The 45,686-nt window shown below is 61.1% G+C and carries 47 protein-coding genes and 6 tRNA genes; 26 read left to right on the top strand and 27 right to left on the bottom strand.

Annotation, left to right across the window (positions count from 1 at the left end):
- From VMH22_02295 to VMH22_02330, 8 genes are all read right to left on the bottom strand, one after another.
- The coding region (locus VMH22_02295; GenBank protein HTW90521.1) for a hypothetical protein at positions 1-348 on the bottom strand (348 nt) is incomplete at its 3' end.
- 87 nt (positions 349-435) lie between these two features.
- Positions 436-1,032: a hypothetical protein gene (locus VMH22_02300; protein ID HTW90522.1), complete on the bottom strand. Its 597-nt coding sequence runs from the start codon at positions 1,030-1,032 to the stop codon at positions 436-438.
- 87 nt (positions 1,033-1,119) lie between these two features.
- On the bottom strand, positions 1,120-1,815 hold the full coding sequence (locus VMH22_02305; GenBank protein ID HTW90523.1) for a hypothetical protein: 696 nt from the start codon (positions 1,813-1,815) through the stop codon (positions 1,120-1,122).
- 78 nt (positions 1,816-1,893) lie between these two features.
- The gene (locus VMH22_02310; GenBank protein ID HTW90524.1) at positions 1,894-3,159 is read right to left on the bottom strand and encodes a YncE family protein; all 1,266 of its coding nucleotides are present in this window, start codon (positions 3,157-3,159) and stop codon (positions 1,894-1,896) included.
- 147 nt (positions 3,160-3,306) lie between these two features.
- The gene (locus VMH22_02315; protein HTW90525.1) at positions 3,307-4,350 is read right to left on the bottom strand and encodes a hypothetical protein; all 1,044 of its coding nucleotides are present in this window, start codon (positions 4,348-4,350) and stop codon (positions 3,307-3,309) included.
- Positions 4,351-4,467: 117 nt separating this feature from the next.
- Positions 4,468-5,610, bottom strand: coding sequence for a restriction endonuclease (locus VMH22_02320; GenBank protein HTW90526.1), 1,143 nt, complete (start codon positions 5,608-5,610; stop codon positions 4,468-4,470).
- Entirely contained in the window at positions 5,611-6,576 is a 966-nt protein-coding gene (locus tag VMH22_02325; GenBank protein HTW90527.1) for a hypothetical protein, read from the bottom strand.
- Between the two features lie 3 nt (positions 6,577-6,579).
- Positions 6,580-8,307 (bottom strand): DNA methyltransferase, encoded by a 1,728-nt coding sequence (locus VMH22_02330; protein ID HTW90528.1) that lies wholly within the window; start codon positions 8,305-8,307, stop codon positions 6,580-6,582.
- Positions 8,308-8,362: 55 nt separating this feature from the next.
- Between VMH22_02330 and VMH22_02335 the strand changes: the two genes are divergently transcribed.
- The 10 genes from VMH22_02335 (at position 8,363) to VMH22_02380 (ending at position 12,820) form a co-directional block, all read left to right on the top strand.
- Positions 8,363-8,683: a hypothetical protein gene (locus tag VMH22_02335; GenBank protein ID HTW90529.1), complete on the top strand. Its 321-nt coding sequence runs from the start codon at positions 8,363-8,365 to the stop codon at positions 8,681-8,683.
- 84 nt (positions 8,684-8,767) lie between these two features.
- Positions 8,768-9,175: a hypothetical protein gene (locus VMH22_02340; protein ID HTW90530.1), complete on the top strand. Its 408-nt coding sequence runs from the start codon at positions 8,768-8,770 to the stop codon at positions 9,173-9,175.
- 4 nt (positions 9,176-9,179) lie between these two features.
- Positions 9,180-9,518 (top strand): hypothetical protein, encoded by a 339-nt coding sequence (locus VMH22_02345; GenBank protein HTW90531.1) that lies wholly within the window; start codon positions 9,180-9,182, stop codon positions 9,516-9,518.
- A gap of 12 nt (positions 9,519-9,530) precedes the next feature.
- The gene (locus VMH22_02350; GenBank protein HTW90532.1) at positions 9,531-9,938 is read left to right on the top strand and encodes a hypothetical protein; all 408 of its coding nucleotides are present in this window, start codon (positions 9,531-9,533) and stop codon (positions 9,936-9,938) included.
- Between the two features lie 121 nt (positions 9,939-10,059).
- A complete protein-coding gene (locus VMH22_02355; GenBank protein ID HTW90533.1) occupies positions 10,060-10,737 on the top strand; it encodes a sigma-70 family RNA polymerase sigma factor in 678 nt (225 codons plus the stop codon).
- Positions 10,738-10,739: 2 nt separating this feature from the next.
- A complete protein-coding gene (locus tag VMH22_02360) occupies positions 10,740-11,111 on the top strand; it encodes a hypothetical protein (GenBank protein HTW90534.1) in 372 nt (123 codons plus the stop codon).
- A 100-nt stretch (positions 11,112-11,211) separates the two neighbouring features.
- On the top strand, positions 11,212-11,433 hold the full coding sequence (locus tag VMH22_02365; GenBank protein ID HTW90535.1) for a hypothetical protein: 222 nt from the start codon (positions 11,212-11,214) through the stop codon (positions 11,431-11,433).
- Between the two features lie 82 nt (positions 11,434-11,515).
- Entirely contained in the window at positions 11,516-11,959 is a 444-nt protein-coding gene (locus VMH22_02370; GenBank protein ID HTW90536.1) for a hypothetical protein, read from the top strand.
- A gap of 33 nt (positions 11,960-11,992) precedes the next feature.
- Positions 11,993-12,364 carry a hypothetical protein gene (locus tag VMH22_02375; GenBank protein HTW90537.1) on the top strand — a complete coding sequence of 124 codons (372 nt, stop codon included), beginning with the start codon at positions 11,993-11,995 and terminating at the stop codon, positions 12,362-12,364.
- Between the two features lie 45 nt (positions 12,365-12,409).
- Positions 12,410-12,820, top strand: coding sequence for a hypothetical protein (locus VMH22_02380; GenBank protein HTW90538.1), 411 nt, complete (start codon positions 12,410-12,412; stop codon positions 12,818-12,820).
- 155 nt (positions 12,821-12,975) lie between these two features.
- Here VMH22_02380 and VMH22_02385 read toward each other — a convergent pair whose 3' ends face one another.
- The 7 genes from VMH22_02385 to VMH22_02415 form a co-directional block, all read right to left on the bottom strand.
- A complete protein-coding gene (locus tag VMH22_02385; GenBank protein ID HTW90539.1) occupies positions 12,976-14,007 on the bottom strand; it encodes a glycosyltransferase family 4 protein in 1,032 nt (343 codons plus the stop codon).
- Positions 14,008-14,131: 124 nt separating this feature from the next.
- The gene (locus VMH22_02390; protein HTW90540.1) at positions 14,132-15,751 is read right to left on the bottom strand and encodes a polysaccharide deacetylase family protein; all 1,620 of its coding nucleotides are present in this window, start codon (positions 15,749-15,751) and stop codon (positions 14,132-14,134) included.
- Positions 15,748-17,145: a flippase gene (locus VMH22_02395; GenBank protein ID HTW90541.1), complete on the bottom strand. Its 1,398-nt coding sequence runs from the start codon at positions 17,143-17,145 to the stop codon at positions 15,748-15,750. Before VMH22_02395 ends, VMH22_02390 begins: the two co-directional genes overlap by 4 nt.
- Positions 17,142-18,281, bottom strand: coding sequence for a glycosyltransferase (locus VMH22_02400; protein ID HTW90542.1), 1,140 nt, complete (start codon positions 18,279-18,281; stop codon positions 17,142-17,144). Before VMH22_02400 ends, VMH22_02395 begins: the two co-directional genes overlap by 4 nt.
- On the bottom strand, positions 18,278-19,243 hold the full coding sequence (locus VMH22_02405; protein HTW90543.1) for a histone deacetylase: 966 nt from the start codon (positions 19,241-19,243) through the stop codon (positions 18,278-18,280). Before VMH22_02405 ends, VMH22_02400 begins: the two co-directional genes overlap by 4 nt.
- 191 nt (positions 19,244-19,434) lie before the next feature.
- Entirely contained in the window at positions 19,435-20,526 is a 1,092-nt protein-coding gene (locus VMH22_02410; protein HTW90544.1) for a hypothetical protein, read from the bottom strand.
- Complete coding sequence (locus VMH22_02415; protein ID HTW90545.1) at positions 20,523-21,473, bottom strand: acyl-CoA dehydratase activase-related protein; 951 nt, start codon at positions 21,471-21,473, stop codon at positions 20,523-20,525. The genes VMH22_02410 and VMH22_02415 overlap by 4 nt, the downstream gene beginning before the upstream one ends.
- Before the next feature lie 98 nt (positions 21,474-21,571).
- On the opposite strand from VMH22_02415, the gene VMH22_02420 reads away from it, so the two are divergent.
- The 3 genes from VMH22_02420 (at position 21,572) to VMH22_02430 (ending at position 23,842) form a co-directional block, all read left to right on the top strand.
- Positions 21,572-22,018 (top strand): hypothetical protein, encoded by a 447-nt coding sequence (locus VMH22_02420; GenBank protein HTW90546.1) that lies wholly within the window; start codon positions 21,572-21,574, stop codon positions 22,016-22,018.
- A 71-nt stretch (positions 22,019-22,089) separates the two neighbouring features.
- Positions 22,090-22,163, top strand: a tRNA-Pro gene (locus tag VMH22_02425).
- A 242-nt stretch (positions 22,164-22,405) separates the two neighbouring features.
- Positions 22,406-23,842, top strand: a complete 1,437-nt coding sequence (locus VMH22_02430) for a PKD domain-containing protein (GenBank protein HTW90547.1) — start codon at positions 22,406-22,408, stop codon at positions 23,840-23,842.
- Positions 23,843-23,928: 86 nt separating this feature from the next.
- Here the strand turns inward: VMH22_02430 and VMH22_02435 are convergent, their stop codons facing one another.
- From VMH22_02435 to VMH22_02460, 6 genes are all read right to left on the bottom strand, one after another.
- Positions 23,929-25,251, bottom strand: coding sequence for a trypsin-like peptidase domain-containing protein (locus tag VMH22_02435; GenBank protein ID HTW90548.1), 1,323 nt, complete (start codon positions 25,249-25,251; stop codon positions 23,929-23,931).
- 48 nt (positions 25,252-25,299) lie between these two features.
- On the bottom strand, positions 25,300-25,845 hold the full coding sequence (locus tag VMH22_02440; GenBank protein HTW90549.1) for a 2-oxoacid:acceptor oxidoreductase family protein: 546 nt from the start codon (positions 25,843-25,845) through the stop codon (positions 25,300-25,302).
- Positions 25,835-26,638, bottom strand: coding sequence for a thiamine pyrophosphate-dependent enzyme (locus VMH22_02445; protein HTW90550.1), 804 nt, complete (start codon positions 26,636-26,638; stop codon positions 25,835-25,837). Before VMH22_02445 ends, VMH22_02440 begins: the two co-directional genes overlap by 11 nt.
- Entirely contained in the window at positions 26,635-27,753 is a 1,119-nt protein-coding gene (locus tag VMH22_02450) for a 3-methyl-2-oxobutanoate dehydrogenase subunit VorB (protein HTW90551.1), read from the bottom strand. The genes VMH22_02445 and VMH22_02450 overlap by 4 nt, the downstream gene beginning before the upstream one ends.
- On the bottom strand, positions 27,746-27,991 hold the full coding sequence (locus tag VMH22_02455) for a 4Fe-4S dicluster domain-containing protein (protein HTW90552.1): 246 nt from the start codon (positions 27,989-27,991) through the stop codon (positions 27,746-27,748). The genes VMH22_02450 and VMH22_02455 overlap by 8 nt, the downstream gene beginning before the upstream one ends.
- Before the next feature lie 107 nt (positions 27,992-28,098).
- Positions 28,099-28,977, bottom strand: a complete 879-nt coding sequence (locus VMH22_02460; protein ID HTW90553.1) for a hypothetical protein — start codon at positions 28,975-28,977, stop codon at positions 28,099-28,101.
- 164 nt (positions 28,978-29,141) lie between these two features.
- Between VMH22_02460 and VMH22_02465 the strand changes: the two genes are divergently transcribed.
- The 7 genes from VMH22_02465 (at position 29,142) to tsaB (ending at position 35,196) form a co-directional block, all read left to right on the top strand.
- Positions 29,142-29,444 (top strand): hypothetical protein, encoded by a 303-nt coding sequence (locus VMH22_02465; protein HTW90554.1) that lies wholly within the window; start codon positions 29,142-29,144, stop codon positions 29,442-29,444.
- 268 nt (positions 29,445-29,712) lie between these two features.
- Positions 29,713-30,003 carry a DUF4342 domain-containing protein gene (locus VMH22_02470; protein HTW90555.1) on the top strand — a complete coding sequence of 97 codons (291 nt, stop codon included), beginning with the start codon at positions 29,713-29,715 and terminating at the stop codon, positions 30,001-30,003.
- Between the two features lie 72 nt (positions 30,004-30,075).
- Positions 30,076-30,978, top strand: a complete 903-nt coding sequence (locus tag VMH22_02475) for a hypothetical protein (GenBank protein HTW90556.1) — start codon at positions 30,076-30,078, stop codon at positions 30,976-30,978.
- Between the two features lie 327 nt (positions 30,979-31,305).
- Positions 31,306-32,979, top strand: a complete 1,674-nt coding sequence (locus VMH22_02480; GenBank protein ID HTW90557.1) for a VCBS repeat-containing protein — start codon at positions 31,306-31,308, stop codon at positions 32,977-32,979.
- Between the two features lie 15 nt (positions 32,980-32,994).
- Positions 32,995-33,750 carry a biotin--[acetyl-CoA-carboxylase] ligase gene (locus VMH22_02485; GenBank protein HTW90558.1) on the top strand — a complete coding sequence of 252 codons (756 nt, stop codon included), beginning with the start codon at positions 32,995-32,997 and terminating at the stop codon, positions 33,748-33,750.
- A complete protein-coding gene (locus VMH22_02490; protein ID HTW90559.1) occupies positions 33,747-34,478 on the top strand; it encodes a type III pantothenate kinase in 732 nt (243 codons plus the stop codon). The genes VMH22_02485 and VMH22_02490 overlap by 4 nt, the downstream gene beginning before the upstream one ends.
- Before the next feature lie 7 nt (positions 34,479-34,485).
- A complete protein-coding gene (gene tsaB, locus VMH22_02495; GenBank protein HTW90560.1) occupies positions 34,486-35,196 on the top strand; it encodes a tRNA (adenosine(37)-N6)-threonylcarbamoyltransferase complex dimerization subunit type 1 TsaB in 711 nt (236 codons plus the stop codon).
- A gap of 38 nt (positions 35,197-35,234) precedes the next feature.
- Here tsaB and VMH22_02500 read toward each other — a convergent pair.
- From VMH22_02500 to VMH22_02515, 4 genes are all read right to left on the bottom strand, one after another.
- A tRNA-Sec gene (locus tag VMH22_02500) sits at positions 35,235-35,329 on the bottom strand.
- 67 nt (positions 35,330-35,396) lie between these two features.
- Positions 35,397-36,089, bottom strand: a complete 693-nt coding sequence (locus VMH22_02505) for an HD domain-containing protein (protein ID HTW90561.1) — start codon at positions 36,087-36,089, stop codon at positions 35,397-35,399.
- Between the two features lie 72 nt (positions 36,090-36,161).
- A complete protein-coding gene (locus VMH22_02510) occupies positions 36,162-36,641 on the bottom strand; it encodes a hypothetical protein (protein ID HTW90562.1) in 480 nt (159 codons plus the stop codon).
- A 48-nt stretch (positions 36,642-36,689) separates the two neighbouring features.
- Complete coding sequence (locus VMH22_02515) at positions 36,690-37,652, bottom strand: NAD-dependent epimerase/dehydratase family protein (GenBank protein HTW90563.1); 963 nt, start codon at positions 37,650-37,652, stop codon at positions 36,690-36,692.
- A 174-nt stretch (positions 37,653-37,826) separates the two neighbouring features.
- Between VMH22_02515 and VMH22_02520 the strand changes: the two genes are divergently transcribed.
- From VMH22_02520 to VMH22_02545, 6 genes are all read left to right on the top strand, one after another.
- A tRNA-His gene (locus tag VMH22_02520) sits at positions 37,827-37,900 on the top strand.
- A gap of 86 nt (positions 37,901-37,986) precedes the next feature.
- Positions 37,987-38,060 (top strand) — tRNA-Arg (locus VMH22_02525).
- A 61-nt stretch (positions 38,061-38,121) separates the two neighbouring features.
- A tRNA-Lys gene (locus VMH22_02530) sits at positions 38,122-38,195 on the top strand.
- A 38-nt stretch (positions 38,196-38,233) separates the two neighbouring features.
- Positions 38,234-38,539: a hypothetical protein gene (locus VMH22_02535; GenBank protein HTW90564.1), complete on the top strand. Its 306-nt coding sequence runs from the start codon at positions 38,234-38,236 to the stop codon at positions 38,537-38,539.
- Positions 38,540-38,543: 4 nt separating this feature from the next.
- Positions 38,544-41,423, top strand: coding sequence for a S8 family serine peptidase (locus tag VMH22_02540; protein ID HTW90565.1), 2,880 nt, complete (start codon positions 38,544-38,546; stop codon positions 41,421-41,423).
- 45 nt (positions 41,424-41,468) lie between these two features.
- Positions 41,469-41,541, top strand: a tRNA-Asn gene (locus VMH22_02545).
- A gap of 52 nt (positions 41,542-41,593) precedes the next feature.
- Here VMH22_02545 and VMH22_02550 read toward each other — a convergent pair.
- Positions 41,594-43,339 (bottom strand): kelch repeat-containing protein, encoded by a 1,746-nt coding sequence (locus tag VMH22_02550; protein HTW90566.1) that lies wholly within the window; start codon positions 43,337-43,339, stop codon positions 41,594-41,596.
- Between the two features lie 213 nt (positions 43,340-43,552).
- Positions 43,553-45,313: a hypothetical protein gene (locus VMH22_02555; protein ID HTW90567.1), complete on the bottom strand. Its 1,761-nt coding sequence runs from the start codon at positions 45,311-45,313 to the stop codon at positions 43,553-43,555.
- Positions 45,314-45,686: the final 373 nt, after the last annotated feature.

Raw genomic sequence — 45,686 nt, forward strand, 5'->3', positions numbered from 1 at the left:
GCCTTTGTCAAAGAGGAGCCAATCAAACCCACCGGGCATCGAGTACCGCTTACCGCCGACAATCGCGATCAAGTACGGGTACTCTGCCCCATAGCATTTGATGCGCTCGATCCCTTGGTAGAACCGAACTCCCGGCAAGACACGTCCAAGCGGAGTCGCAATCACTTCGCTGAGACCGTATTTGCTTGAAAGCGTATCACCCTGCGGCAGCGCCCGTAGTGTGACTTTGACTGTCTCTTCCTTCGGCGGCTTGCGGAGACATGCCGGTGCCGGAGAGAAGGCGAGCAGCACCAGAAACCCGACGACGACAAGCCCGGCGCGGAGGTCGCGACTGGCGCGAGGGTTCATTTTACTGAACCGCGTGACTTGGGATTCATGGATAGGGGAGATGGAAAGTTACGCACGCGGATGTAGACCAGGTCTGGTCGGAGGGCATCAATACCCAAATTCGGGCTCCTCGTGGTGCGGACCGAAGATGTACGAACCGCCTACTTCGAGGCCAAGGAGCAGTGTCGGCGAAGCAAGATGCCACGGATCGAGCAACTCGGCCCTGACTGTGACTGCGTACCATGTGTAGGTGGCACCGACAGCACAAAGGACGTAAGGGTGAGGTGGAAGCTCGTCCGGAATCCAGTTGTTGTGAAAGTAGGTTGCCGAGACATACGCCGTGCCTCGATTCCAAAGCTCGTTCGGAGTGAAGTCCCAATATACCCTTGCCGAAAGGGGCCAGGTGGATACCTCGTAGTACGCCCACGTCTGCGCCCAGGTGACGCCGGCGGTGACACCGATGTTATCTGTGACTTCTGCCCCTAGCTCGAGCCGTGCTCTCTGTTGCTCCGCATGCCAGTCGAACCCCACCTGCCCGCCCTCGAAGTACGCACCCGCGGACCACTCTATGAGCCCAACGTCGGCGGCTGCTCTCACGTTCGCCAGTGCGGTTGAAGCAACACACGAGAGCGCCAGGATGGCCACGGCAGCGACGCGGCCGCTGGAACGCCCGGGCCATCTGGACGTCATGCTGGACCTTGCCACGGCAGGATTACTTCCGCAGCGGGAAGCCGCATCAGTGAAGGGAGAGCCTCCTGCACGCGGGCGGGGATGAGGCGGTTGGGACAGCGGTCACCGCTTCGGAAGAGATTCGACGATGTTCACATCATACTCCTTGATGAGTCCCTTCGCACCCTTCCTGTACACAAGGTCGAACTGGCCGGTCCTGATATGGGAAGAAAAGTACCATTCCTCTTGTAGTCCGTTGATGACCACGTTGAGCTCAGCGTCGTATCGTACGGTGTTTATCACCTGCATTGTCCGCACTGCATCCAGGAAGGTGACGGAGTCTTCAACCGTCAGAACGACGAAGGCCTTCGCAAGCGCCATGGTATTCCTGTCGTCAACCCTCCGACCGGTGTCGAAGAGCAGCTGGTTGAAGTGGTAGGGCATCATGTAGCGCTTGCCGCCGGCAATCGCCATCAGATAGGGAGATGAAGGCAGTCTCCCGAAGTTAAGTCCTTCGTAGAATCGGGCAGCCGGGAAGGCACGTTCCAGCGAGGCCGATGTCACCTCGCTAAACGGGAACAAGTCCTTGAGAAACCCCGTGTCGTTCTTCTGGGCAGCAAAGTAGCTGGGCACCATCTCGGGAAACTTGTGAAGGACGTCCATGACCTCGCTCGCCGACAGCGGCCGTAGCGTTACCTTGACCTCTTCCTCCTTCGGCGGCTTCCGGCCCCAGGCCGCGGCAAGCGAAAAGGCGAGCAGCACCAGAAGCCCAGCAATGGCCAGTCTGGCGCGGATGTCTCTCGGACCCGACTCATTCATGGCTGGATTCCAGAACCCGCGAACGGGAGTTTGAATGGGGGAGACGTGTCAAATCGACGTGCGGAGTCGGACCAGTAGCTACCCATGACTCGGTCCGAGCACGGTCACGGCGTTCCCGTTGGGAACATAGATACGACTGCCGTCAGGCAGTACGGAAGGTGCGCCAGCCGTACCGAGAGGTAGCTGTCTAAGCGTGAAGTTGTCGTTCCGGCGGATGATGCTGACGGTCCCTCCGCTCATATCGTAGAGGCACCTGTTCCCGGGCAGCATCAGCAGGTACCGCGAGTCCAAGGCGATTGAGTCGATCTTGGCGAAGTCCGAGCATCGGTACAATTCCACTCGCCTGGCGTCATTGCACGCGACGTACGCAGTCTCACCGGTCGGGCTGAACAGGATGGACGTCGGACGGTCTCCGGTCATGAAGGTCTTCTCTACGGTGCGGTCGAGCGTGCTGATGACTGCTATCTTGTTTCTGCGCAGGCAGGCCACGTAGACGTGGCGCCCGTCGGGCGAGCAGGTCACCGCGCAGGGGCTGTCGCTCACCGCGATGCGCGCCACGGCTGAGCCATCACTCAATCGGGCAATTGAGACTTCGTTCTCGGTCTTGTGCGAAATACAGAACAGCGTGTCACCCGGAAGCAGGGCCATTCCGTCGGCAGCCGACGATAGCCGAAGCGTATCCATAGCCGAGTTGTCCGACGTTCGGATTACGGAAATCGACTTGCTGCCGTGGTTGCCAACGTACACTTTGTCGCCCGCGGCAGACGCGATGCAGAAGGACGGGTCGGACTGCACGCGTATGCTATTGGTGATGGAGTTAGTGCCGGGGTCCAGCACATAGACCGAGCTATCGTCACCGCTCGTCACGTAGACCGCACTCCCGTTCGGAAGAACGCAGGACCAAGTCGGGGTGTGGCCGAGTTGCAGCGCCGCATAGATGCTGTCAGGATGCATCAGCGTCTCGGGGACAACGTGCACAGTGCAGGGATTGGACCAATTGCCCCACCGTGCCGTGCCAAAATCGGGATCGTTCAGTTCCCGGCACTTAACTATGTAGGTTCCCTGCGCAGTGTAGACGTGTGCGTACTTCGTGTCTATGCCGGTCCACTCTTCCTTTGGGTTGTCGCCCCAGTCAAAGACGACATTAGTGGCGTTTATGTCCGTCGCCCTGAAGACGGTTCGGGTGTTTGTCCAACCCGAGTCGGGACCAACAAGAGTGGGCGTTGGCGGCTTGGGGGTGATGCAGCCCGGCAGCGCCATCAGCGCAGCCAACAGAACGAGCGTCGCAGGGATGCGGCCGCCGGAACGTCCGGGCCATCTGGACGTCATGCTGGACCTTGTCACGGCTGGATTCTAGAACTCGGCAACGTGGATGTCAAATGGCCGAGGGTCCGGTCAATCCCCAATCTACAATCCTCAATCCGCAGTCCACAATCCTCAATCTACAATCCAAAATCTAAAATCCTAAATCACCGTTCTGTTCGTGCCGGGCTAGTGCCCGAGCAGGGTTCCGTTCCGCAGCAGCAGTTCGTTGAGGTTCAGGGCGAAGGAAAAGCGGTAGTTCTTGTGCATGTTGAGGTAGAAGAGGGTGTTGTCCTGACAGAAGTCCACCCTGAAATAACGCAGGTCCAGACCGAGCCCCCACGTCAGCCCCTCGCGCTTGTCGCTGGTGTCCGCGCTGTTCGAGTAGAACCAGCCCCCGCGCGCGGCCAGGAACGGCAGCGGCCTGACTTCGATGCCGACCGAGTGCGTGGGATAGGTATCGAGGAACACTTTGCGAAGGTCGTAGAAGACCGACGCGCCCCAGTTGTCCATCAACCAGTCATGGGGGAAGTAGCGCTCGGGCACCGAGAAAGGGAAGTCCTTGAGCCCGAAGTCCTGCGCCGTCACGGTCCAGCCGACTCCGGCGTCCACCAGCGCGGGCAGAGCGTCGGTTGCGCTCAGGTCGCTGTACTTGATCCTCGTACCGACGTTGCTCACTGCGACGCCGATGCTCGGTGAGCCCAAGCAGGTCTGCGGCCGGGCGAGCACGCCTACGTCGCCCGCGAATGCGCTGGTGGTAAAGACAATCGACGTGTCGTAGATTCCGGGCTCGACGGCCCAGACGTGGTGCGACCCGTCGTATTCAAGGTCCAGCCCGAATCCAAGCCAGTCGGAAACCATCGTTGATGCTGTTACGCCGGCATCCCATTCATAATCGGACGAATAGCGGTCGCCGTAGTGAACGCCGCTCGTGAATACACCGACATTGACGGTATTGAGGAGCGGGATGATCCCGACCGCGCTCCAATAGTCGGTCGGCTCACCCCACGGCATTCCGTTAACCTCGGCGCCGGCTTCAGCGGACTTAAGGAACGCCGGCCCGGCCGGATTGTAGAACACGCCGTCCGCAGTCCCGGGCAAAGCCGCGCCAATGCCGGCCATCGCGCTCTGCCTCGCACCACGGTAAACGGTCAAAAAGGAAGCGCCGTAGTCATAATCAGCCGACGCAGTTGCGACGATCAACAAAAGACCGGTCAGAATGATGGACTTCATGATTCCTCCTGCCCCGCGGCCGGGGCTGTCAAACCGGCGGGCCGAATCTGCCTAGATGTCCCGAAGCTTCACGAAACAGGGTGCCTGTCCCTGGCTTCCCGCAAGACTAGCCACCGTCTATGGCTTGGCTGGAACGGCGGGCAGTTTGACGTCAGCCCGAGTCATCGTACCGTCCTCCGCGAACTGCGGGCTGATCCTTATTCGTTCCGTCCGGACAAGTCTATCCTCTTCTTGAACCTCGAATGAAACCCACGGCTGGGTGTACACCCTGAATATGGAGCCATTCTGTAGTGCGTCGTCCGGCTTCTCCGCGACTCTCTTTGCCAGCGTGTCGCGAATGTCCTCGGATACCACAGTGATGTTAGCGTCCTTCTCCTTATACACGATATGCTTCTGTCTGGCGACGAAGTTATCTACGACCAAGGCGATGTCGTACTTCGCGCCTCTGTCGAAGTCGAACACGCTCTGCTGCAGAAGGGTCACCAGCCTGCATTCTATTTTGGTGAGGTTGAGCGCCCCCCATTGGTAGCGAAGTTGTTTGAACGCGGCCTTATCGAGATCGACCTCCACATCGCTCAGCACAGCCAGGCGCGCGCCGTCGCGGCCATCCTCGAGGAGTGGTATGCTGTCGCCAATCCGAGGCGTGACCTCGCGCTGAAGTGCTAGCAGCACCGCCGTCAGGTTGAGACCTTTCCGTCCATCCTTGGTTGAGTAGAGGTCATAGACCGGGTCGGGTCGTACGTCCTTGCCTATTGTGATGCCCAGTTCTAACGTGCGAGGGAACACATCGACTAGCGGAATCGCCATTGCGCCAGGCATCCGCAGATTCGTCATCTTCGATGCGAAGACGTGCAAGTAGAAGTGGATGGCCCGACCCGGCAGTCCCCATTCCTCGGAGGTCAGTTCACGCACCACGAATATGTCGATGCCCTTGGACTTGGCGTAGTCCTTTGCGCCTTCCTCATAGCCCGAGGTGGTGAACATGACGCCTTTGGATGCGTTCACGTCCTCGACCGTTGCGAACAGGATGTCGATTCTGCTTCTGTCCACCCTGTCTTTCCATCGCTTGCACTCGACGACAGTCATGTACGAGTGCAGTTTCGTGCGGACCGTGATCAAGACATCGATCTGACGTGACGCCCCGGATTTACCTTGAAGCATCACGTCGTGTTGAACAACGAGATTGGGGTCCTCGGCATATAGATCCCTCACGAAGAACTCGAAGTCCTTCCAGTCTATCAGCTTGTCAAGGTAGGGCATCTATCGCCCCGATTCGAGCAGCCGTCCGACATAGGATACAAGGGTCGTCGTTAGTTGCATGACGCAGTCTGCGTCTATACGGCTGAATGTTGTGTGCGAGGCATGGTGGGGCTTGCTCGTAAGCGCCCACAGGGTACCTGCCATTTCGCTGACAGCAGCGCGCTTCGCCTTGTCCAGGACGCCGGACAGATGCTGCTCGACGTAAGCAGCCGTTCTGTCCTTGAACGACGGTTTCTGCGGAAGTCCCTTGAGCTTCGTGGACTTTGGGATTATCTCGATTGCCTTGCGGCATTCCGCCACGCAGAGGTCATAGAGGCCGTTCGTGTAGTGGGCCATTGCGGTGGCCAGATGTGTAGTCGACCTTGAGAGACTATCACCGGTCAAACTCGGTCGAGCAATCTCAACCAGCCAACTGCTTCCATACCCGACATGCGGAAGCACGCGCTCCACCCATACGGATCTCGGTATGCTGAACCGGAATTCCAGCCTGCCAGTTGTGAGAGACACGATCGGGGGTTCCTCCCGGAGGTCCGGCTCAGGACTTGTCGGCACGGGCAGGTGCTTGGCTACCAATGTGGTAAGCCGGGCCGATATGTGCATGTCGCCGTCGCGCGCCGCCTCAAGGGCGTGGAGTCTTTCTGCGTCTAGCTGGACTTTGATGTACTCATAGCTTTCATGACTGCGTAGCGTCGAGACAAGAAGAGGCGGCGACTGGACGTGGGCAAACGCCCTTTCTTGGTTCTGTTGCCCTGCCGCCACGTCACCCCACACGGATATCAGCGTGTAGTGTCGGGTCAGCCTCGGTCCGGCAGCATCGTCAGTCCTCGATTGGACGCTCTGCATTGTCCATATGGCCGGTATTTCCAGTAAGGGCAGCGTGCGGCCGCCGGAACCGCGAACTGCCGCTGCCTCAATGTTCACCTTGCCGATATGATAGTTGTCCACCTGTATGGAGAAGTCTGGCATGAGCTAGGTCTCCCTTTTCTGGGTCGATCGTCGCGCTGCGCCTCGGCGGGCCCGAGACGGCGACCGGTCGCTGACGGCAATGGGCTCGGTGTCCGACGTGGCATTGGTGAGTTCGAGTTGAGCGTGGCCGTTGTGGACGTGCTTGGGCGCTTCCTTGAACGTAGCCTGAAGGGGTGGGACATCAAGGCCTTTGCCGGCGAGCAGTTCGGCAATCGTGCGGAGTTGTATGCGCGGGTAGTCGCCGTTCCAGCCCGGCGAGTGATAGAAACCAGCGTCAGCGGCTTCAGTACGCATGGGCTGTGACGGCTCTTCCATCGTAATCAAAACGCCGATTGCAGCCTGCTCCCGGTCGAGCACACCGCGGAGGTCGCGTACATGCGCCACGCCCGTATGCCCGGCCTTGACAGAGAGAATCACTTGCTTGGTTTTACCTTCGTCCTGCTCGTCATGGAAGTAGATGCGGCCGTCAATGCCTTTGTCCGCGCCTTTCTTGCTTTCGGCCGGGCGGGCGTCCACCAATCCGAGCGCCCACCACTGGAACTGGTATGGGTCCTGTTTTGCCAGCGCCTCAGCTCCGGCCACGTCGGTAGGCTCACCGACTACCTGAAACTGCGCGTCCTTCCCGAACGTGTCGAAGAGACGTTTCTTCATCAGTGTGATGGCCAGATGCGTGACGTCGATGCCTATCCAGCGGCGGCCGAGCCGCTGGGCTGCAATGATGGCAGTGCCGCAGCCACCGAAAGGGTCGAGCACCACACCGTCTTTGGGGCTGCTCGTCTTGATGATTCGCTCGAGCAGCGCCTCCGGCTTCTGGGTCGGGTAGCCCAGCCGTTCGCCGGTTCTGATGCCGCGCAGCATTTCGATGTCGCCCCACCAGTCCTGCACAGGAACGCCTTTGCTCTCGTCGAGATAGCGTTTCTCGTACGGCATCCCAGACTTGGAGTAGACCAGCTTGCCCGCTGCGTCGAGCTGGGCCATCCTTTCCTTACTGTAGCGCCAGTAGCGGGTCACGCCCTTCCACTCATAGTGCGGGTTGCCCTTCGCGGCTCCGCCCGGCCCGGTGACGTCAGCCTTGTTGAACAGCCGCCCCGTCACCGGTTCGACGTTGCGATACCAGTTCTTGACCGTGCTTTCAGGCAGCGGGAGGTGAATCGCGTTGAACGTCGCCGTTTCGGTCTTGGTGTAAAACAGGATGACATCGTGGATTCGGCCAAGGTGAGTAGCGCCCTGCTTGGCGTCGCTGTGGGCGTCTGATCGCTTCCACACTATCTCATTCACGAAGCGCTGCGGACCGAACACGGCGTCCATGAGAATCTTCAGATAGTGGCTGGCGGTAGGGTCGCAGTGCAGGTAGATGCTACCAGTCGGCTTCAGGACGCGTCGGAGTTCGACAAGACGTGGGGCCATCATCGCAAGGTAGGCGAGCATGTCGTTGGGGCCAAGGTAGGTGCGGAAGGCCTGCATCGCCTGGCTCACCTTGCCGCCTGCCTCCACGATTTCCTTGTACGCGTGCGCCGCGGCTTCATCCCACTGCCAAGTGTCTTCAAAAGCGTGAATCTGCGCCGCAGACTGCGAGCCGTTGCGTTCCTTGAAGAGGACGTTGTAGTCTTGATTGCTCTTGAACGGCGGATCGAGATAGATGAGGTCAACCGACTCATCCTTGACGTAACGACGCAGGATGTCAAGGTTATCCCCGTAGTACAGCAGGTTAGGCTGATTCCCGTCTGGCATCGTTGGTGAGGATAATCGGTATTACCTCGCAGTCAAGCCGAGAGCCGCAGAGCCGTTGTGGCTGAAACTCAGCACCGGGATAGGAGCCGTCATAAGCGTCGGGATAAGAGCCCTCATAAGCGCCGGGATAAGAACCCTCATAAGCGCCGGGATAAGAACCCTCACAAGAGCCGGGATAAACGCCGTCACAAGAGTCGGGCTAGACGCCGGCATAAGAGCCGGGATAGACGCCGGCATAAGGGTCGGGATAAACGCCGGCATAAGAGCCGGGATAAGAACCCTCATAAGAGCCGGGATAAGCGCCCTCATAAGCGTCTGGATAAAGTCCGGGGTAGACCTCCCCCCAACGACGGGGGGGCGGGAAATCAGCACTTAGCTCAACTTTCTCTTGTACAAAAACGCGGAAACCGGGTTATTACTATATGAGGACGGTCAATCGAATGCGGAATAGGAGCGAATCATGAGCCAGTTTGTGCTTGACGAACGGACGCGGGCAGTGCTGGACCGCGTAAGGAACAGCACGGCCACGCTGTCGGTGTACGACATGCCGTCGGACCTGGCCGAGGCCGCGGTGTGGGAGATAGGTAAGATAGTGCTGGAGGACCGGCATCTTCCGCTCGTGCAATACAATACGTACCGATGGTATCTGCGCGAGCTGTCGAAGCTGCTCAGGACCAAAGCCGATTGGGAACTCGCCCTGGAGCTTGAGGTCTGCCTGCGCAAGTGGGTCGGGTACAAGTTGGACCTTGGCCTGCTGCAGGTGCTGTTGTGTGAGTGCTGCGACCGTATTGCGGCGATGACTCCCGAGCAAGTGGAGGATAAGGCTGAGACAAAGGTCGAGGCCGGACATGGGGGGACGTGTGAGTAGCCGGATGCCGAAGCAGCCGGGGCACCGGCACTCGAGCAAGTTGCTGCGGGAGGTTGTGGCGGCGGTGGTGCCGGCGGATGCCTGCGAGCGGTACATGCCGTTTGCACGCGAGTTGTACGTCTCGTTTCACGGTAGCCGAAAACAGGGGACAGTCCCACGGCGCGCCTGCGTCCGACTCGGCGCGGTACAGTCCCCGTTTTCGCCCGACTTTTCCCGACGTACCAAACTGGTCGTGCAGAAGTGGTTTGTCCGGGGACTTTCCGGACATCTGATGTGGCTGATTGGGGAGCGCATGCTGGGTCGGATGTATCCTGAGGCGCGCCCCTATTATCGCCCAAACTGAAGGAGGAAGACAATGAGTAACGATCCTATCCGACAGGCCGAGAACTATGAGGTCAGTCTGCGCCTTGGTGTGAACGGTCAGCTTTCCGAGGACCAAATACGGACGCGGGTTCTGAGCTTTAGCAGGGCCGCCGCGGAACAGGCCGGGCTGGTCTCGGCCGTGCGGCAGATACTCTGCAGCGCAGGCATCGTGCCGATGATGTTTGCGTACTACTACAGTTTCTCTCGCGAGCTGGCCAAGTTGACGCGGCGAGAAACGTCGACCGAGTTGCAGCAAATCGAGATGATGTCCCTCGTGACGAAATGGTCGATGCGCGGTCTTGACCGGCCGGTGTTGCTGGCGATAGCAGCGGACATATACAACATCCCGGCCGCCGCGCCGGACGCCACACGTCAGGATGAGTCCGGCCGGCATGAATGATATTGACTGTTGACTGTTCGTTGGGCATACTGACGCACAAGGTTGGTACGGTTCGCGATGGTCCGGCCGGGCGATAAGGCCCGTTCTGCCGGCATAATACGAGGTTGGAATGGAGACGATCATGTCAGTATCCGCAAAGGCCCGGGACCGGGCCGCCGAAAACGAAAGCGACCTCGCCCTCGTGCTGAGGGCGCAGGCCGAAGACCCATCCGCAAAAGCCGAACTCTGGCTCCGCTACCGGGACGAGTTTGTTCACTGGGTACGGCGCTGGAATCATCTCAACCAGTGGGAGGACATATTCGTCGATAGCGCCGCCTCCCAGCTCATTGAGGTCCTGGACAAGTACCGGCCCGGCGGGTCGGCCTTCAGCTCCTGGGCGTACACCGTCGCGCGCACCAGTGTGCTGAAGCAGGTCCGCGACCTCTCCGTCAATCACCCGGATGTTTCTCTCGATACCGTCATGGGCGAGTCACTGGCCGTTTTCTTCGGGCCGGAGACCGCTTTCGTGGTACGCCGCATCCGGGAAGAGGCATATCGCCTGTTAGGTCTGAAAGGGGCGGCGGTACGCGGGCGCTTCTATGAGGACAAGACCGACGACCAGATTGCGGCCGAATACGGAACGACCCGCCGGGTAGTCGGCTACCGTCGCCGGCAGGGTCTGGCCGAGATGGCCGAGCATCTCCGTGACGTTTCCTGCATGTTGGATTGTACAAAATCCCTCTTTCCGGGTTATTACTATATGACAACCGATGAGCAGGAAAACGAAGATGCCCAACCGGGCGGAAAGGAAGGTGAGTAGCTGTGATAGATCCCTCAAGAAGGATCGAGAACTGGGACGCCGGGTTCGATACGACCGCGATCAAGGCCAAGACCGACAAGAAGCGGCCGAAGATGCTCGAACACGTCAGCTCGGTGCAGCCAATGCTGGCCGCGATGGAGCTGCAGGTGAAGCAGGTCTGCGACGGAGCCGGGTGTTCGATTATCCAGTACCCGTTCTATCTGTGCTTCGGGCGCGAGATGTGGAGCCTGACGCGGAAGGACGTGTCGGGCGAGTCGATGGCGCAGGAAGCGGCAACGCTGATCGCCAAGTGGGTGGCGCGTGGGCTGGCATCTCCGGTGCTGCAGGCCATACGCAGCGACGTGTTCAACGTGGGCGCGCCGATCAGCCCGTGACGGCGTGCCACTGTGCGGGCGGAGCGCCGCAGCCGGGCTCCGCCCGCGACGCTGAATTCGGATGGGGGAGACCTAATCGTTTATCGGGGAGGTGATGAACATGCTCTACATAGTCCGAGCGCTGGTCTTCCTGCTGCAGACCGCTCTGAACGCGTCCGGCATGACCATGACGCTCGCGGCGGCGGACAACGCACCGCAGGGCGGCACTGCGCTGGGCACGGCACCGGCCCTGTCCAAGCCGGTGCGTACGCTGGTGATAACCAGGGGTCAGGGCGAGACGCTTACGACCTTCTGGACCGGCTACTGGACGCTGGCGACCTAGCCTTCGGGTGCAGTCGGGGCCGCGCCGATGAAGCGCGGCCCCCGCGTTGAAGTATGAGACAAGGCTGACAGCTTGACTTGAGATGGTGCACCACTATAATCGGGCGTTGACGGATACGACCACAAAGGAAAGTGAATCGAGTGCCGGCGAACGGGCGAGTTCGGATGCTATCCTGTATGCAACGCTGGGGTACATCCCGCTGCTCTTCTTTCTGCCTTTGTTCGTGGGGTCGAGAGAGCCGTTCGCCAGATTCCACGGCCGGCAGAGCCTGGTCATGTTCGCGTTCGTGTTGTTGTTCAACCTGCTGGTGAGCATCACCGACCTGGTGCTCGGTGCGATACTCGGCAGGATGTTCCTGATCGGGTTCTTCTTCAAGGCCGTGGCCTGGCTGATTCACTATCCGGCCGGGTTGGTCGTGGCGTTGGCATACGTGACGCTGGTCATCATGGGTATCGTGAATGCCGCCACCGGCGAATACTGGCGTATTCCGGTAGTGGGCGCGTACGCCGAGCGGCTGAGGTTGTAAGGCCTGGGCCGACATGAAATGAAGGAGTTGTAAATGGACGAGACACCGAAACCCGAACAGTCCGTGACGCCGCCGCCCGCAGGCGGTGACGAGGTAGCACAGGCCAAAGGGACAGCCTGGCTGTCTTACCTGTGGATACTCTGGCTGATCCCGCTGCTGACCATGAAGGAGAACGCCTTTGCGAAGTTCCATGTGAAGCAGGGCATCATACTCACCATCTATGGTTTTGCGGTGGGCATAGTCGGCGGCGCGATACCGTTCCTCGGGTGGTTCATCATCGCGCCGGTCGGCTCGGTCATCCTGCTTGTGCTCATGATCATGGGCATCGTCAATTCGCTCAACGGCAAGTACTGGAAGTGCCCGCTGGGCGTGGCAGTTCTGGCCGAGAAGTGGTTTAAGTTCTAGAAGCGCTGCACGCAGGCCAGGATCATCGTTATCTGAGGCTGTACGATGGTTGAGGCGGCGAAATACGACCAGCCGGTAACTGCGCTGCCCGCGGTCACGGACGTCAAACAAGCCAAGTGGCTAGCTTGGCTGTCCTACCTGTGGATTCTGTGGTTGGTTCCGCTGTTCACGATGAAGAATAACGCTTTTGCCAAGTTCCACGTGAAGCAGGGCATCATACTCACCTTCTACGGGATTGTGTTGAGCGTGGTCGGCGGAGCAATAGCGCTTCACTATGAGCGGTGGCCGCTCGGTTGGTTCATGCTGTATCGAATCGGTTCGCTAATCATCGTGCCGGTAGGCTTCATCATCCTGCTGATTCTCGCAATCATGGGCATGATCAACTCGGTCAGCGGCAAGTATTGGAAGTGCCCGCTTGGAGTCGGGGTCCTGGCCGGGAAGTGGTTTAAGTTCTAGATTCAGCTTTCACCGTCGAGGAGAGACGCCGCCTTTGGGCGGCGTTTCCTTAGTCTGAGCAATCCACATTTCTATCCACCCCTGCTTCCGATAATATAGATTATGTAAACTAGACGTGGAGAACTCCTTGGGTCGCCGAACCAAGCGTATGACGTTTAGGAGTTGGTGGCGGACCGGTAAATCTGCGCGAGTGTCTCCCCCGCACGGGGCCAGAGGTAGTTCTTCATGATGCGTTCGCGCAGGGCGGAGTCTTTCTTGCGGGCGAGAGTCTGTTCTATCGCGTTCCGAATCGATTCTTCCGACGCCGGTTCGAGGTAGGCGGCAAGGTCGGCGAAATACTCCTGCGTCCCACCGTAGCGGGTTATGCAGACTTTCGCGCCGGCCAGCCCGGCTTCGAGCGCGGCGAGTCCCGGGGTTTCGTATAGCGACGGCAGGATAAAAGTGTCGCAGGCCGCGTACGCAGATTCGAGCAATGGCGAGTCAGGGGCAAGCCCGGGTATGACCTTGATGTTGGGCGAATCGGCCACCAGCTTCATACACTGGTTGGCATACCCGGTCTCGGATACCGGGCCGATGAGCACGGTCGGGACGTTCAGGGCTTTGGCCGCCTTGAGCATGGGGAAGACGTTCTTGCGTGCCGGGCCGACGTGGCCCACGTAGAGGACGAAGTCGCGCAGGCCGTACTCCTTTACGAACAGGTCCGGGGTGGCATTCGCAAACCTCTCCTCCACGCCGTTCGGCAGTTCGTGCATCTTCGTTTGTGGCACACCGAAGCCTTTGGCCAGCATGTCCATCTCGTCCATGGTGTCAGGCAGCACCAGTTCAGCCATGTCGCAGAGTTCTTTGCAGAACATGTGCTCGGTCCAGAACCCGCCGCGTTGTCTGACTTTGCCGGCAAGCCCGATCGCGGTCGCGACTCGTGCCGGACTGTGGCGGGAGTAGAACACCGGCGTAACCACAAGCTTCATGCCCAGGCCGTGCATTGAGCGGCCAAGGTGGTACGTGCCGACGTGCGAGCCGAACAGGTGGAAGAAAGCGAAATCTTTGAGGTCGTAGCGCTTCCAGGGATCGAACAGTTCGACCTCGACCCCGAGCTTTGCCAGTTCGCGCGCCAGCGAGCGCATTTGCACTTCTACGCCGCCGCCAAGCACGGTAATCGCGGAGAACGAACCGAAAAGAACCCTCATAGCGCAGGACGCAATTCCCAAGTCCCGAATTCCCAATTCCTACTTGCGGACTCAGGCTTTGGCATTTGGTATTTCGTCATTGATTAGGAATTAGGAATTGGTCATTCTCGTTCGGAACTATACCCTAGCCGCGATGGCCCTGCAAGTTCTTCTGTGCGCGACGCCTCAGGCTGCGCGCATGCAACAGGAGGCTGGGTTTGCGGGTAGTGAGTTGCTTGCGGTCGAACGGGATCGGTTCAGGCAGCGCGTGCCATTTGAGCCCGGCAAGGTCGTGTTTGCCCGAAGCAGCCGGCAGCGTGGCAAAACGCTCGCCCTGCTCCACAACAATCGGGACGTCGCTATCTTCCGTGTTTACAGTTGCTTCCAAGACATTCTCGGAAACGCTGGCGCTCCAATGCAGCCGCTCGCGACGCTGCCACCACCGCGCAAACTGGGTCATGGTCGTCGTCGCGCCGCACCGTTCCTTGGCGTAGTGAAGTACTTCTGCCAGCAGGTCGCTGAACTGGGCGATACGCTCGGGGTGGTCGTAGAGGATGCAGGGTTCACGGCGGGCGACCTGCAGGTCTATCACTGAGCGGAAGTAGGCTGCCATCTGTTTCTCGTCGGCGCGGGCAGCAACCAGCCTGCCGAGGCAAATCGGATGGACCGGCACCTGCAGGACGCGGCTGAGACGAGGAGCCAGAAGCGAGGCGTGAGGAGTTTGGTCAGAGCGGTGCTTCACCCTTCTCGATTCACTCTCGACGACCGGCCGGAAGGGAAGGTCGTCGTAGGCAAGACAGAACTCGGAGGAGTATTCGAAGCCGAGTTCCTCAAATGCCCGGTTGAGGTTTGGGTTCCATTCGCCAAACGGCGCTACTACGCCGCAGGGCTTGAGGCCGGCGTCGGCCATCGCCTCCTTTGCCGCGCGGAAGTTGTCGAGGTTGTGCTCATGGTCGGGGTAGACCGTGTGGCGCATGCAGTGCAACTGGATGTCGTGGCCCTGGCGAGCCAGGTCAGCGAACAGGTCGAGATGCGCGCGGTGCTTGCCCACGTTCACGAACCAACTGAACTTCATGCCGACCCGCTCGGCAAGCCGGGCGACTGCCTCAAGGTCGCGCCGCGGACCGAAGTCAGTGTCAACCCGGAATGCGAAGACGCTTGAGGTCCGGCCGGGGTGTGTGGCCAGGTGGACGTAGGGCAGGCCCCGGTGTGCCAGCAGCGCTCTGAGGCAGTTGCCGACGAGCCTGCGCACCTCTCCCCTGCTCGCGCGCGCCACCGTGTCGTAGGGCAGCCGTGGAGTACGAGCGTAGAACTGCTTGGGCCCGTAAGCAACCGTGCTGAGCACATCGAGCACACGGAATGGCAGTATTATGCAGAAGCCACGGCCAACCGGCGCCGTGCGGATTGCCATGTCGCCTGAGTCCGCAGTTCCGACGTTCGCGCCGGAGAGTATCGTACCGGCAGTGTCGGTATCGACGATTCCCACGTTGCGGAAAAGTGCAGACTCACCCTCGGGCGCTATCCAGCGCAGACGCCTGTTCTCGGGCGTGAACTCGAGCCAGACACCGGCGGCATTGATACCCGGAGCAAGGAGGCCGCCGCCTGATTCGATGTGTTGCCATATCCTCTGCGCATGCAGGGCGCCCGGTTCCTCGTTGAGTATGACCACTGTCCGGCCGCCGATCCGCGAACCGGTGTGGAAGCAGACGCCCTCCTGGCGCAGGAGTTCCACCCAATGGATGTCATCTTTCCAGAGCGTAATCATCCGTTCCCCGCCAGTCCTATGTCCTCGGCAGTAATGCCCCGCAGCAGCAGGATGAACACGGAATAGGTTAGAGCCCCGAAACCGATGCACCCGACCAGGTTCATGTGGCGCAGGAGGTAGATGACGACCGTCATGGGCACAACCGCCGCTACCGGCGCGAGGGCCCTCAGGTCGAAACTGGGCTTCGTCAGCTTCAGCAGGTCTCGCCCCATCAGGCCGAGCAGGACCACCTCGCCGGCGACGATGGCCAGGGCCGCGCCCATGGAACCCGAAAGCGGAATCGCGACCAGGTTGAAGACGACCGCGGCTCCCACTCCGATCGCCGTGTTTCTCAGGAACCGGCGTTCGCCGCCGGCGGCGAGAAGCGTGTACCCGGCGAGACTGCTGAACATGCTGAGCGGCAGGAACCAGACCATGATACGCAGGACCGCGAAGGCCGCCACGTACTCGGAGCTGAATACGGCCCCCAGAATCGGCCGGGCAAGGACGACCGCGCCGACACAGAATGGGGTGCTGACCGCGAGAATCAACCGCGCTGCCGTGCCGATGAGCTCGGGCAGGCGGCCGGGTTGGTCCTTGATGAACCGGGCGACTACCGGGAAGAACGCTGTGTAAAAGATGCGGTCCAGGGTCATGAGAAAGAACACCAGGCGGTAGGCGCTGTTGTAGATTCCGGTTTGCTGAAAGGTCGCGATGAGGCCGAGCAAGATCAGGCCGAGGTTGACGTGCACCTGAGTGAGGATCGATGAAGCCCCGATGGGCCAGGCCGACTTCAGCAGTTCCCGCCAGCGGTACGAGACTATCCGGAACCGAGGCAGGCCGAAACGCGGCACGTAACTCAGGAACAGCACGAGCCCGCCCAGAAATGTGGCCAGGCCGAACGCGACCGGCACGAGCAGCAGGTCGGAGGAATTCCGGACCAGGACAAGCGCAATGCCGAAGTAGGCGCAGTCAGTGACCACACGAGAGACCGAAACAAAGCCCATCTTCTCCGCGCCGATGAATACCCACTCAAACAGCAGGCTCTGGATGATCACTCCCGCGGCAAAGAGAACGAGCAGCCATCTCACGCTTGCCGGCTTGGGCAGGACCAGAGCAACAAGCCCCATCACCGCGGCCGCAATGACGCTGAGCAGCAGCCGCAATGGCACCACGCTGCCGACCAGTTCACCTGCCGTGGACCGGTCCTGCGCCACCGAACGGGTTCCGACCGTTGCCAGCCCGAGGTCGGAGAACACGGCACCGTAGGCCATGACCGCAGCGGCAAAGCCGACCTGGCCGAATCCATCGGCCCCGAGCCGGCGCGCCAGTAGCGCGACCGCAAGAAAACCGAAGATGCGCGACGCGGCCTCGCCGGCAAGAAGGTATCCCGCGTTCCTGACCGGTGTCCTCATCCGGCCAGCCCCGCGTACAGGTCGAGCAGCGCCTTCTCGGCGATTCCCCAATGGTAGCGTGCCAGCACCGCTCTCCTTCCTGCCGTTCCCTTTGTCCGGCACAAGCCGGGGTCGGAAAGCGCCTCGACCATGGCCGCGGCTATGCTCTCGGGCTTCTTCGGTTCGACGAGCCAACCTGAGTCGGCGTCCCTGACTACGGGGCCGATCTCCGGAAAGTCGCTCGCTATGACCGCAAGCCCGGAGCCCATGAACTCGAAGAGCTTGTTCGGCTGGCCCGTGTAGTCGTTGCCGCGTTCCGGCTGAAACAGAATCAGGCCGGCCAGGCAGGGCCGAATCGCATCGAACATGTCCCGGTAAGCAAGAGAGCCAAGGAACTCCACGTTGGATTGAATTCCCTGCGAGCGAATGAACTCCCGCGACCACGTCTCGATGTCGTCGCGCGGGTCGAATTCACCGATGACCCGCAGCCTCACATCGGGAAACCGCTGCACGACCGGCACGAGCGCCTCAAGCAGCTTGTGAAATCCGCGCGGGCGGCTGACAAGTCCGGTCCAGGCGAACCAGGGCTTGCGCTCGGCCGCTGGTTCAGGCAGCAGGTCAAGCGGCGGGTAGTTCGGCACAAGCACGGGGACGCAGCCCTGCTTCTTGAAACGTTCGGCCCGGGTCAGGTTGGTTTCGATAACGGCGTCTGCGTCGCGGCAGGCCCTTGTCTCAAGCCGTGTCACCGCGAGCCAGCCGAGCCAGCGGACCGCCAGCGATTGGTCCTTGCGGTCGAGCCGCATCCGCGGGAACCACTCGCTTGATTCGTACACGACCCTGATCTCAGTTCGGCGACGTTTGAGTGCGAGCCCGGCCCTGAGCGTCCACGGGTCAAGGCACTGATAGATGTCGCACGACTCTTCTCTTGCCGCGCGGGCCACCGCATTGATGAGCTCGGGTTTGGGCCGGCGCGCTTTGATGACCAGCCTGACTCCTGATTCCGACCGAGTCTCATCTTCATCTCCCAGGCCGACCAGCCGTACGTCGTAGCCCGCGCGCGCCAGCGAGACCGCCTCCCGGTCAAAGAAACGGCTGTATCGGGCTGGGTGTGAGGTCGTCGACAGGCAGACCCGCAGCGGTTGCCCGGGCTGGCTCAAGACGGCTGTTGCTCTGGCTGGGAAGGCGCCGGCTGCTCGCCTGATTCAGGAGGCTTCACTGCCGGCTTCAACTGTCCCAGCACGCGCAGACATTCCCGCGCGGTGTTGGTGTGGATTTCAGCCGTGTCCGTCGGGTCATGCGCGTAGCCGCCGGCAGTGACCGGCACGACCGGGATTCCCCGTTTGTAGCAACCATCGATGACTATCCGGTCACGGAAGGCCAGACCGCGCTTGGTCAGGCGCAGGGCCCCGAGCTGGTCGAACTTGAACGGGTCGGCTCCGGCCACGTAGACCACGAGCTCGGGTTTGTGCTGTGCGAGTATCTTGCCCACGACGCCCTGCAACTGCTCGTTGTAGAGTTCGTCGCCCGTTTCTTCGTCCAGCCCGATGTCGTAGTCGGAACGTTCCTTGACCGGGTAGAGACGTTCCTGGTGAATCGAGAAGGTGAAGACTTTGGTGTCGCCCTGGAATATCTTGGCGGTGCCGTTGCCCTGATGCAGGTCGCAGTCGATGACGGCGGCCCGCTCGATGCGCTTCTCCTGCTGCATCTTGCGGATGCCGACGGCGATGTCGTTGATGTAGCAGAATCCCTCGCCGTGGTCGGCGTACGCATGGTGAAACCCGCCGCCGAGGTGCATCGCGATCTTGTCCTCGAGCGCAAACCGGCAGGCCGTCACGGTCCCGGATGCGAAAAGCATGAAGCCCTGAACTACCTCTGAGTTCAACGGGAGCTCGGAGTGTACGGTTCGCTGACTCCAGCGGAGGTTGAGCAGGTCGTCAACATACTCCGGCGTGTGCACGAGCCGGATGTCGTCAAGGTTGGGCTCCGGCGGTTCGATGAAGTCGGTCGGCTCTGCCTGACCGGCGGTCAGCAGGTTATCCCGCACCATCGCATACTTCTCCATCTGGAAAACATGCGCGCCGATGTCCAACTTGTAGCGGTCGGAATAGACGAATCTCATCACGGGTCCTTTCACTTCGCGGTTGCGCCCCGAATTCGAGGCGCAGAATTATAGGCCTTTCCCTCCGGCTGTCAAACCGGATGTCCGCCCCTGAATCCGAGATAGATGGCCACGAAGACACGAAAACGGACTGAAACGGACTCGTGGGCTCCTGCACCCGATCGTTTCGTGTCTTTCGTGTTTTCGTGGCTTCAATATCGGCTCTGGGGTCCGCGCCGACGCTTCTCTAACAAGGAGACGAAAGCCTCCAGCCTGGTCAGGATTCCGGTTTCGCTCGAGTGCTCGTCGAGCGAGAGCGGCAGGTAGGCGATGTCCGCCTCGCGCGCCGCCTTGGCCATCGTCGGCTGGACCACGGTCCCGGGCATGCAGCCGAACGGGTGGAGGTGAATGACCCCGTCGAATCCGTCCTGAGCGGCGAGCAGCAGTTGCCCGACCGAGTTCTGGTCCTCACCGCCCACGCAGTAGCGCCAGTACGGCGCGCTCAGCTTGCGCATCCGCTTCACTTCGCTCTTGCCCAGCCTGAAACCGTGGAATCCCAGCCAGCGATGGGCGGTCAGGAACGGGTCTACCAGCACGCCCATCTCCCCGAGCCGGGCGACGATGTCGAAGTTGATGAAGGGCTCGACTACGCAGTAGCTCTCCCCTACCAGCTTGACGCGCAGTGTCCGTGTTCGACCGTTCCGGGGCAGCGCGGCAAAGCTCCGCCGGGCCGAACTCCTGACGCGCCGAATGGCGGCCGGGCCGTCTGCGGTTCGCAGTTCGTCGAGCACCGAGTCGAACAATCGGCGGCAGGCCCCGGGGTCCAGCGCGCTTGGCATGGACCGCCTGAATCGGGTTTCGACTTCGTCGACGGCGGTCGACTTCAGCCAGCCGATCCTGAAAGCTCGCAGTCCATTGATGACGGCGAGCGACATGCGGCCGCGGTTCAGCGAGCGTACTTCACCAACGATGGCCGGGATCCGGTCATGGCGCAGCTCCAGCAGCCGGAACTGGAAGCCTTCGTCGCGCAGTATCTGCGATTGCAGACGACCGTAGTAGCCGAAGCGGCACGACCACGAGCCGGTTACATAGACCAGCGTGTCGGCGCCGGCTTCGAGGCACCGGACCATGTTGCCCAGTGTCACCTTGAATGGCACGCAGATCGTCTCCGGCGCCAGTCGAGCGCCCAGTTCCAGGGTCGCCCGGGTGGGTTTCGGCGGCAGCACGACGTCGGCTCCAATCGCGCGGACCAGCGCATCGAGCGCAATCGGGGCCGTGCCCATGTAGGGAAACGCTATCTTCACCGTTTCCTCAATCTCAGCAGGTCGACGAACGACTCAACTCGCGTGACCAGCCCGGCCTCGCCCGTATGCTCGTCCAGCAACAACAGAACCGTTGGAACACGATGCTGATGTACGGCGATGCGCTGAATGAGCTCATTCGTCACCGCTCCGGTTCCACATGCGAAGCTGGCCACCAGCAGCAATCCGTCTACCTTCTCGACCTCAAGCAGCCGCCGGGCCGCGGCCAGCAGCTCCAGTTCGTAGTACCAGTTGAGCGCCCAGTCCTGCCGCGACTCGGCCTCAAGCTCGGCATCGGTCGGAAAGACGACCACGGTGCGCGCGCCGGCCTTCCTGACCTTGCCCAGCAGATCAAGCCCGAGGCCCGAGTCAAACAGCAGATAGGGATGGCCTACAACACCAACCTTGATGGCTCCGCTTTCAGGCATCAGACCGTCTCGGTTGCAACCGAACATGTGCAACGGCGAACTCTCTTCGCGCGTCCTCCTGGCAGCGGCCTGCGCGGCCGCCCGGGCGTTGCTAAAGGCGCTCCGGAGGCGCGGTCCCTGGTCGAAACGGGAGACCGCGGCGCAGAAGGCCTGCTCTTCGGTTTGGAGATTACCATCCAAGACAGGCTCGACGACTGTCGGCAGTGATTCGAATACGGCCCGTGTCAGGTCGGGCAACGCGATTGCCTTGGGACAGCCGAAGTACCAGTCGCCCGCGAGCCTGGTGCAGACGATTCTGGGCAGGAAGAGCGCATCGACCTTGTCCATTGACACGGCAACGTGTCCCAGGAATGCCTTGACCGGCAGACAGAGTTCTGAAGGTGATAATCTCACGCCCTGGTCAATCACGGGTCGACTGGTGGGGTCAGAAAGCACGACCTCCCACCCGAGCTCGGCGAAGAACGTACGCCACATGGCATAGTGGTGGTAGGTATGGAGCGCGCGACAGATGCCGATTCTCATGGCCAGGGGGGAACATCATAGGGAACGGAGTAGCGCAATCAAACCGGGCAGGTGCGCTCGTGATTGACACCGGCGGCCCTGCATTTACACTCACATTCGTGCACCGCCTGGCGTTTGTGTTCGCGTTCCTCGCACTTGCCGGATGTCACCACTGCCTGAGAAGCAGCGGCGCTGATGGTCAATCGATTGTGAGATTCACTGCCGCGGACGCCCCGCCGGTGGACAGCGGGTCATACCCCGGTCCGCTTCAGATCCTGCCAAATGGCGACCCCCTTGCAGTCAGGGCGGCTCCGCTGCAGGCCGACGTGGCGGCCCACGAGAAGATTCTACGCCAGCTCGTGCGGGAGCGCATCTCCGTGAAGTCCCCGCTCGAATTCCAGCCCATGTTCGTCGCGCAGGACTCCCGCAACCAGAAACTGATACTCCGCTACTTCTCACGCGCCGCCGACCAGACCGTGGTTGCCGGGTGGCAGGCGCAAATCGTCTACTCCCTGCCGTTCCTGCGGCTGGAACACGCTTACGTGCAAGCTGTGCCGCTCGAGTAGCTGACTGAGCTTGCAGCATCGCCAGCCTGTGGCTTGACTTGCCGCGCGGTGTCGGTTACGATTGCCTCGTTCGGGGCGTGGCGCAGTTGGCTAGCGCACCAGCTTGGGGTGCTGGGGGTCGCCCGTTCAAATCGGGTCGCCCCGACTGATGGCGAGGCCCTGCCCCAGAAGGCAGGGCCTCGTCTTGCCGAACGACCTGCCGCCGTCCGCTCACTCCATCAGCCGTCGCCCGTCTTCCCGCTCAAGTTGACACAACATTCGGCCAGCGTAACATCTCTTGGAGGCGTTGGATTCGCGCGTGCCGCGCAGGCAAGGCCCCGACGCGGGCAACCTGAACTGCCGGCGCCGATGGTTGAATGTGAGCTGACGAGTAGATGAGGAGAAGCGATGTTCAAGTCGTTGCGACTTAGCGCGGTGATTGCAGTTGTGGTACTACTGGTCGGAGCAGGATGTAAGAAGAACTCTCCGCCCAATCCCCCTGACATTCAGGGCCCGGCTTCGGCAAGGCCGGCCGTGGCCCTAAGCTACGGGTTCACGAGCACCGACCCTGACGGCGACAGCGTGTCGTATTCCGTCTCGTGGGGCGACGGCACTCCTGCCTCGTGGTCGCCGGGTAACCCGAGCGGCGCAGAGTATTTCGAGAGTCACACCTATGCCGACTCCGGAAAGTATTTCATCAAGGCCATGGCCAAGGACATGAAGAACAGCGAGTCGGCCTGGTCGGATTCCGTCCAGATAACGATTGGCTCGTTCCCGCCGAACACGCCCGTCCGTCCGCAGGGCAAGGCCGCGTGTACGACCGGGGTCGCGTACACCTACACCACGAAGGCCTCGCACCCGTTGAAGGACAGCGTCAAGCTGCAGTTCTACTGGGGCGGCGCTGCCGGCGATACCTCGGCGTGGGGCGCGCTGGTCGCCAGCGACCAGAACTATTCGACCGTGCACACGTTCACGACTAGAGGGACCTACAAAGTGGCGGCGAGGGCTATGGATGCATACGGCCTCAGGTCGGCCTGGTCGGACTCGCTGGTAGTCACGGTCGACTCTCCGGTACACGCCAATCCCGGTGAGCAGCCGCACAGTCTGGTGCTCAGCGCCGCAAGTGACAGTACGGTCAACATAGCATGGGCTGCCCCGACCGATTCGGCGCCCAGCCGGTACGTCATCTCGTTCAAGCAAACCCGGACCACGACATTCGATTCGGTCGGCTACACGACCACGGCACTGAGCTTTGTTCACAACCCGTCCTACAAGACCGGCACCTATCAGGTGACCGCGGTGTTCGCCGGCGGACTGAGGAACCCCTCGGCTGAGACTCCGACCACGACCCCGGCATACAACGTCACGCCGATAATTCCGGAGCTGAGCGACACGGCCTACGGCAACGCCGGCTATGGTTGGGACCGGGCCGGCTCAGGGGCAGAGTTGCACGACATGACCAATACCGACACGGCGGCCCTGGTTGACTTCTACGTCACCGACTTCAAGGCGGGTTACGCCGGGCCCTTGTACTACACGGCCAGTCCGCAACTGGCGCCGACCGACCCGGGCGGCATCGGCATTCCGGCATCGCCCTACTGGCACAACACCGGGTTCACACTTCTCGACAGCGGTGCGACCGAGGACGACCCGCTTCCCCGCTACGCCTCATATCGCTATCGGGACAGCGCGGCCCTCGACACATTCCCCATGTTCACCGCGTTCTATACCTACGACAGCTTCTTTGGCCTGGTGAAAACAAACAGCATCGACTTGAACGCCGGGACCGCCAACATCGAGACCTGGTTCCAGCGCGTCAAGAACCTTCGCCTGATACAGCACTGAGAACGCAGCCGGAGTACTAAATCACAGCCGGCAGGGGCTATCGCTCCTGCCGGCTGAATGCTATCCGGCTTCGGTCTAGTCGCCGGCTAGGGCTTCACCGCAGCGTAGAAGGCCTCGCGCCCTCTGAAGACGCGGAACAGCAACGGACGCTTCGAACCGGCCATCACCTTCTGTATCTTCTCAAAATCGGCCGCGCTGCGCACCGGTGCGAGGTTGATTTCGTTGATGACGTCGCCGGACCGAAGGCCTGCCTCCGCGCCGGTGCCCCCCTCGACGTCCGTGACCTCAATACCATAGTCAGGTTCGCCGGACCGTGGCTCTGCGGCGTGGTAATCCTTCACCACGATTCCAAGCCAGTGTTTGGTCGTGAAAACTCTAGGCATCGGCGGCGCTGGCGTGACCCATGACCCGAGGATGACAATCAAGATCCTCTCGGGGCCACCGCTTCGTCCCCTGAGGACGCCAAGCCCGACTGTCTCGCCTGGGCTGCGACTGGCCACCTCGCTCTGGAACCAGCGTACATCCGGAATCGATCTGCTATCGAGGTCTATTATCACATCACCAGGTCTGATTCCCGCCCTGTCTGCAGGCTGGCCCGGGTCAACCGATGCGACCAGTGCTCCACATCCCGGGCTCGCGCCAATTGCTTGACCGATTGCCTCAGTTATCGCCTGGGTCGTCATGCCGATGTAGCCTCGTGTCACCTTACCGTTTCTTATGAGCTGCTCCGCGACCGATTTCGCCAGGTCGATGGGCGTGGCGAACCCGATGCCGGTCGGCCCACTGCGTGGCGTGCGAATGAAGCTGCTCACGCCTACGACCCGCCCCTGCACGTCGACCAGAGGGCCGCCGGAGTTGCCGGGGTTGATGAGCGCGTCGGTCTGGATGAAATCCTGGAAATCAGGGCCGGTTGACTTGGCCAGCCCCCACCGCGACAGGCCGCTGACGATGCCGGCCGTCGCCGTACCTTCGAGGCCGAACGGGCTGCCCATGGCCATGACCGGCTGTCCAACCTCCAGCCCGTCCGAGTTGCCGAGCACTGCCGGTGTGAACCGGCGCTTCGCCCTTACCTGAACGACCGCGAGGTCGGTGACCGGGTCCACGCCCACCACGACGACATCGTTCCCGCCATAGGTCTTGTCGTCCGAGAATCTGACCGTCACGTCCTCGTAGTCAGCCACGACGTGGTTGCAGGTCAGAATGTGGCCCAGCGTGTCGATGACAAACCCGCTGCCCAATTCCTGCGACTGGGTGGGCCCCCGGGTACCCGAGTCGCCTGCCCCGGCTACCGCCTTTTCGGTCACAATGCTCACAAGCGACGGCCGCACCGCATTCGCCGCGGAAGAGAAACTGACCTGCGCCAGCGCCGCACCGGCAATCATGACAATACAGGCAAGCGCTTGCTTCATCGTGCGTCCTCCCCTATTCCCTCGGCCCCGGACCTGCGCGCCTGACAGCTATGCCCTTCCGGCCCGGCCCAGCTTGTAGCCTTCCTCAAGGCACTTTACGTTCAGCGGAATCAGCTTCGCCTTCCGGACGAACTCGTGCTTGGTCATTTCGACCACGGCGTCAAACGGCACCAGCCCGGTTGCACCGACGTAGGCGCCGAGCATGACCATATTCGCCGCTTTGCCGGAGCCCGCGTCAATGGCGATCTGGTTGGCCGGCACTTCGACCACGACCAGGTCCTTCCGGTCCGGCCTCACCGTGATGAGCGACGTGTTCACTATCGAGAACCCGTCCGGCTGCTGGCTCGGGCAGAACCGCTCAAGCGAGGGCCGGTTCATTACGACCGTGTCGCGCGGGTTCGAGACGATCGGTGATGCAATCGGCTCGTCGCCGATGATCACCGTGCAGTTGGCCGTGCCGCCCCGCATCTCCGGTCCGTACGACGGCAGCCAGACCACTTCCTTGCCCAGTTCCATGCCGACCTCCGCGAACAGCTTGCCCGCGAGCATCACTCCCTGTCCGCCGAATCCGGCGAACACTGTCTCAACCTGCATGGGCTCCCCCTTCCGGCTTGGAGTCTGGGGCTTGAGGCGCGGGGCCGGCCGTCTCATCATCGTACCGCTTGAAGTTCTGTATCGGGTAATATGGCACCATGTTCTCTTCCAGCCACTTGGTGGCCTCGAACGGTGTCTTTCCCCAGTTGGTCGGGCAGGTGGAGAGTACCTCGACGAACGTGAAGCATTTGTTGTCGCGCTGCAGCTCGAAGGCGGTCTTCAGGACTCGCCGTGCCTTCACGACGTGCTGCGGAGTGTGGACCGCGACGCGCTCGATGAAGCCCGGTGTGCGCAGGCTGGCCAAGAGCTCGCACATTCGCACCGGGTAGCCAACGTCTTTGACATCCCTGCCCTTGGGACTGGTGGTCGTCACCTGTCCCGGCATCGTGGTCGGCGCCATCTGGCCGCCGGTCATGCCGTAGATGGCGTTGTTGACGAATACCACAGTGAACTTCTCGCCGCGATTGGCGGCGTGGATTATTTCGGCCATGCCGATTGACGCAAGGTCGCCGTCGCCCTGGTAAGTGAAGGTGATGAGGTCGGGTCGCGCCCGCTTGATGCCGGTGGCAAGGGCCGGAGCCCGGCCATGGGCGGCCTGCTGGAAATCCATGTTGAAGTAGTTGAATGCCAGCACCGAGCACCCGACCGGAGCGATGCCCACGGTCCGCTCGCGCAGCGTCAGTTCGTCAATTACCTCGGCGATAAGCCGGTGAATGATGCCGTGAGTGCAGCCCGGGCAGTAGTGGGTTACGGCCGTGGACAGGGACTCAGGTCCTTTGAACAGGGTCTTCACGATTTGCCTCCTTTGGAGGTTCGGGCTCCCTCATTCGTCAGTCGTCGTTCGGCACTCGACGTTCCACTGAGCCGGGACTTGACTGCGTGGACTACTTCCTCCGGGGACGGCACCATGCCGCCCGACCGGCCGAAGAAGTACACCGGTTTCTCGTGCCCCATCGCGCAGTGCACGTCCTCGACCATCTGGCCCATCGACATCTCAACCGACAGCAGGAACTCGGCTTTGTGTCCCAACTCCAGCACCTTTGCGTCCGGGAACGGGAAGAGTGATATCGGCCGCAACAGGGCCGCCGTGATTCCCTGAGACGCCAGTTGCGCGATGGCAGTCTTGCAGATGCGGGCGGTCGTACCGTAGGCCACCAGCAAGACCCGGTACGGTTTGTCGGTGTTAAACTCCTCGAAACGTACTTCCTCGCGCCGCATCATCTCATACTTCTCGGCGAGCACGTTGTTGAGCCTCTCCTCGGCTACCGGGTCGAGGTACAGCGAATTCACCACGTTGGGTTTGCGGCCCTTGGCGCCCGTCGTGGCCCAGTCCTTGGGCGGCAGGGGCGGGAACTTCGGTTCCTTGAACTCAACCGGCTCCATCATCTGGCCGATCATGCCGTCGCCGATGACGATGACCGGGTTGCGATAACGGTCCGCCCGGTCGAACGCAAGCGGCATCAGGTCGACTGCCTCCTGCACCGAGGACGGGGCCAGCACCAGGCACCGGTAGTCGCCGTGTCCGCCGCCCTTCACGGCCTGAAAGTAGTCGCCCTGCGACGGTAGAATGCCACCGAGGCCCGGTCCGGTCCGGACAATGTTCACAAACACCGCCGGCAGCTCGGCCGCGGCGATGTAGCTGATTCCCTCCATCATCAGGCTGATGCCCGGGCTGGACGACGTCGTCCACGCCCGCGCGCTGGCGCCGGCCGCGCCGTAGACCATGTTCGCGACCGCCACTTCGCTCTCAGCCTGCAGGAACGCGCCGCCGACCTCAGGCATCCGACGCGAAAGATACTCGGCCACCTCCGACTGCGGGGTCAGCGGGTAGCAGAAATAGACCAGCCCGCCGGCCCGAATCGCGGATTCGGCAATCGCCTCATTGCCCTTCATCAGCACCTTAGCCATTGACTTGCTCCTTCTGTGCCGTTTCTTCCTGTTCGATGGTTATTGCCACGTCCGGGCACATGAACGCGCAGAAACGGCAGCCGATGCAGGCCTGCGGGTTTGCGGCGCTGGCATAGAAATAGCCCTTGTCGTTTATCTCCTTGGACATCGCCAGCACCTGTTTAGGACAGGTGTTGACGCAGAGCGCGCAACCCTTGCATCGGTTCTTCTCGATTGTCACCCTGTTAACCTTGGCCATAATACTCCAATCTGCGAATGAAAGTCATCATCCGGCGTCTGCTGGTCCTTCTTTCGGGACTTCTGCATTCTGGTTTCTGGATTCTGAATTCTGCATTGTCTGGATTCTTACTGGACCCGGTATTTCCCTATCCAGTTCGTCGGTTCCCACGGCTTCAGCATTAGACGGTCGAGGACCATGACCGTGTATCCGCATTTATCTGCGTCAAACCGTTCGAGCATGGTGCGCTGGACCGCCACGAAAGCGATGCGGGCGCCGGTCTTCTGCGCAAGCGCCTCAGCCAGGGTAATCCCTTCTTCAATCACCGCCGGCGTGGTTTCATCCACCAGGTGTGAGTTCACGACGATGCGGTCAACATTGATGTGGGACGCAGCACCGATGCCGGCCATCATCTGCTCTGCCGTCTCGACCGTGGCGGTGAACGGCCGACGCGAGTTCAACACAAAGAGAGCCGAGTAATCCTCGGGTCGCATCCCTTCGGCAACCGAGGCCATCACCCTCGCTCCTGCCGGGTCTCCGCCAAGGTCGAGAACGACCAAGGGTGTCGTTCGTTCGTCCTTCGTCCATCGTCCTTCGTCATTCGGACTTCGAGTTTCAATCGTCATTCGGGTTTCGGGCTTCGAGCTTGGCCCTTCGATCGCTCCTTTGACCTCGGGCACAATGATGGGCAGGTCGGCGTTCACCAGCGCGCCGGCCGGGATGAGCACCTCAATGCCCTGACTCCGAAGCTGGTCCCTCACCTCGCGGCTGCGGAAATACAGGTTCACGATGTCGAGGTCGGCGACCGACACCCTACGCCCCAGCCCGCGCATCCGCAGTGAGAAATTGACCGCGACCTCGGTCTTACCCGACCCGAATCCGCCGCAAAAGACGTTCACACGTCGCAGCTCATTCAGGAACTTGTCCGGGTGGAACCAATCCGCGCCAGATTGGCGCAAACAAACGGCCTCGCCGGCGTCAGCAACCCGCGAACATGGTGAATTCATGGAGCTAAGAGGATACAGCCATTAGAGGCTGTGGTCAATTCTGCCGGGCGTCTCTGCGTCACGCGCCCAGCAGATGTGGAATTCCCGTTCGGTCGGGTACAGTTCTTGACATCCCTGCGCGCTTGCGTAGCATTCCGGCAAACAACACCGAATGGGAGGCCCACATGCCACGAAAGGGACGGACCTCTATCAACTGGACCGTCGTACTGACGACGCTCATCACCGTGACCGGAACGGTCGCAGTTGCGCTCATCAATACCCGTCAGACGCGAGCACAGGAGTCCAGCGCACTCAAGAGCTACAATTCTGCGGCAAGCGCGAATCCGGGCCAGCCTCCGGACTCCGCGCTCGACACCACCACGGTTGCGGTCCAGCCATCACCCATCGGCAGGGTCTTCGGGGGCAAGGTCCGACTGATCAAGGTGGCGGACTTGAGGAGCAGACTAGGGGTTGTGAAGACACCCTAACCACCTTCTGTTCCTGCACGCAGCGACGACCCAAGGCATCCGCCCCAAGTACGCGTCGCGGGCTGACAGTTGGTGTCAGTCGGCCTGCGTCCCTCCCTGGACCCCTAACTCTCGTCCCTCATCCCTCTCCTCGGTTGACTCGACGCCCGGAAGTTCTAAAATCGGTTCGTGGACGAGTTTGGCCTGAGTCTCACGGGCCGCCATCAGAGTTGCCTCCGAATGGAGTCCGGCCGGGGGCTGGCTAAACGCGACCCGACAGGAGGAAATCGTGAATGACAATACCGGTAAGAACGAGCGCACGTGGACCGAGCATGTTGAAGTCGCTGGCTCCGAACTGGTCGACCGAGTCAAGGAGCTGGTGAAGGCCGGCAACGTCCGGAAAGTGATTCTGAGAACGCCCGACAACAAGTTGCTGCTGGAGATACCGCTTACCGCCGGCGCGGTCGCCGGCGGAGTCGTCGTGCTGGTTGCGCCGGTGCTAGCAGCGCTGGGAGCGATGGCCGCGCTGCTGGCCAAGGTGAAGGTCGAAGTAGTCAGGACCGACCGAGTCGACGACTAGCAACTCGCCGCCAGCGACCCTGACCCACCGGCTGCCGAAGAGCTTACCGCCGGCTCACGCCTAGTCGCCCGGATGAACTCCGGTCAGAACGACGCCAGGCATTACCTGCTTGATGCGACGTGTTTCTACGCTCTCAGCACGGATTCGGAGAAGCGACTGGCGCTGGGGCGAGCTGCGAGCAGCATGACGACCACCATCCTGGCGGTGGCCGAGCTGGCGTGTGTCGGTGATACCGCTGACGATTTCATGCGCCGGAAGGCGGCCATGCGGGCACTGACCGCAGTCTGCCCGAGCGTCATCGCCGAGTCACCCGACGACATCGTTGCCGGAGCATTCGGAAGGCCGAACCTCTACCGCCTCCCTTTCGCGCCACTGGATATCGACCGGGTGTTCGAGCTTGCCTCTTCGCGCGACGAGGCCATCCGTGGCGTGAAGGATCCGATGAGCGGCAAGCGCCTTCGGCTGAATCCAGCCGGCTGCCGGGCATGGAAGTCCGAAATCGCCGACCGCTACCGAAAGGCGCTCATGCTCGGCAACAGGTATGCCAGCGACTTCCTGCGCAACGACAACCCCGAGGCAGTGGCGCCCGCTACGCCCGACGCCATTGATGTCCAGGCTCAAGACCGGTTCATGAGTCTCTTCTGCGTCGCGATCCGGTCCGGTCTTCTGGCGGAGTGCGAAGTCAAGTTCAGAAGCAGTCTTGTTGCGCTCGCCGCCGAGTTCGTCCCGCTCCTGTCCGAGCGGTACAACGGGAAGCTGGAGCCGTACATCAGCATGGACATTGCCTACAGGCGGTCGCTGGCAGCCGGGCAGGAACCCGAAACAGACGCGGTGTTTGGCCTGGAGAACTTCCTGTACCTGGATGCGCTTGATGACAGCTACACGTTCGTGACCGCAGAGGATAGGTGGCTTGAGCCGGGACACGGCGCCTTGCCCGGCAGAGTGAAGTCGCTCGACGAAGTTACCTCGTCTTGACCTCCGTCCCGCGAGACCCAAAATTCCGCCATACGAGATTCTGCGCACTGCCATGAAAGGACTTGAGCCGAACCGAAGGCGGGTTGCCTGATGACCATTCGCCGGACACTTGAGCTTCCGACCGGCGTCTGCCGGGCCTTCGCGTTCACGGTGTTTCTGCCGGCTTGACGCGGCAGCGGCTTTGGCTAGACTGGCCTCACGATGAGAGCGTCCCGCGCGAAGTTCAAGATGCAGGTGGCAAGAAGCAAGATTCAAGATGGTGGACGACGGACCTCTGTGGGGCCGCACCTTGCGTCTTGCATTTTGCCCCCTGCACAGACTTTCGTTGTGCTTCTGGCCATTTCAGTATTCATACCTCTGCCCTTGTTTGCCGCAGTTCCTCTCCCCTCTTCGCCGTCGTGGACATCCAGCGACAATGACTATTCAACCGGTGGCGCGTTTGCGGACCTGAACGGGGACGGGTGGATTGACTTCATCACATCGAACGGCAACGACGAGGCTGTGGACCACAACGGCGTATACATGAACAACCACGGGACGATTGAGGCAGTCGCATCCTGGCGCTCTGCCGATAGCGGCTACTTCGGGCACTGCTACGTGGGAGACGTGAACAATGACGGTCTGCCGGACCTCGCGGTCGCCTTCCTGGGTAAGAGCGACACCGGGGAATTGACTGCTCGCATCTATCGCAACGATGGCGGCACCCTGGGACCTGCACCGTGGTGGAAGGCACATGACAAGCACTCTTCTTTCGACTGCTGTCTGGGTGACGTTGACCTCGACGGACGGCTGGACCTTGCCATCAGCGCCGGCGACGCCTACACGAGCGAGACCGACTCGGTCCGTATCTACCACAACAACGGCACGACTTTCGACACGCTGCCGTTCTGGACCGCGCACGATGGTACTCCATCCGACGCGGTTCGGTTCTGCGATATCGACAACGACGGCGACCTTGACCTTTTCGTGGGTCAGCACGGCAAGGTTTCCATGTACCGGAACAACGCGGGCACGCTGAGCCAGACTCCCACCTGGGTGGCTCACAGCGGCGTCGGCTGGGTCCTGCGTCTTGCCCTGGCCGACTACGACAATGATGGTTATCCCGACCTTGCCGTGGCCTGCAATGGCCAAATCGGTGACTCGAACTGCATCAAGGTGTTCCACAACAACTCCGGCACGCTCGACACCATTGCTTCGTTCACGATGCTCCGGGCGAACACGTATTCATCCTGCGTGGCGTGGGCCGACGTGAACGGCGACCAGTACCTCGACCTAACGGGCGGCGGCTGGTGGGAACCGGCGGTCGTGTTTGAGAATCACGCCGGGGAGCTGGACACGACGCCGACATGGTCTTGGGCGCCCGCGAACCACAGCGATCTCGTGTGTGAGGCAGAGGCATGGGGCGACGTGACTAACCGACACCTCGCCTCGGTCGCAGAATCATTCGACGGTGACGGGCAGCGGAAGCTGTTCAATCTGCATCGCCGTCCCATCCAGTTCATCGATAGCGTCAGCGTCGGCGCCGTGCGCTTACCTGCGGCCGGGTTCTGTTCAGACCCGCTGCTTGGCTATGTCAGCATCGCCTCGGCACCGCCCTCGGGCTCAGCCAATGTTGTCTGCTTCTACCGCTTCTCGAACTACCCCGACCTTGCAGTGACGAACTGGGACCAGACCCACGGCAACTACGTGTTCCTGAATACAGCGTCGGGCGGAGTCGCAAACCAGCCGACGCCGCTTGCCGCCTCGCGATTCAAAGCATGGCCCAACCCCGCTTCAGGTATCATGAGGATTGCGGCTATCGGAACGTCGCCCACATCCGGCAGCATGGTGACAGTGTGCGACGCGGCAGGACGCATCCGATGTGTCCTCAGTGACCGTGAAGGCGTGTGGTCGTGGGATGGCCGGGACAGCAAAGGCAGGCCGGTCGAACCCGGCGTCTACTTCGCGAAGCCAGGCCCGGCCGGCCCGACACTGAAACTCGTCCGGGTTTCACAGCGCTGAGGCCCTGAGTAGTAGGTGGCAGCCACAAGAGTGTCCGGAGAACAACTCTCCAGGCTTGCGAGCTATGGCAGCCTGCACTTGCTGGACGAGGTCGGCTCGACCAATGACTACGCGCTGGCGCTGCCGGACGAGCACGTCACCGCGGTCGTCGTGGCCAGCCGGCAGAACAAGGGCAAGGGCCGGTTCAGAAGACAATGGTTCTCGGACGACTCAAGTCTTACTGCATCGGTACGCCTCTTCACCGGCGCGCCCGACTTCGCTACTCCCCCGTTCCTGCCGCAACTGGCCGGGCTGGCGCTGACCCGCGCCGTCGCGGTGGAGTCGGGACTGGCTGCACATCTACGCTGGCCCAACGACCTTATTTACCGGGAGCAGAAGCTGGCCGGCGTCCTGTGCGAACGCAGGCGGAACGTGATCGCAATCGGCGTCGGACTGAACGTCAATCAGGAATCGTTCCCGCCTGACCTGCCGGACGCCGCGTCCCTGAGGATGAACACGAACTGCCAGTGGGACAGGTTCATCCTGCTTGAGGGTTTTCTCCGCGAGTTGTTCGCAGGTCTTGAGCGGGCACGCAAGGGCGAGTCAGCTCAGCTGCTGGCAGAGATCAAGGAACGCTCATCTGTCATGCACCGCCGCGTGGAAATCCAGACCCTCTTGCGCAAGCACGTCGGAACCGTGATTGACCTCGATTCCGACGGCAGAATAGTGCTGCGAACCGATTCTGGAAGGCTGGTAGTGATCGGGGCCGGGGACGCGCGCCGGGTTAGATGATTCTCACTAGTCTGGTCGGTAATTCCAACACGCGGTTCGTCTGGTTCCGCGGCAGTCGTGTCGCACGCATGCTCGTCATGCCGACGTCGGCGGTGCGCCGGGGCCTGCTGCCGAGGACCGGCCCGGTATCCGGGGTGGCGCTGGCATCCGTCGTGCCATCAGTGACGCGACGCGTCTGGAGCAACCTGCGCGCGGCAACCGGAATGGAACCGTTTGTCGTCGGCTCAAGAACCAGGACCGGGCTTACGTTCCACTACCGCCGGGACCAGCTTGGTGCCGACCGCGTGTGTGCATGTGTCGGAGCGCACGGCCGCTTTCCGCGCCAGGATCTGATTGTCTTCGACTTCGGCACCGCGACGACGGTAAACGTGGTGATGCGTGAAGGCACGTTTGCCGGAGGTGCGATATTGCCCGGCATACGCATGAGTCTCGATGCCCTGGCCGCCGGTACTGCCGGACTCCCCAGTCTGACGCCGGGCAGAAGCACCAACCCGGTTCAACACAATACAAGAGCTGCGGTTCAGGCCGGCGTCGGCGCTCTCTTCGTCGGTGGCGTAGAGAACATCATCGACCGCGCAGAGCGCGACCTCAAGCGCTCTTTCCTGGTCGTATCGACCGGAGGCGCGGCCGCTGTCGCTCGGCGCTACACGACGCGGATCGGAACTATCAGACCAAACCTGGCCAGCGAAGGGTTGGCTGGAATCTGGTATCTCAACCGTGGTACCTGAGTAAGTCATGATGCAGAAGAGCCTGGTCCTTGGCATCGAAACCAGCGGCACCGCGACCGGCGTTGCGCTGGCTTCAGGCGGCAAGGTGCTGGCGGAATTGACAGAAGGTTCAGGTTGCGGTCACAACGAAGTGCTGCTGCCGCTGCTTGACCGGTTGTTCAAGAGTACTGCAACCGACGTGAGAGAGCTGTCCGGAGTCGGCGTTGACACGGGCCCCGGCATGTTCACGTCCCTGCGGGTCGGCACGAGTACGGCCAAGGGTCTCGCGGTGGCGCTCCGGGTTCCAACCGCGGGTGTCAGTTCACTCTGGGCGCTGGCCCGCACGGCTCGACCGGGCTCGGAAGAGGTACTGTCGCTGATTGATGCCCGCAAGCACCAATTCTATGCGGCACTGTATCTGCGGGGCCAGCCGGCAATTCCTCCGTCACTACGGAGCGCAGAACAGCTCGTCGCGGAGTTGAGTTCGAAGCGAACGGGAGATTCCGACCTTGTCGTCGCCGGGAACGGCGCGGGCATATGCGCGGAGCTGCTTGAGGCCGGCGGTGTTCACGTCAGATTGGCTGGCATTGAGTATCCATCGCCGGGAGTGATTGCGCTGGAAGCCGGGGAGCGTATCCGGAAGGGGTTGGCCGATGACGCGACGGCAATCGAACCGGTCTATCTGCGCCGCACCGACGCCGAGTTGATCCGGGAAAAGAAACTCAGTCCCGGCCGCTAGCCTTCGCTTCGGCCGCGGAGGCGCCGCCTGCTGGAAAATGGCGGAGGCGTGTAGGAATCGAACCTACCGGTCCACTTGTCGCAGACCATACGGATTTGAAGTCCGCCAGGCACACCAGCGCCCATACACCTCCGTCAATTGCTGCCCCCACGATACTCAAACCTCACCGTTCTGTCAAACCAACCAGGACCAGCCGCGGACTACACCAGCCGCGCGCCGTTTATCACCAGTTCGAACCGGCACTTGAGGAAAGCCGCGGCCCGACGGGAGATGATCATTCGTGAGAGGAAGATCTCGAAATACTCCATCACTGATGAGACACTAGTGTCGACGGTGAGGTTGAATGTTATGCTGCGCTCATCGCTGCGGACGGTCAGGGCAGAATGTTTCGCCGCATAGTTTACGCGGTCGTGGATGTCGAACTTGACGAACGCCGGGTTGCGCACGCGGCTCTTATGCACATCGGCCTTGTCCGCCAGTATCAGCGCGGCGGAAACATCCGATACGGGGTTGCCGCTCTTCTCGTCGTGGTTCCCGACCGCCACCATGATCTGTGCGACTTCCCGGTAGTCCATGCCGCGCCGGAGGAGAATGTCCCTCGCCAGCAGAGCGCTGGTCCGCTCATGCCATTCACGGTTGACCACGTTGCCGATGTCGTGGAGGTAGCCGGCAACCGCGGCGAGTTCGGCTGACCGCCCATCGGCCCCGAGCGCCACCAGTATCGCGCGCGCGTTCTTGGCGACAAGACGCGCGTGCCGGGGACCGTGCTCCGTGTAACCGAGTACCGCGAGCTGCTGATCGGCCTCAGCCACGAGCACAACCACCTCCGGGTCCTTTACTATGTCCTTGAAATTCAGCACGGCCTGTCCGGTCACGTCAGGGATGACATCCAACTCGGACGCTTGAACGTGAAATCACCCGCAGTGCCTGACAAAGCACGGAGCGGGTGATTCCGAGATTCTGGCTCAGACCTTGTCGGGCGCAAGATCGCCGGCAACCAACGCCTGCTTGAGGTACTCCATGTAGTCCTTCAGCAGAAACTCGTCACCGACCATGCCGTTCTTCCAGCCGACGGCTATCTCGTTGGCGCCGAAGGTCTTGTCGAGTACAATCCAGAGTTTTGAGCCGCCCTCGTAGTTCTTGTCGAAAACGACGACGCCGCTGGTAGTTGGGTTGTCGCCACAGACGGAATACATCTCTCCTGCCTTGTCGCCGTCATAGTCCCAGACCTCCGGTCCTTTGACCGGGCGCTTGTACATCAAATACTCAATCAGGTTATTACATAACTGTATCACCAGCGCGTGGTCTTCACCTTGGGCGCCACCAGCGACGTGGTTCGTCAGGGGGATGTGCAGGCATGTTCCGGTCTCGCCTCGACCCTCTCCGTAGAAGATGCGACCGCCATCGAGGACTCGGCTCAGGTCTCGTTTATAATGGTACAGCACTCTCGTATCATTCTAGGCGTTTGGAGCTCTCTGTCAAGCAGCACCCACTCACAGCTTTCCTTCACTGTGCCGACGGCCAAGAACGTCAAGCATGTCGCGCGTCATGGCCTCCAGGTCGTAGGCGGGCCTCCAGCCCCACTCCTCCCGAGCCGCGGTGTCATCGAGTGACATCGGCCAGGAATCGGCAATCTGCTGCCGGAAATCCGGCTGGTACGTGCACGTGAACTCCGGAATGTGCTTTTTGATGGCTGCCGCCAGCTCGCCTGCCGAAAAACTCATGGCACCGACGTTGAAGTCGCAGTGGTGCTTCAGCTTCTCCCCATCGGCCTCAGCCAAATCAATGGTCGACTTGATGCAGTCCGGCATGTACATCATCGGCAAACGGGTATCTTCGCGCACGAAGCAGGTGTAGCGCTTGTTCTTTACGGCCTCATAGTAAATCGCGACTGCGTAGTCGGTCGTCCCGCCACCCGGCAACGTCTCGTGCGATATTATGCCCGGGTAGCGGAGCCCGCGGCAGTCAAGCCCGTACTTGCGGAAGTAGTAGTCGCCGAGCAGTTCACCCGCAACCTTGGTTACGCCGTACATTGTCCTCGGTTTGAGAATTGTGTCATTGGGTGTCCGGTCTCTGGGGGTTTCCGGACCGAATGCGGCGATTGAGCTGGGGACGATTACCCGAGCCATGCTGAATTCGCGCGCCACCTCCAGTACCGTATACAGACCTTCCATGTTCACGTACCACGCCATTTGCGGGTTCTGTTCGCCGGCCACGGAGAGGACGGCAGCCATGTGGTAGATAGTGTCGATGTTGTGCTTCTTCACAACCTCGGCGACGGTCTCACGTTTGTTGACGTCGATGAAGTAGAAAGGGCCGGAGTTCTTCAGGGCGTCCGAAGGCGGGGTCTTGCGTCCGGTCGCCACCACGTTATCCGCACCGTATTTCTTGCGCAGTTCAAGCGTCAACTCCGAGCCGATCTGGCCGACCGCGCCGGTCACGAGGATGCGCTTCATCTCTTTGGTCTTCATGCAGGAAACTCCTTTGTGCTCTTTGCGGCTTTCGTCGGGTTGCCAATATAGCGTCGAGGACGACAAAGTCAAATCAGAGCCAAATCAGAGCCGTCGCTGCCGCCTGTCGGTCTGGACATCGGCGAGTCCACAGCTATACTGGGCCAGTCGGGAACAATGGTGAGTGTAGCTCAATTGGTCAGAGTACCTGACTGTGGCTCAGGATGTTGTGGGTTCGATTCCCATCACTCACCCTTGATGCATCCGGCACGCAGGCAACGATTGCACTCGCGCTGGAATCTGCTAAACTGCAGCCGGAACTTAAGGCGAGCCAGCGCGTGCGCCCGTAGCTCAACTGGACAGAGCGCCGGGCTTCGAACCCGTAGGTTGCGCGTTCGAGTCGCGCCGGGCGCGGTGACAATTGTATTCCAGGCACGTCATGAGAGCTTGGGGCGTGGCCTGGCGTGAGATGTGTGCCCCGCTAGCTCAACCTGGCAGAGCAACGGATTCTTAATCCGTGGGTTGCAAGTTCAATTCTTGCGCGGGGTACTTGTCTTTTGTCCCGACTCAAACAGGAAGGTTCCTCGATGGATGAAGCAACGCCGAGGCAGTTTGACATTGACCCGCGACTGACGGCACGGTGGCAGTCTCTTGTGGACATCTTGTACGTTAGCCAGGTCACCTTCCTCTACATATTCTCCGCCATCTACCCAATCGTAGGGATTGTCTTCGGCGCACTGTTCCTGGCGGGCAGCCTCTCCGCCGGCGGCAAGAAGGTAGGCAGGGTGTGCCTAATCCTCGGCATCATCAATACCGTCCTGGTGATCGTCTTCCTTTCCGTGTTCATGGCACTGGGGCTGGCCGGGGCACTGTCGGGAATCGGCAAAGGCTAAAAGTATGCCAGCTATCATCTGTCTGCTCATAGCAGTGGGCGCTTCTTACGTTCGTGTCGCCACCAAGGCAGTCTCACCGACCATCGAATCGCAACAAGTCTGGGTCTTCTTCACCGACAAGGGCGTCTACAACGAGACCCAGTATGACGCGGCCCTCAGTGCCGTTTCCCGCTCCGCCGCTGGGCAGTCCCCTGCCGGCGCGCATGCGCGACCCGACTTCAACGACATCCCGGTACGCGAGTACTACATCCGCGAGATTGAAAACCTGGGTGGCCGCCTGCGCACGGTCTCCAATTGGCTGGACGCGGCCAGCTTCGACATGACGCCTGATCTTGCGCAACAGGTCTATGCCCTGCCCTTCGTCTACGACATCAAGCCGGTCATTTCACGGACCACTACCGACGCCGGCCCCTTTCCACTTGGGCGAGTCTCGAGCACAAGCAAGTACCGGTCGACCGACACCGCCGATGCCCGTCGTTTCTACGGACCATCCTACGACCAGGCTCAATTGATGGGCGTACCGGACCTGTTCTTCCGCGGCTACTTCGGCTCGAATGTGAAACTGGCGCTGTTCGATACCGGTATCAAGCTCACCAACCGAGCGATAGCTCACGCCCACATCTATAAGCAGCATGATTTCATATCCGGAGACAACTGCTACGTCGCCCGTGCCACTAGCTCGTGGCAGCCTGCCGCGGTCGACAGTGTCCGTTTTCTCGGGTTCGCCCGCGGGTTGACCATGAGCACGGTTCACGCCCAATCGGGCTCCCGGGATACGCTGGTTGCAGCCTTCTGCTCTGACAGCTTCGCCTACGGCTACAATCCGCCGAGCCGGGCGCTTTTTGCCGACTTCTCGATCGACGGCGGAGTTACCTGGAGCAAGCCTTCAGCGATCGTCACGTCCGCGCCCTTCAACACGACCTTTGAGAACCTGACCATGGCCGGCCGTGGCCAGGTCACCTATCTTGCCTACAACGACCTGAACGCTGCCGCGCCCAGTCCCTCGGTCACGCGCGTCTATCTCGGCTACTTTATTGGCACCAACTGGCACGGAACGCCCGTGCTGGTCGATTCCGGCCGGTATCCGGTTGCGACGGTGGGGTCGGATACTCTCTACGTCGCGTACGTCAGGTCCGATTCCTACGTCGTGCTCCAGAGGGCGTTGGTTGTGCAGCCGGAACCGGATTCGATGCAAACTACGACGTTCGGAGCCGGAGAAGTGCTGGCCGGGCTTCAACTGGAGGTCGGTGCGACCGGCGATGTCGACATCTTCGCTACCGGCTTGAAGAGTGGGCGTGTGTCCCAGTATCGGTCCACCGATGGTGGCAGGAGCTTCTCGAAGCTGGCCGACCTGGTTACGGCAAGTGCCGCCGGTACGAGATTGCTGAGAACCGGCCAGCGGAGCCTGCTTATGTATGAAGACCAGTCGGGCAACCCATTCGCTCGACTGGCAACGTTACTTTCCAGCGACAACGGTCTGCATTGGACCACCGGTGGAACCGTGGCCGACTCCGTGTTTTCAATTGGGAGCTTTGACGCCGTCAGTGACACGGACTCGTCGGTGACGGTCATCTACGAGACCGGGGGATTACTGTACCGGACCAAGTCATCCGATTTCGGCGCGAACTGGTCAGGAACAACACTGATTGATACGACCGGCTTCAACTCGACTCCGACCTTGACTCAGGCCGAGGGAGGCCCGCTGGTGCTCTGGTTCAAGAACGGTGACGACAGCGCGGTCTGGCAGGCCGGAGATACAGCCAAGTTCTCGAAGGAACAGCCCTACCACGGCACGCAAATGGCCTCGCTCATCACGGGGTTCCAGCAGGGTGGCGTAATCGGCGTTGCCCCGGGCGTTCAGTTGCTTCTAGCCAAGACCGAGCTGTACAAGGTCAGCAGCGGCCGTCTCTACGAGTATACCATGGAAGAAGACGCCTACGTCCAGGCACTGGAGTGGGCCGACCGGATGGGCGCGGACGTCATCTCAACGTCACTTGGATACCGCGGTTGGTACGCAGACAATCAGTTCGATGGCAAGACTGCCCCGATTTCGATTGCCGCCTCGATTGCTGCGAAACGCGGCCTGCTCATCGTCACGGCCATGGGGAACCGCACCATCGATTCGACCGACTATCCTTGGCCGGTACCGTTCATAACCGCACCCGGCGATGCCGACGGCGTGATTACCGCGGGTGGAATTGAGAAGAATCTGCTTCCCTGGCGAGGCACGGGCACCGGGCCGACCTCAGACGGCAGAGTCAAACCCGATCTCGTCGCGCTTTCTGATACGGTAGCGGTCGTCTCGGTCGACTCCGAAGACTATCTCGAAGGCGCCGCCGGTACCTCCTGCGCCACGGCGCTGATTGCCGGCGCATGCGCTCTGCTCAAGGAAGCCCATCCCCGATGGACCGCCGACTCAGTCAAAGCGGTGCTGTTTGCCACCGCCACGCACCTGGCCTCGGCGAAGAGCGATACCTTCGGATACGGAGTTCCGCGCGTCGATTCGGCATACAGGCTCTTCCCGCCTGAGAGCATAGCTGACGTCCCTAACGACCAGATCGGCACGGTCTTTCCCAATCCATTTGTGCCGGCGTCTCAGCCAAAGGTCTACTTCGAACTCGACCTCACTCGACCCGCAACGGAGGCCCGGATCCGCATCTTCTCCGCGTCGGGTGTTCTGGTCGACACCATCACGCTGAACACGGCTGTCATGACTCGTCCGGGAAGGTACGGTGAGAAAGGCGATGTCGCCACACTTGAGCAGATCGGCTCATTTTGGGACGGAAAGAACCAGGCGGGCAAGCCTGCCGCCGCAGGCCTGTACCTGGCAGTGCTGGAGACTACGTTCGGCCGCGGGGTCGCGAAGTTCGCGCTCGTCCGTTAGCCTTGACTTAGCGGCGAACAGGGATAACATACCACCTAGCCCAATTCCAGCGTAGCTCAACTGGTAGAGCATCCGGCTGTTAACCGGAGGGTCACAGGTTCGAGTCCTGTCGCTGGAGCTTAGAGCAGAACCGGCCGCGAGGCCGGTTCTGCTTTAGAGACGCGTTCCGACTAGTTGATCACGACTGCCTTGCTCGACACCGACCTGCCATCCGCGGTCAGGCGGTAGAAATAGGTGCCCTTCGCGACCGTCCGGCCCGCATTGTTAGTGCGATCCCAGACTGCGATCCGGTCACCCGGCGCGACCTGACCATTCACGAGTGTCCTAGCCAGCATCCCGGCAGCATCGTACACGCCCAGAGTCACGTGGCCGGGGCCAGCAACCGCATAGCTGATGCGCGCTTGTCCGCGGACGAGGCTCGGGCTTGCTCCGTACAAGATGAATGTCGGTTTCGTTGATTCCTGTACGCCGGGGCCGGTTATCGTAACGTTGGCCCGCATGGTATCATTGGCGCGGTTCGAGTCGTTGCTGAGCGCGGTAAACATCGTTACCGTGTATTGCGCGCCCGAGGGGCCGCTGGTCCACGAGGTAACGAAGGTGTGCTTGACGGAAGCGTAGGGCGCAAGAGGGCCAGGCACCGTTTCGGTCGCAGAGTAAACTCTGGTGCCTGACGAGTCAATCCAGCAGGTCATGGGGATGTTTGACTCGGCATTGAGGCCGACGTTCCTGACGGTTCCGGCCGGCTTGACCGAGCCCCGGTTCATGTTGGCTGGCGGCTCGCTAATCGCGGTCAATGTCACATCGTGGGACAAAGGCGGCACCCATGATGCTACGTTGAGTTCGGTGAGGTAAGTCGGGGCCTGGCAGTCGGAGCCGTAGGCGACATAGACGACACCGTGGTCTACGTTCGTCATGTGCCACCCGCTTGACGTCGGCCTCGACGCCGCCGTGGTCCACGCGTTTGCCGTAATGTGGTAGGTGTAGACCAGGCTGTCGGCAGCGGTCGTGCCGTCAGCCGAGCCACCGATAACGTATATGACGCTGTCGCCATATGCGGTCGCAGTCGAATAAGTGCGCGCGCCGGGCATAGCCGCCTTCTGGGTCCACGAGTTCGCGGTGGGGTCGAAGCACCAGCAGTCACTCATGGCCGTACCGCTCGCATCTGACCCGCCCATCACGTAGACGAGTCCGTTCGCACCCGCGGCGCACGCCCACCCCCGACCGACCGAAAGCGTCGCTTTCGTGTACCATGAATCAACGGCCGGGTTGTATTCGTAGGTCGAGCCGGTCGAACCTTCATTCCCGATTATGTACAGCTTGTTCCCGGCCACGGCGCTGGCGACTGCCCAGTACGCCGCCGGCATGTTCGCCTTCGCGGCAAAGGTCTTGGCGTCCAGGTCAAACGCTTCACAGGTGTTCAGGATGTTGCTCGACGAGTCCTTTCCGCCGGCGACGTAAATCTTGTTGCCGATCAGGCCGCCGCCGCCGGTGCGTCTCGGGGTCGTCAGCGATGGGAGACCGGTTGTGATCCATTGATCGTTGACGATGTCATAGGCAGTCATCGACCGCGTCGCCGCCTGCGCCGACATTCTGCCGCCAAGGAACCAGATCGTGTCTCGGTAGACACCCGAGCCCGGGCACCAGTACCGCCCTGGTGACGGAGCTGCCGTCGAATCCACCCACACCAGGTCCAGGACTGCGGCCATGCTTGGCCCGGAGTTGGCATGGTCCGAGCTCGGTACGCCGTCCGATAGGTTGCTGCTGGCCGGAGCGCGGTCGCTGGCCGCGACCAGTGCTGGACGCGTCAGAGTGCCGGGACGGCAGGTACCCAACGACACGCCTACGGCCGCGGTCTGCGTCGCTAAGGAGAGCCCGACGATAATCACCAGGCTCAGTATCGTAGCAATGATTCTCACATTTTCCTCCTCGGTTCTCTGGACCGCCTGAGTAGACGGGATGCAGTATCGTACATCCCTGATGGTTCTACGTTGCGTCAGTCTACCGCTCGCGTCCGGCAAGTCAAGCGAACATAGCCCTTGACTCGGATCCACGCAGGCGGAACCAGATCCCGGCGCCCCACGTAAGCAGAACCGGCCCGAGGGCCGGTTCTGCTTAAGAGACGCGTCCGTCTAGTTGATCACGACCGCCTTGCTCGACACCGACCTGCCGCCAACGGTGAGACGATAGAAGTAGGTGCCTTTCGCAACTGTACGGCCTGAGTTGTCGGCACGATTCCAGACGGCGCTTCGCTCACCCGGCGCGACCTCGCTATTCACAAGCATCCGAACGAGCCTGCCGGTCGCATCATACACACCAAGACTTACGTAGCCGGGTCCGCTCACGGAATAGCTGATGCGCGACTGGCCACGGATGAGGCTCGGGCTTGCTCCATACAGGATGAACGTCGGCTTTGTTGATTCCTGTACGCCGGGGCCGGTTATTGTCACGCTCCGCCACATGGTGTCGTTGGCCTGATTCGAGTCGTTGCTGAGCGCAGTGAACATCGTTACCGTGTAGTGTGCTCCCGAAGGACCGCTGGTCCAACTGGTGGGGAATGTGTCGTTAGCGGAAGCGCCGGAAGCAACCGGCCCGGCTAACGTATCGACCGCGGAGTAGACTCGGGTCCCGGCTGAGTCAATCCAGCAAGTCACCGGAATGCTCGACTCGGGGTTGAGGCCCAGATTCTTGACTACGCCGATGGGCTTGACCGAACCATGATTCATGCTGGCCTGTGGCGCGATCATTCCGGACAGCTTGACGTCGTGTGACACCGGCGGGGCGAATGATATGCGGTAGTAGAGCTCGTTCGGCGTGTACCAGTCACCGTACTCGTCACCTGCCATCACATAGAGCTCCTCGGTCGACGGGCGGGCGACCATGAAGTTGCAGCGGGCCAGGGCCGCGGGGTAGTTGGGTGTGACTGCGGTAATGCTCTCCGTTGACGTGCTGTACTTCCAGAGATGGTTGGTCACGCTCGTCGCACTGACGAAGCCGCCCAGCCAGTACACGTTGCCGTTCATCGCGGCAGTCGCGCCGTTGAAGACGACTTCGGTTGGAGTCGGACCCGCTGTCCAAGTGATCTTGGTCGGGTCAGAGTCATTGATGACGCCCCGGTAAAGGTTGGGCCAGCAGTTGGGGTAAACTGAAAGGCCTTGGACCATGAAGATAGTATCGCCGACTATCGCGGCGCTACCCATGGAGGACACCAGTGGGAGGGCCGTGCCGGTCTTCCATGAATCGGTGGCCACGTCGTAGATGTCAACGTAGGCAAAACCCGACGTTCCATCGCTACCACCCATTACGTAGATTAGAGAGTCGCGCCACACGACCTCCTGGTCAGCAAGACCAATGCGAGGCCGAGCGGCATTCGTGCTCCAGGAGTTCGCGACCGGGTCGAAACACTCATTAGTGGCGATGGCCGCGCTTGAGTTGTCGTGGCCACCAATCACGTAGATCTTGTCCCTGCAGTAACAGGCATTGATCCAACCTCGCGCAGTCGGCATCGGGGCCTTTGTGGCCCAAGTGTCAGCATGCGGGTCAAACTCCTGACAGAGAGTCAGATATGTGCCGGTGTTGCCGGCGGGGTTGCCGCCAATCATGTAGATCTTGTCGTTGGATGGGTCATAGACGATGGCATGTGCCAGGCGATCGACCGAATCCGGCGGCTTCGGGATCGACTCCCATGTCGACGAGGGAAGATAATCCCCGAGTCGCGTGTCGCCGTGCAGGTCAATGGACAGTGAAGACCTGAGGCCGTCGAAAACCTCAGACTGGCGAAGCGTAGGACTGAAGGCGCCGGTATTGGACGGCGCGTTCAGGGCAACGGTCTGCGCCGCCAAGGAGAGCCCGGCGACAAGCATCAGGCTCAAGATCGTAGAACCTACTCTCACATGTAACTCCTTCGTTTGGTGACTACTTGAGTACGTTGGGAATGTGAAATCATGCATCTCTAACACGGTCAGTCTAGCTTTCGAGCTCAGTATGTCAAGCACACGGCATCAGGAACGACCGGTGCCATGTCAGCGTCGGGCATGGCTCCCAAGCCTCCGGCCAAGGTTGTTGACTATCGGAGAACCATCGGTTCTCTTGCTCATGATCTCAACCCCGAATATGTAGCATAGAGGGAGCGTGGCATCAATGCTGTTGAAAATCGGGGCTATTGCAGGTGAAAGGTGCATGCAGACGGACGTAAGCTGTCATCCGGCGTTGGATCGCGTCGACGGTGCTGAGTCCGGAGACGACTTCCCGTAGGCTTCCGTGCAT

It is taken from the genome of bacterium (assembly GCA_035505375.1).
Classification (GTDB): Bacteria; Hydrothermota; Tepidihabitantia; order Tepidihabitantales; family Tepidihabitantaceae; genus UBA2258.

Excerpts from the sequence above, each read along its gene's own strand:
- VMH22_02320 (HTW90526.1), bottom strand. The coding sequence starts at position 5,610 with ATGCCCTACCTTGACAAGCTGATAGACTGGAAGGACTTCGAGTTCTTC.
- VMH22_02440 (HTW90549.1), bottom strand. The coding sequence starts at position 25,845 with ATGCAGGTTGAGACAGTGTTCGCCGGATTCGGCGGACAGGGAGTGATG.
- VMH22_02450 (HTW90551.1), bottom strand. The coding sequence starts at position 27,753 with ATGGCTAAGGTGCTGATGAAGGGCAATGAGGCGATTGCCGAATCCGCG.
- VMH22_02465 (HTW90554.1), top strand. The coding sequence starts at position 29,142 with ATGCCACGAAAGGGACGGACCTCTATCAACTGGACCGTCGTACTGACG.
- VMH22_02365 (HTW90535.1), top strand. The coding sequence starts at position 11,212 with ATGCTCTACATAGTCCGAGCGCTGGTCTTCCTGCTGCAGACCGCTCTG.
- VMH22_02475 (HTW90556.1), top strand. The coding sequence starts at position 30,076 with ATGAACTCCGGTCAGAACGACGCCAGGCATTACCTGCTTGATGCGACG.
- VMH22_02460 (HTW90553.1), bottom strand. The coding sequence starts at position 28,977 with ATGAATTCACCATGTTCGCGGGTTGCTGACGCCGGCGAGGCCGTTTGT.
- VMH22_02350 (HTW90532.1), top strand. The coding sequence starts at position 9,531 with ATGAGTAACGATCCTATCCGACAGGCCGAGAACTATGAGGTCAGTCTG.
- VMH22_02315 (HTW90525.1), bottom strand. The coding sequence starts at position 4,350 with ATGAAGTCCATCATTCTGACCGGTCTTTTGTTGATCGTCGCAACTGCG.
- VMH22_02340 (HTW90530.1), top strand. The coding sequence starts at position 8,768 with ATGAGCCAGTTTGTGCTTGACGAACGGACGCGGGCAGTGCTGGACCGC.
- VMH22_02435 (HTW90548.1), bottom strand. The coding sequence starts at position 25,251 with ATGAAGCAAGCGCTTGCCTGTATTGTCATGATTGCCGGTGCGGCGCTG.
- VMH22_02375 (HTW90537.1), top strand. The coding sequence starts at position 11,993 with ATGGACGAGACACCGAAACCCGAACAGTCCGTGACGCCGCCGCCCGCA.
- VMH22_02385 (HTW90539.1), bottom strand. The coding sequence starts at position 14,007 with ATGAGGGTTCTTTTCGGTTCGTTCTCCGCGATTACCGTGCTTGGCGGC.
- VMH22_02515 (HTW90563.1), bottom strand. The coding sequence starts at position 37,652 with ATGAAGCGCATCCTCGTGACCGGCGCGGTCGGCCAGATCGGCTCGGAG.
- VMH22_02325 (HTW90527.1), bottom strand. The coding sequence starts at position 6,576 with ATGCCAGACTTCTCCATACAGGTGGACAACTATCATATCGGCAAGGTG.
- VMH22_02540 (HTW90565.1), top strand. The coding sequence starts at position 38,544 with ATGCCAGCTATCATCTGTCTGCTCATAGCAGTGGGCGCTTCTTACGTT.
- VMH22_02380 (HTW90538.1), top strand. The coding sequence starts at position 12,410 with ATGGTTGAGGCGGCGAAATACGACCAGCCGGTAACTGCGCTGCCCGCG.
- VMH22_02430 (HTW90547.1), top strand. The coding sequence starts at position 22,406 with ATGTTCAAGTCGTTGCGACTTAGCGCGGTGATTGCAGTTGTGGTACTA.
- VMH22_02390 (HTW90540.1), bottom strand. The coding sequence starts at position 15,751 with ATGATTACGCTCTGGAAAGATGACATCCATTGGGTGGAACTCCTGCGC.
- VMH22_02355 (HTW90533.1), top strand. The coding sequence starts at position 10,060 with ATGTCAGTATCCGCAAAGGCCCGGGACCGGGCCGCCGAAAACGAAAGC.
- VMH22_02395 (HTW90541.1), bottom strand. The coding sequence starts at position 17,145 with ATGAGGACACCGGTCAGGAACGCGGGATACCTTCTTGCCGGCGAGGCC.
- tsaB (HTW90560.1), top strand. The coding sequence starts at position 34,486 with ATGATGCAGAAGAGCCTGGTCCTTGGCATCGAAACCAGCGGCACCGCG.
- VMH22_02345 (HTW90531.1), top strand. The coding sequence starts at position 9,180 with ATGCCGAAGCAGCCGGGGCACCGGCACTCGAGCAAGTTGCTGCGGGAG.
- VMH22_02330 (HTW90528.1), bottom strand. The coding sequence starts at position 8,307 with ATGCCAGACGGGAATCAGCCTAACCTGCTGTACTACGGGGATAACCTT.
- VMH22_02455 (HTW90552.1), bottom strand. The coding sequence starts at position 27,991 with ATGGCCAAGGTTAACAGGGTGACAATCGAGAAGAACCGATGCAAGGGT.
- VMH22_02415 (HTW90545.1), bottom strand. The coding sequence starts at position 21,473 with ATGAGAATCGGCATCTGTCGCGCGCTCCATACCTACCACCACTATGCC.
- VMH22_02405 (HTW90543.1), bottom strand. The coding sequence starts at position 19,243 with ATGAGATTCGTCTATTCCGACCGCTACAAGTTGGACATCGGCGCGCAT.
- VMH22_02305 (HTW90523.1), bottom strand. The coding sequence starts at position 1,815 with ATGAATGAGTCGGGTCCGAGAGACATCCGCGCCAGACTGGCCATTGCT.
- VMH22_02490 (HTW90559.1), top strand. The coding sequence starts at position 33,747 with ATGATTCTCACTAGTCTGGTCGGTAATTCCAACACGCGGTTCGTCTGG.
- VMH22_02535 (HTW90564.1), top strand. The coding sequence starts at position 38,234 with ATGGATGAAGCAACGCCGAGGCAGTTTGACATTGACCCGCGACTGACG.
- VMH22_02370 (HTW90536.1), top strand. The coding sequence starts at position 11,516 with ATGGTGCACCACTATAATCGGGCGTTGACGGATACGACCACAAAGGAA.